The following is a 55750-nucleotide window of genomic DNA, read 5'->3' as shown; positions in this document are numbered from 1 at the left end:
CGGGCTCAGGACGGTGAGAGGACCGTGACGCCGAGCAGCTCCGCGGCGTCTGACAGGCGGTCGTCGTAGGTGACGATGCCGTCGAGCTCGTCTCCGAGCTCGAGCGCTGCTGCGAGGTGGATCGCGTCGAGGCTCCTGAGCAGCAAGGGCTCGAGCTCGGCAGCCCGTTCGAAGGTCTCGGCCGGAAGGCTGAGAAGGGTGATCGAGTCCAGCACGGCCCGCGCTCGAGGCATCTGCTCCGGCGCGCCGCGGCGGGTCGCGCGCAGGAGCTCCGTCCGGAGCAGGTCGCTCGAGACGACGTCGTCCGCGTGCTCGCCGGCCCACCGGCTCAGGGCTCGCGACCCAGCCTCGGACACCACCAGCTTCACGGCGGCCGACGTGTCCAGATAGAAGGCCACCCTAGAAACGCTCCTCATCGCGCATCTCGTCGAGGACCGCCGAGAGCTCGCGTTGTCCTCGCTTGCGTTTCGGGGGTGTTCCGAGATCGGCGAGTGACCGCTTCGGTCCTCTTGCTCGCCGGGCAGCCAACAGGGCGTCGACGTGCCCCTCGGGAAGCGGGATCAGTTGCGCGACCGCTCGGCCCCGATCGGTGATGGTCACGACCTCACCCGAGGCGGCATCGGCCACGACTGCGGATGCGTTCTGCTTGAGTGCTCGGATGCCTACGGTCTTCATGTGCTACATCGTAGCTCATTGGGAGCGCGTGCCGAATGGCGATGTCGCACCTGCCCGTCACGCACCCGGACGTACGAGTCGGGTCGCCCGTGCTTCGGCGCCAGGTCGAGCGGATGGGTCGATCCCTCGTCACACGTACGGAGCCGCTGCGACTCGGATGAGCTCGGATTCGCTCCCGCGGAGCTTTCGTCGAGCAGCGCGTCAACCAGCGCATTCGCGCTGACCCGATCACCGACCCGGACGTGCTCGTCGGGCTTGTCCCCAGTTCGACAGCAGTTCCGTTCGGGGCAACGCCTGAGCGGCGGCCCGGGCGCCTGGTGGTCAACCGGACAAAGAGGCGCTTCGACTCGCCAGCCGACGGAGTCCCACGCCTCCGGTCCAGGCCCGTCAGTAGGCTGTCGACATGTCCGTCGTTGACACGACCTCACCGCTGGGGGCGCTCGTCGTCCGGCACCGTGACGAGATCATCGAGCTCGCCGCGCGGCATGGCGCGCGCAACGTCCGGGTGTTCGGGAGCGTGGCGCGAGGTGAGCCCGGCGAGCAGAGCGACATCGACCTGCTCGTCGACTTCGAGTCGGGGAGCTCGCTGTTCGACCTGTTGCACCTCACCGAGGAGCTCGAGCAACTGCTGAACCGCCGTGTCGACGTCGTCTCGACCGGTGGTCTCAAGGAGCGCGATCAGCGGATTCTGTCCGAGGCACTCCACTTGTGAGCCGATCTGACGATGAGCGGATCGCCGACATCGTCGAAGCTGCAGAGCAGATCTCGATCGTGGTTGCCCGCGGTCGTGATGCATGGAACGCGGACCGCTTCGCGCAGCTCGCGGTCGAGCGACTGCTGGAGATCGTCGGCGAGTCTGCTCGGGCGATGACCGAGGTCGCGCGGGCTCGGCACCCCGCTGTCCCGTGGACCGACATCATCGGGCTGCGGACCGTGCTCGCCCACCACTATCACCGTGTCGACCCGGCACAGGTCTGGTCCATCGCGTCGATCGAGATCCCCAAGCTGGCCGCCAACCTGGTGGAAGTCACCTGATCGGACGATGACGCGCGAAGCGGAGTGTGCGTTCTACGCCACGCCTGAGAACCAGGAGCCCCAGGGCCCAGCTCGACGACGACCGCGGGCCGAGCTGACCGAGGTGGTTCCAGTGCGGTTCCCTCCCGAGGCCGCCTGCTCGCTCTCCGGCTCATCGATCGTTGACTCTGCGCTCCAGTGAGACCCCGCCGGCCCCCTCGGCTGGTACATCCACGTCGATTGTGGGTGGTCGAGAACGTCGACGTACCGTGCCCGGTGGTCCTGGTGGTGTTGACGCTCGTCTCGGGGCTGTCGTTCCTCTACTACGGGTCCGGGGTCCTGTCCCGCACTGAGCTGAAGGACGAGTTCGAACGGTACGGACTGCCTGGCTTTCGTCGACTGGTGGGCCTCTTGGAGATCCTCGGCGGAACAGCGGTCATGCTCGGCTTGGCCTTCGCGCCGCTGGGGGCCGTCGCCGCGGCCGGGCTCACGACGATGATGGCCCTCGGGCTGATCGTGCGCCTCAGGATCCACGACCCACCGCGTCTCATGGTGCCCGCCGCGTCACTCGGCGCTCTCAACGCCGTGCTCGTCGTGCTCTTCCTCACGCAGTGAGGTGTCAGCGACGCCTCACCGACGCCTCACTGCGTCGTCAGTGACGCGTCGACCGGCGTCGGGCGGCGGTCGTTGCCGTTGAGCACCGCAGAGACCGTCCCGATCGCACCATCGCTCACCCGCTCGAGTCCCACCATCGGTCGGTGCGAGTTCGCCGTCCTTCGGACCGAGCGGAGGGTCGGACATCCCCGCGGCGGGAATACCTGAGGCTCGGTCGTGCTGAGACAGATGCTGCTCAACGGACTGCTCGATCATGACCGACCTCCTCGTCCCCTTCGCGATCCGGCCCACCCGATCGTCGTCGCCGTCGTCGGAGCGCGTCGTCACGCTTCCGCCGATCGACCTCCGGTCACCGGCGGTCTTCTGGTCGGTCGTCACCACCACCCTCGCGGTCGCCGCCGTCGCATCGGTCTGGTCGCCCCCGGACTGGCTGTCGCTCACCGCCTTCGTCGTCGTGATCGCCGTTCTCGGCATCCCGCACGGTGCCGCCGACCACCTCGTCATCGAGGCGATCGACGGGCGCCGCCACGGTGCACGCCGTCGCTTCGTCGCCCGGTACCTGCTCGCCATGGCGGCCGTCGCCATCGTGTGGTCGGTCGCGCCGGGGTTCGCGCTCGCCGTGTTCCTGGCGATGTCGGTGCACCACTTCGGCCAGTCCGACCTCGCCTACCTGCGGCTGCCCGGCCGCCGCCAAGTCCTTCTCCAGTGGTCCCGGGGCCTGTTCCTCGTCGGACTGCCGATCGTCGCTCACCTCGCCGCAGTCTCCCCCGGCGTCGAACGGCTCGGAGGTGGCGATCCGTCGAGCTGGCCCTGGCTCGCCGATCACTGGTGGCTGTGGTCGGTGTTGCTCGTCGGTCAGCACCTCGTGATCGGGGCCGCGATCGCCCACCAGGCCGCCGATCGCTCGTTCGCAGCACGCGAAACGGTCACGGTGGCGGCGTTGACGTTCGTGTTCCTGCTCGTCGACCCGCTGCTCGGCTTCGCCGTCTACTTCGGGCTGTGGCACTCCCTCGGCCACCTCTTCGTACTCACCGACCTCCTCGGGTCCGAGCCACCGTCGGCGCGCTCGGTCGCCCGCTTCGCAGCCCCACTGATCGCCCTTTCGCTCGTCGGGCTCGCCGCCCTGGCCGGGGGTGCCCTCGTCGCCGGCCGGGTCGAGGCGTTGCTCCCACTCGCTGTCGTCGCCGCCGCGATGTTGACCGCTCCCCACATGGCCGTCGTCGAACGGCTCTGGCGCCGCTGACGGCGTCGATTCCTGTCGCCCTCGCCGGCCCCAGCTGTCCCATCTCTCGTCGAGGTCTCCTAGACGTCTCGAACGGGTCGACAGCATCGTGTGACGCGCGGGAACCCCCGCCCAAGGGGTCGGGGGTTCCCGGATCGAGGTGAGCGACGTGACCGGGCCGGGCCGGCGTGCGTCGAGCCTGTCAGTCGGTCACCGAGGCGGTCGCGGCGTCGCGTCGCATGGTGAGCACGACGGCAGCCAGGGTGGCGGCGACGATGGCGGCGCTGGCGGCCCTGAGGAACGGCGTCGTCTCGATGAAGAGCCCGGGGAGCACCATCAGCGCGTTGACGATCAGCGCCGCGGCGTTGATGCGGATCGCCTTGCGGTTCCCCGTGTTCCAGGCCAGCACGACGCAGACGACCGAGACCATGCCGAGCACCGTGGCGAAGACCAGCAAGCCGAACGGCGGTTCCTCGGCGCCCCAGTCGATCCACGGGAACAGGAAGGGGATGTTGGCGAGGCCGAGGACGGCGGAGATCACGAGCCCGACGCGAACGCCGGTCGAGGGAGTCGTGGTGTGCACGGCTGGGATGGCAGTGGTGGTCATGGTGGCTCCTTGTGAGGTGGAACCGAAGCGTCTCGTGGGCGGCATTCCCCCGACCAGAGCGGAACCACCCGAGATGCTCCCACGTCTCGGGAACCGGCTCGGGAAGTTCTTCCCGGGTCATCGGCGCAGATCACGGGCAAGATGACCCCATGGCCGACCCGCCGATCCGGATCCTCGTCGCCGACGACCATCCGGTCGTCCGAGGTGGGCTCGTGGCCATGCTCCGGACGATCCCCGGCTTCGAGGTGGTCGGCGAGGCGTCCGACGGCGACGACGCGATGCGGTTGGCCGACGAACTGAGCCCCGACGTCGTGCTGATGGACGTCCGGATGCCGGGCATCGACGGGATCGACGCCACCCGCCGGATCCGGGAGCGGTCGGCCGACTGCCGCGTGCTGATCCTCACCATGTACGACGACGACGCCACGGTCTTCACGGCGATGCAGGCCGGAGCGCAGGGCTACCTCCTCAAGGAGTCCGAGCAGGAGGACATCGTGCGGGCGGTGCGAGGCGTCGTCGCCGGCGAGGCGATCTTCGGTCCCGGGGTGGCGGCCCGGATCCTCGGCTACTTCGGGAACCCTCCTCCGTCCGCGCCGGCCGAGTACCCGTTCCCGGAGCTCACCGACCGAGAGCGCACGGTCCTGGACCTCCTGGCCCAGGGACGTCGAACCGCCGAGATCGCCGCGGAGCTGTTCCTGTCACCCAAGACGATCAGCAACCACCTCACCGTGATCTTCACCAAGCTCCAGGTGGCCGATCGGGGAGCGGCGATCGTGCGCGCCCGCGAGCGCGGCCTGGGAGCCTCGCCGTGACCGACCTGGCCCTCGGGCTCGCGGCCGTCGTGGCGGCCGTCTCCACAGGGGTCAGCGGGATCCTGCTGGTCCCGACGCGGAGTCGGACCGCAGGTGTGCTGCTCATGGTGGGCGCCGCCGGGGTCCTCGTCTCGGTGGCGCTCTTCTTCGCCGACGCACGCGACGCCGCCGAGGTGACAGTCACCGCCTCAGTGGCGCTCGTCATGGCGATGGCGTTGCTCGCCTACCCCCGGGCGAGTGTCCGCCACGCCGTCGAGTACTGCGCCTGGGCGGTCGTCGTCGCGGCGGGGCTCATCACGACGGCCTGGGCCTTCGACCCCTCCACGACGCTGACGATGAGCGCCGTCATCGGCACCACCGTCGTCGGGCACGCCTGGTGGGCGGCCGACACCGGCGACGAGGCCGACCGTCAGGCGGTGCTCTGGTTGGCGCTCGGCGCCGGCACCACGGGACTGCTCCTCCTGCTCCTCGGCCTCGTCTTCGGAGCGGTGGGGGGGTTCGTCGGCATCCTCCTCCTCGCCGTCGTGGGCCCGACGATGGTGATCGGGGTGCGCCGGCCGAGTCTGGCCGACGTCCGGTCGCTCCTCGTGGAGGCCGTCGTGTTCGGGGTGATCGTCCTCGCCTATGTCTCGGCCTTCGTCGGCGTGCTCGGGGTCTTCTCGATGTTCGGTTGGACCGAGCCGTCCGAGGGCGCCTACGCCTTCCTGGGTGCGGCCCTCGCCGTGGGGTTCCACCCCCTCCGGGTGGTGCTGCGGGGACTGATCGACGAGTTGCTCTTCGGGGACCGGCCAGACCCGCTCGCGGCGGCATCCTCCGTCGCCGACCGCATCGGTGACGATCCCGTGCTGGCCCTCCGGGCGATCCGCGAGGCGCTGGTGCTGCCCTATGCCGCCATCTCCGTCGACGGCGAGGAGCTCGCCACCTCGGGGACCCAGGTCACCGACACGCGACGGTTCGCGCTCTCGCTCGGGAGCGACTCGACCGGCGAGCTCGTCGTCGGTCTCCGCCCTGGCGACCTGACGCTGCCCGCCGGCGATGCACAGGTGCTGCAGATCGTGGCTCCGCTGCTCGCCCAGACGCTCCGCGCCAGCGCGCTCAGCGAGGAGCTCAAGGAGTCACGGGGAGCGGCGATCGCCGCCATCGAAGAGGAGCGCCGGAGGCTGCGTCGCGATCTGCACGACGGGCTCGGCCCGACGCTGTCCGGCATCGCGCTCACCGCGGACGCCGCCCGGAACACGATCGCCTCGGACCCCGCCGGCGCCGATGCGTTGCTGCGCGGCCTGCGAGCGGACGCCGCAGCGGCGGTCGGCGACATCCGGCGGCTCGTGTACGCCATGCGACCGCCCGCCCTGGACGAGCTGGGGCTCGTCCCGGCGCTGCGCCAACAGGTCGCGTCGGCGCGAACCGCGGACGGCCGGCCGATGCAGGTGACCGTGGCCGCGCCCGAGCTTCCCCAGCTCCCCGCCGCGGTCGAGGTCGCCGCCTACCGCATCGCCACCGAAGCCGTCACCAACTCGGCCCGCCACAGCGGCACCGACCGGGCGTGGGTCCGGCTCGAACGCGACGGCGACCTGCTCGGGTTGACGGTCCGCGACGAAGGGGCGGCGCAGCGTGAGTGGGTGGCCGGGGTCGGGCTCTCCTCGATGCGCGAGCGGGCCGCCGAGGTCGGCGGGACGCTCGAGGTGACCACCGACGAACGCGGGTCTCTCGTGACCGCCCTCCTGCCCCTGGGCTGAGGCGCTCGACCCGGGGCCCCCAACGACCAGCCCCACAGGGAGTCCGCGCCATGAGTGTGGACCAAGCGGTCAGGTGCTGGTGAGCGCTCGCTCAGCTGAACCTGATGCATGCACGGGTCGTCTACTCCCCGGGGAGTAGCCGAGAAGCCTCCCGGCGGCGGATTCGGTTCGGTCGTCGAACCCGCACGATGACGGCATGATCCACGTCAAGAACCTCACCAAGGCCTACGGCGAGCACCTCGCCGTCGACGACCTCACCTTCACCGTCAACCCGGGCATCGTCACCGGCTTCCTCGGCCCGAACGGCGCCGGCAAGTCGACCACGATGCGCATGATCCTCGGCCTCGACGCCCCCACGTCGGGCACCGCGACCGTCGACGGGCGCCCCATCGCCGAGCATCCGTTCCCCCTCCGCTCGATGGGTGCGCTGCTCGAGGCCAAGGCGGTCCACCCCAGACGGTCCGCCTACGACCACCTGCGGGCCCTCGCCGTCACCAACCGCATCAGCACCGACCGGGTCGACGAGGTGCTCGACATCGTCGGCCTCGGCGAGGTCGCCCGCCGGGGCAGCGGGGGCTTCTCGCTCGGGATGGGACAACGCCTTGGCATCGCCGGCGCCCTCCTCGGCGATCCGCAGGTCGTGATGCTCGACGAGCCGGTCAACGGCCTCGACCCCGAAGGCATCCTCTGGATCCGCAACCTGCTCCAGGACCTCGCCCGCGAGGGCCGCACCGTGTTCGTCTCGTCACACCTGATGAGCGAGATGGAGCTGATGGCCGAGCACTACGTGATCATCGGTCGGGGTCGCATGATCCAGGACATCTCCGCCGACGACCTGCGGGCGATGGCGGACAGCCACACCACCCACGTGAGCGCCGACCGCCTCGACGACCTCGTCGGGCTGCTGCGAGCCGACGGCGTCACGATCGAATCGTCCGATCGCGGCACCGTCAGCGTGACGGGACGCGACCCGGAGCAGATCGGCGAGATCGCCCGCGACCACGGCATCGCCCTCACCCGCCTCGTCCCCGAGCGCCGCTCGCTCGAGGACGTGTTCATGGAGCTCACCGCCGGTGCCGTCGAGTACCACGGCCACGTCTCCGCCGCCCCGCCCGCCACCTCGCCCGCCAGCCCGATCGCCGCATGATCCCGCCGACGACCACGGACCGTTCCGACCCCACCTGGGAGACCCCGATGACCACCACCCTCGACACCAGCACCGTCGTCGATACGACGGCCACCGACCCCACCACCGATGCCACAGTCCCACCACCCGACGGACGGGTCCGCACCTGGAACGTCGCCCGCGGGGAGTGGACCAAGTTCTGGTCGGTCCGCTCGACCCGGCTGGCGCTGCTCGCCGCCGGCGTCGTCACCGTCGTGTTCGGCATGATCTTCTCGGCCGTCGCCGAGTCCGGCGAAGCCGCCGGCCCGGCCGCCCTGCTGATCGAGCCGCTCGACCTGGCCCTCGCCGGCATGGCGCTCGGCGAGATGATCGTCGGCGTCCTCGGCGTGCTGATCGTCGCCGGCGAGTACTCGACCGGCCTGATCCGCACCACGTTCGCCGCGGTCGGCCGCCGGACCACCGTGCTGTGGGCGAAGTCCGCCGTGCTCGTCACCTCGGTGGTCGCCATGGCCGTCGTCGCCGTCGTCGCCGCGGTCGTCCTCGGCCAGGCGGTCTACGCCGGTGACCTGGCGACCGTCCCGCTCGCCGACGCCCTCGACGTGATCCTCGGCTCCGTCGTCTACCTGACCGGCATCGGCCTGATCGGCCTGGCCCTTGGGTTCCTCCTGCGCTCGACCGCGGCGGGCATCGCCACGCTGGTGGGCGCCGTGTTCATCGGCCCCAACCTGTTGAACCTGCTGCCCGACAGCATCACCGACGTGTTCATGAAGTACCTGCCCTCCGAGGCCGGCGATGCGATGATGACCCAGGTGACCGATCCTGAGCTGCTCAGCCGTGGTGCCGGCTACGCGGTGTTCCTCGCCTGGGTGATCGGCCTGCTCGCCCTGGCCGGGTACCTCGTGCAGAAGCGGGACGCCTGAGGTGTCGGCGGTCGCCTGGCTCCGAGCCGACCCCCGCCGGCTCGACCTGGCGATCGCCGCCCTGACCTCGCTCATCGGGACGCTGCTCGTGCTGGGCGCCCCCGACGACCACGACGCCGGCTGGCCCGAAGTGGCGGCCGGCGTCGGCGCGTTCGTGCTCGTGGCGTTGCGTCGATGGCAACCGCTCACGCTCCTCGCGATCGCCATGGTCTGGACCACCGTGCACGTGGTGGTCTGGGACCGACCGACGGCGATGGTGTTCGCCGTGCTCGTGCTGCTGACGACCGCCTGCATCCGCCTCGAGCGGTGGCCGGCGATCGCGCTCGGCACGGTGGTCGCCGCCTGGCTCTACACGCTCGGGTATGCGGCCAACGACACCGAGTTCGGCGACGCGCGGGCGATGATCGGGATCGCCTGGACCGCCGGCGCAGTGGGCATCGCCGACGCCACCCGCTCGTGGCGCCGCTACACCGAGAGCGCGGAGGCCGAGCTGCAGGCGGCACTGCTGGCGGCGGAGGCCGAGGCCAGTCGGCAGGTGTCGGAGGAGCGCCTGGTGATCGCCCGCGAGCTGCACGACCTCCTGGCCCACAACCTCTCGGTGATGAACGTGCAGACCGGCGCCGCGCTCCACCTGCTGCGCCGCGATCCCGACCAGGCCGAGGCGTCGTTGATGACGGCGCGTGACGCCGGCCGAACCGTCCTCGACGAGCTGCGGGAGCTGCTGTCGGTGCTCCGACACGAGCACGACGCGGCGGCGCCCATGTCGTCGCTGCCGTCGGCCGACGACGTCGACCGCCTCGTCGACACGATGCGCGCCACGGGGCTCCACGTCGACTGGAACCGTGCCGGAGCGCCGCGCCCCTTGTCGTCGGTGGCGTCGCTCGCCGCCTACCGGATCGTGCAGGAGGGACTCACCAACGCCGCCAAGCACGGCGACGGCTCGGTCGTGCTCACCATGGCGTGGACCGACGACGGGCTGACCATCAGGATCGAGAACCCCACGACCGGGGTGGTCGACGAGACCGGCGCCGGGCTCGGCCTGGTCGGCATGCGCGAGCGGGCGGCCGTCAACGGCGGGCGCCTGTCGATCGATGCCGACGCCGACCGGTTCGTGGTCGAGGCCTGGCTGCCCGTCGACGCGGAGGCGGGGTCGTGACGATCCGCGTGGTGTTGGTCGACGACCAGGCGTTGATCCGCGCCGGGTTCAAGGCGATCGTCGACTCGGCGCCCGACCTCCAAGTGGTCGGCGAGAGCGACGACGGCGCCACCGCGCTCGAGGTGATCCGTGACCGGCGGGCCGACGTGGTGTTGATGGACGTGCGCATGCCCGGCCGCGACGGCATCGCCACGACGCAGGCCATCACCGCCGACGAGGATCTCGCCGGGGTGCGCGTGATCGTGCTCACCACGTTCGAGCTCGACGAGTACGTCGTCGACGCCATGCGCGCCGGGGCCAGCGGCTTCCTCGACAAAGGCGTCGATCCCGACGTGCTCCTCGACGCCATCCGCGTGGTCGCCGGTGGCGACGCCCTGCTCACCCCGAAGGCGACACGTGCCCTGTTGGGGTCGATGACCGGCGCGGCGGCGCCCACCGTTGTCGACGAGGACGCCGTGCGCGTGCTGACGGGGCGCGAACGCGAGGTCGTCGCCATGGTCGGCCGCGGCCTGTCGAACGACGAGATCGCCGACGCCCTCTACCTCTCCCCGCTGACCGTGAAGACCCACGTCAGCCGGGCGATGATCAAGCTCCACGCCCGCGACCGCGCCCAGCTCGTCGTGCTGGCGTTCCGCAGTGGGCTGACCCGCCTCGACGACCTCGGGTGATCCCCGGCCCGACAACCGCCCGGTGTCGGGTCGGCCCACTCCGCAGCGACGGGCGCTGGCCCGTCGGGGAGGGGAGTCCCCACGACCGCCCGACGAATGCACGGGTCGCCTACTCCCCGGGGAGTAGGCGAGAAGCCTCCCGGTGGGGGACTCGGCTCGGCCTCCGAACCCGCACGATGGACGCATGATCCACTTCAGAAACCTCACCAAGGCCTACGGCGAGACCCGCGCCCTCGTTCGTCGTGGGTGGACCAAGTTCTGGTCGGTGCGCTCCACCAGGCTCGCGCTGTTCGCAGCAGGCAGATCGGTCTCCAGCGCGGCGCGAGGAACCCCTCGTTCCTCGTCGTCCGCGAATCGTCTCGTGGCGCGGGTCGCGCTCGTCAGCGCCGCGATGTTGGTCGTGGCCAGTTGTAGCGGTGACGCGGCCGACGACGAGGCGCTGGAGACACCTCAGGTCACGACGACCGCGGCAGTGGTTCCCTGCGATGCCGAACCGGAGGTCCGCACCACCCAGTCCGGAGTCGAGTACGTCCGTACTCCCGACGCGTGCTTCGAGGGACTGCCGGGTTGGCCCTACGAACCGAAGTACGTCGAGATCGACGGGCTCCGCCAGGCCTACGTCGACGAGGGCCCGTCCGACGGCGAGGTCGTCCTGCTCCTGCACGGCCAACCGGCGTGGTCGTACCTGTACCGCGACATGATCCCCGTGCTCGTCGACGCCGGCTACCGGGTGATCGCCATGGACCACCTCGGCATGGGCCGCTCCGACAAGCCGACCGAGATCGACTCCTACAGCTACCTCGGCCACTCCGACCGCCTCGAACAGTTCATCGGCGAGCTCGGTCTGACCGACATCAACCTGTTCGTGCAGGACTGGGGCAGCGTCATCGGCCTGCGCGTGGCCGGCCAGAACCCGGACCTGTTCGCGACCATCGCCGTCGGCGACGGCGCACTCCCCGTGGACCCTGCCGGCACCGAGCTCTACCCGCCGGTCGAGAACCCCGACGAGCTCACCGACCTCACCGCCCCGTACGCCGCGATCCCGCCCCAACAGCCGCTCTTCTACGACGGCTGCGAACCGCTCACCGTCGCCGAGCCGGGCTACTTCGGCAACTGGATGGCCTACGCCATGACGGCGGAGTCGTTCCGGCCGTCCGAGACGGTCGAGGCGTTGACCTGGTTCGACGTCCCCGACGACGAGGAGGCCGCCTACGACGCGCCGTTCCCGAGCCGCACCTACATGGCCGGAACGCGGACCTTCCCGTCGTTGATCAACGAGATTCCGGGCACCACCGAGGCCGCACGGGCTGGTCTCGACGCCTACGAGAAGCCCTTCCTCACCCTCTGGGCCACCAACGACCCCGGCCAGCTCGGGAGCTGCGCGGCCCAGCAGAACTTCATCGACTCGGTTCCCGGTGCCGCGGGTCAACCCCACGACCGTCTCCCCGAGGCGAGCCACTTCCTCCAGGACGATCAGGGCACCGAGATCGCCACCCGACTGGTCGACTGGTACGCCACGGTGTCCGGCTCGGCTCCCAGCAGCACCGACGACCCGGCGACGTCGTCGAGTGGGTGACCGCCGGCGGGACATCGGTGTTCGACTCCGGGCTGGCGTTGAGACGAACAGTCTCATGTGGAGCCGCGACTGCTAGTGTCGGGTCCGGAGAAGGGGGGCGGCCATGTCCAGCACGACGGTCGCGACACAGCGCGCTCGGGGGGCCCGACCATCGACGCTGACCGCTGATCGGCGGCTCGTCTGTGTCGACGCCTTCATCGACCTCGTGCTCGAGTCCGGTTCGCCGCCGACACCCGAAGATGTGGCGGACCGCGCCGGCGTGTCCCGGGCGACCTTCTTCCGGTACTTCTCGACTCTCGTCGAGCTGCGGAACGAAGCCGCGGCTCGTGTGATCGAGCGCTTCCCCGAGCTCTTCACGATCCCGGCCATCGCCACCGGGAGTCTCGACGAACGGATCCGTCGCTTCGTCGACGCCCGAGTCCGGCTCCACGAAGCGCTGCATCCCCTGGAGCTGCTCACGCGATCGCACGCCGCTCACGACGCCGACACCGCGGGCTTCGTCGACGCGGTCCGACAGGTGCACGCCGATCAGGTCCGCCAGCACTTCGAGGCGGACCTGCAACCCCACGGTCTGGCGCGTCGGGACGACATGGTCGCCGCGATCGGCGTGTTGACGTCGGTCGAGTCGTGGCAGCAGTTCCGCCACAGCTTCGGCAGGTCGCCGTTCCAGACGAACCGGGCCTGGCGGACCGCACTCGCCGGCATCCTCGCCGTAGGGTCGAGGATCGACGTGGTGGAGGCCCGATGACCGCCGGCCCGACGCGCCTCGGTTTCCACTTCGACGTGATGTGCCCGTGGGCGTATCAGACCTCGAAGTGGGTCCGTGAGGTCCGCGAGACGGTGCCGCTCGAGATCGACTGGCGGTTCTTCTCCCTCGAGGAGATCAACCGCGAAGAGGGCAAGAAGCACCCGTGGGAGCGGGAGTGGTCCTACGGGTGGGGGATGATGCGCGTCGCCGCGATGCTGCGGCGGGAGTCGATGGACGCCTGTGACCGGTTCTACGAGGCTGCCGGCCGTGCGCTGCACGAGGACGCCCGCAAGCCGCACCGGCCGGACGTGGCCGAGGAGATCTGCCGAGAGATCGGCATCGACCCGGCCGTCGTGCGGGCGGCCATCGACGACCCGACCACCCACGACGACGTGCGTGCCGACCATGACGCCGTCGTCGCCCGCGGCGGGTTCGGGGTGCCGACGTTGGTGTTCGACGACGAGCGCCACGTCTACGGCCCCGTCGTCGCGCCCGCCCCCACCGGCCAGGAGGCGCTCGACCTGTGGGACCTGACCGTCGCCTACAGCAGGGTTCCCCACCTCTACGAGATCAAGACCCCCAAGAGCGACGCCGACCTGGTCCGCATCGCCGACGTCTTCCGTCCGTACCTCGAAGCCCGCGACTGGGAGAGCAGGGAGAAGCCCGCCCGATGACCGCCCGAACCCTCGCCGAACTCGTGTCGGCCCACGAGACGCTCTTCGCCACCTACGTCGACGGGTGCCGCACTCTCAGCGCCGATGAGCTGGCCACGCAGTCGCTGTGCCCCGAATGGGACGTCCGCGGTGTCGTCGCCCACACGATCGGGGTGGAGGCGGTCCTCGACGGCTGGGAGCCGTCGGTCGAGTCACCGCCGCCGTTCGAGAAGCTGGGCGAGCTCGCCGAGGCGATCGACGGTCTGGACGCGGCCGGCGTGGCGGCGGCGGTGGCCGCGGTCACCTCGTCGCGACTGGAGCATCTCCGGTCGATGGCTCCGGGTGTGGTGGATGCGCCGTCGATCACGCCCACCGGCGTGAAGACCTACGGCGACTTCCTGCGGATCCGCGTGTTCGACCTCTGGGTCCACGCGCGAGACATCGCCGTTCCGCTCGGCCGCCCGCTCGACGCCGGCGGGATCGGTGCCGAGCTGGCCCTCGACGAGGTCGCCGGCGCGATCGGCTACATCGTCGGCAAGAAGGTCGGCCTCCCCGACGGCCGCTCCGTCGTCGTGCACGTCACCGGTGGCGTCGAACGCGACATCGCCGTCGTCGTCGACGGCAAGGCCCGACCCGTCGACTCGGTCGCCGACCCCGACATCGAGCTCACCGCGGACGTCGAGACGTTCGTCCTCCTCGCGTCGGGCCGAATCGACCCGGTCGGGCGATGCCGAATGGGGCGAGCGCATGGCCCGCAACCTCGCCTACACCAGGTGAGCCTCGTCGGCCTGGGTGGCATGACCTCCTGAGCTCCGGCACCGCACATCCGACCCGACCCCGGAGACGGTGCGACCCCGACGGGGAGTGTCTCCGAAAGGCCGGGCTCGACACGAAAGGCAGCTGGCGAGCAGCGGTCATCTGATGGCCCGACACGATCCGCGAACGGAGACACCTCGATGAACCCCAACTGAGCGCACGCCAGGCCACGACGCGGGGTCCCTCGAGACCGGGTGCCGCCACGACGGGCTCGGCGCCGATCGACGGCGTCGCTCGCGGCGGCGCCGGCGTCGTCCTACGCTTGCAGTCGATGGCGACCAAGTCCGGTGATCGCGCCGCGTTCTTCCCCGCGATCGAGAAGAAGCACGGCCAGCCGATGGCGCACTGGTTCGACCTCATGGCCGAACGTGCCGGCCAGAGCTACGGCGAGCAGTTCGCCTTCCTCACCGAGGAGCACGGCTTCAGCCGGGCCCATGCCAACGCGCTGGTGATGTACTGCCGGGGCTCGAAATCCTCCAAGCGGTTCGACACCGTCGACGACTACCTCGCCAAGGTCGAACCCGCTGCGGCGGAGACGGTTCGGGCGATCTTCGCAGCGATCGTCGAGGCCCACCCCGACCTGCAACCGGTGGTGGCCTGGAACCAACCGATGCTGCGGCTCGGTGACGACTACGTGTTCGGTGCGGGGGTGCAGTCCAAGCACATCCTGCTCGGCCCGTGGGGCGACCACGCGCTCGACGCGGCCAGGCCGCTGCTCGACGGCTACAAGGTGAACAAGAAGACGGTGCAGGTGCCCCTCGACTGGGATGTCGACGCTTCGATCCTCCTCGCCATGGTGGACAGCCGCCTCGCCGAACTCGGTGACGACGAGCCCTGACCCGTCGGGGTGCCGGTGTCGCCCTGGCCGGTGTGACGCCGATCTGATCCTCGATCCGGCGCGGGACGGGGTTCGCTCGTTCACCCCTGCGAGAGCAGCTCCCGCGGGAAGAGGTCGATGAGGCTCGGCTCGCGCCAGTCCGGGTAGGCGTCGAGCACCTCGACCGGTCGCGGCCGGCCGGACGACTCTTCGGACCTTTCGGTCTGAGTTGGACGCAGCTCGGGGTGAGGTCGACGATCGAATCCAGCGCTGGCAGCGCAGGACCTCGGCCGGTAGCGTCCACTGGGTGCTGGGGGAGTCCTAGCGCAGGTGGGGGGAACCATGTCGAAGTACCTGTTCGCGGCCAGCTACACGGCCGAAGGCATCAAGGGCCTGCAGCAGGCCGGCGCCGCCAGCCGGGTCGCCGCGATCTCCGACATGTGCCAGCAGCTCGGGGGGAGTCTCGAATCGTTCCACTTCGCCTTCGGCGACGCCGATGCGTTCGTGATCGTCGACCTTCCCGACGACACGGCGGCTGCCGCGGCAGCGTTCGCGGTCGGGGCGAACGCCGCGGTCACGGTCGTGACCACGAAGCTCCTGACGGTCGAGGAGGCCGATGCCGCGCTCGGTCGTTCGGTGGCGTACCGCCCACCGGGGAGCTGAGCGGCGCACCGATGCGGTCCGTCGTGGGGGTGGGCGACGGTGAGGTGAGATGCTGGCGGCGAGGTCCCACGAGGGAGAAGCGGCGATGGATCGGGTTCTGGTGACCTACGGGTCCAAGTACGGCGCGACCGCCCAGATCGCCGAGGCGATCGGCCGGGCGATGACCGAGAGCGGTTGGGAGGTCGACGTGGAGTCCGCCGGGTCGGTGCGTTCACTCGAGGGGTATCGAGCCGCCATCGTGGGCAGCGCCGTGTACGCCGCCCACTGGCGCGGCGACGCGCTGCGGTTCCTGAGCCGTCACCGCGACTGGCTCGCCCAGCACCCCGTGTGGCTGTTCAGCAGCGGTCCGGTCGGCGAGGACGACGAGGAAGCGGACGAGGCCGAGACCGAGCACTGGACCAAACCCAAGAAGGTTCAGGAGCTCGCCGTGGAGATCGGTGCCCGGGACCACGTCGTCTTCGGGGGAATGGTCGACGAGGATCGGGGCTTCATCCGCAAACGGATGGCCCGGAACATGCCGGAAGAGGCCCGCGACCGGCGCGATTGGGACGAGATCGCCGCGTGGGCGACCGGGATCGCCTCGGCCCTCGCGTCGGACCCGACACCTCCGACGGCCTCGGGTGAGGTCGGGTAGACCGTCCGCTGGCGGAGGCCCCGGACGCTGGGCGACCGGACCGGCCAGGCGGGTGATCTCGGGGAGCGGGCATTGTGGCGCGGTGCCGACGCACCCCGGGGAGGAGGGCTGGAGAGCGACGGAGGCGTAGCGTGGCGAGACGTGGGCCACATGTCCGGCAGCCTGCGGATCACCAGTCCGGTGGAGGAGGTCTTCCAGGCCGTCGTCGACGAGCCGTCCTGGAACCCGGCCATCCGGTCGGCGACCATGCTCACCTGGGACTGGGAGTACCGGCTGAAGGGGGCCATGCGGTTCGCCCAGTCGCTGTTCGCGCTGTTCGCCGACCGGTGGGAGCGGCGCAAACTGGCTCGGGCTTCGCGACCTGCTCGAGAAGCGCCCGCAGGGCTGACCCGGATCCGACGACGAGGGGAAGTGCGGGGCCCTCCGCGGTGTTGGCGAACGCAGCCGGCTCGTCCGAGCCGAACGAGCGGCCTGGGCACCGATCCCGGGCCGGGCACCGAACGGTCGACCACGAGGGGGACGCATGGAGATCGCCGTCATCGGCACCGGGTTCATCGGGGGGATCCTGGGGAGGGCCCTGGCCGGTTCCGGGCACACCGTCACCTTCGGGGCCCGCCGCCCCGACGAGAACCAGGTCGCCGAGGGCACCACGGCCACCGTGGCGACGATCCCCGACGCAGTGGGCGCGGCCGAGGTCATCATCCTCGCCGTGCCCGGAGCGGCGGTCGCCGACCTGTCCGCGCGGCACGGCGACCTCCTGGCCGGGAAGCTGGTGATCGACGCCACCAACCAGATGGGTCAGCCCGTCGCCAACGCCCGGGCCTCGCTCCCGCCTTCGGTGCGCTACGCCCGGGCGTTCAACACCCTCGGTGGCGAGAACATGGCCCAGCCCCAGTTCGCGGACGGTCCCGCCGACATGTTCTTCTCCGCGGGCGACGCTGACCGCGCCGTCGTCGAGGAGGTCATCCGAGGGGTCGGCCTGAACCCCGTCGACCTCGGCGAGGACCACGAGGAGCTCGTCGACGCGCTGTTCCGGGTCTGGATCGCCCTCGCCATCGGGCAGGGGAGAGGCCGCCGCCTCGCCCTCCGGCTCATCGATCGATGACCCGCCACCCCAGGCGGGACCCGCTGATCCGCTCGACCACGGCGGCGACACCGATTGTGAGTGGTCGAGAACGTCGACGTACCGTGCCCGGTGGTCCTGGTGGTGTTGGCGCTCGTCTCGGGGCTGTCGTTCCTCTACTACGGGTCCGGGGTCCTGTCCCGCACTGACCTGAAGGACGAGTTCGAACGGTACGGACTGCCTGGCTTTCGTCGACTGGTGGGCCTCCTGGAGATCCTCGGCGGAACAGCGGTCATGCTCGGCCTGGCCTTCGCGCCGCTGGGGGCCATCGCTGCGGCCGGGCTCACGACGATGATGGCCCTCGGGCTGATCGTGCGCCTCAGGATCCACGACCCACCGCGTCTCATGATGCCCGCCGCGTCACTCGGCGCCCTCAACGCCGTGCTGTTCGTGCTCTTCCTCACGCAGTGAGGTCTCAGTGACGCGGCGGCGACGCCTCACCGACGCCTCACTGCGCCGTGAGTGACGCGTCCACCGGCGTCGGGCGGCGGTCGTTGCCGTTGAGCACCGCAGAGATCGTGGACAGCGAGAAGACGGTGAGCGCCGGCAGGTAGCGCTTCACGGGGTCTCCGACCTTGATGTGCATGCCGATGGCGCCCAGCATGAACGCCGCCAGACCGATCGAGGCCGGCCGCGTGACCCGCGGGACCACATTTCCCGCGAGCATCAGGCCCGCCAGGCCCACCTTGGCCGCACCCACGGCGTACATCTGGGTCTCCGAGAGCCCGTACACCTCGAACTCCTCTTTCATGTTCTTCGCGTCGCCCCCCCGGTAACCGGTGTCCTTGTTGAACCGGTTGAACCAGACGTTCAGGATCCACAGCGCTGCCACGGTCTGGGCGACCTTGCCGATCAACTTCATGGTTGGCGTGTCCTTTCGGCAGACGGCCGAGCACCGGGCACCGGTCGTTGCGACGCCCGGGCAAGCTACCCGACGGTTGCCAGCGCCGACCGGCCGGGCCCCAGGCCGTGGCGGCGGACCGGTCAGCCGGCGTACAGGACCGAGTTCTCATTCGGGCCGCGTGCACGATGGTCGTCTGCACCCTCCCGAAGTCGAGCGCGCTCGGACTCGAGCAGGACCGCCCCGGTCGGTCCTCGTCGCCTGCCCCGCCAGTGCGTTGCCCGCTCCGAGGCTGGCCATCGCTTCGTCCTCGACCTCGTCGGCCGTCCCCTCGGTGAGCCCCGAGCGGGGGAGTCGCTTCCCGAACCGGCTCATGCGCCTGGCACACGCCCCGGTCTTCAAGGGCCCAACCCGCCTGGCCACGGGCTGAGGTCAGGCCGACGCCGAACGTACGGAGCCACGCCGGAGGGTGACGTGGAACGGCTCCGGAAGCGTCGGCAACCGGTTCCTGCGAGCCCGGCTCAGGTCGACGGGCTGGTGCGCTGACCGAGGCCGGCGTCGCGGGCGCGGAGGGCGGCGTCGGTGCGGTCGGTGGCGTGGAGCTTGTTGAGGATGTTCGAGACGTGGTTGGCGACGGTGCGCGGGCTGAGGTGCAGTGCCCCGGCGATCTGCGGGTTGGTGGCGCCGCTGGCGAGGTGGTCGAGGACTTGGAGCTCCCGGTCGGTCAGCTCCGAGAACGGGGCCGCAGCGGCTGGCCGCGCCTCGTCCGTGAGGAGGCTGAGCACCCGTTCCGCGATGCCGGCGCCGAAGATCGCATCGCCTCTGGCGACGGAGCGGATGGCATGGTCGAGCTCGCCGGGTTCGGCGCCTTTGAGGACGTAGCCCCGGGCTCCGGCGCGCATGGCGGCGAAGACGCTGGCGTCGTCATCGAGCATCGACACGACGAGCACAGCGATCCGAGGGTTGGTGGTCGTGATGGCGGCGGTGGCCGCGACTCCGTCGAGGTCGGGCAGGCCGAGGTCCATGAGGACGACGTCGGGCTCGAGCGTCGCGGCGAGTGCGACGGCGTCACCGCCGGTCGAGGCATCGCCGACGTGTTCGAGGCCGGGCAGTGTGCCGATGAGCGCTCGAGCGCCTTCGCGGATGAGTGCATGGTCGTCGACGACCATCACCCGGATCGGTCGATCGTTCATCGAGGGCTCTGCCGCGGGACGGTGATCGTGACAGTGGTGCCCGATGGTTCGATGTCGTGGTGTTCGACGGAGGCGCCGATGCTGGCCGCGCGGTGCGCCATCGTGGTTCGACCGAGTCTCGGCACTGTGCCGTTGATCCCGCAACCGTCGTCGCTCACCTCGATCCGGATGGCACGGTCGTCCACGGTGCCGATGATGGCGCATCGGGTCGCTCGGGCGTGGCGGGCGATGTTCGTGACGGCCTCGACGATGATCCAGCGCAGCTGCTCGGAGACGGGTCGGCCCAGCGTCGGGATCGTGGTGAGGTCGACCTCGAGTTCGATCCCCGCCGGGTCGAGGAGCCGGAGGCCGTCGGTGTTGACCGCATCCTGCAGTGTGCAGGCGGCGTCCCGATCGTCGAGGGAGTAGATCAGACGTCGGACGTCGGCGAGCGTCTGCTGGAGGTCCCGTCGCGCGGCGAGGACGAGATCCTGACTGGCGGTGATGCCGCTGGTGGCGAGGTGGTTCCTGGCGGCGTCGAGCTTGAGGGTGACGGCGGTGATCGAGGACCCCAGGCCGTCGTGGAGGTCGCGTTGGATGCGGCGACGCTCGTCGTCACGGGCGTTGACGGCGTCGTTGCGGGCCTGTTCGAGGTCGTCGATCAGGGCGATGGCGGCGAGCGCGGAGCCGATCTGGTGGGCCACGTCGGTGAGGAGCTGGGTCTCGGCCCCGGTGAGCTCGTCGGTGCCGCGTCGCAAGGTCACACGTAGCGTCCCGAGTGGTCGACCGTGATGGTCGACGGGAAGGTCGACGTGCCCGTCGAGATCGCCGGGTTCTCCGGCCGCGGCGACGGAGCGGCCGGTGGTGTCGAGGACCTCCACGGCGGGGAGGCGGAGCTGCTCGGCCAGGGTTGCGGCGACCGCGTCGATCCCGGCGGACGGGTCGGCGGCAGCGCTGAGCCGGCTGGCGGTCGCAGTGACGACGAGGTGGGGGTCGTCGCGCCGTCCGTAGAAGGCCCGGTTCACACCCCGTCGCATCACCGTCGAGACCGGGACGAGGACGGCGATCGCGACTGCGGCACCGAGCGTCGAGGCGATCGTGCCGCTCGACCCGATCACCAGCGACACCCCGGTGACGATCGCGCCGTAGATGGCGAGACCGGCGACGAGGGTCGATGTGGCGAGCAGGGCTCGACGGATCACGACGTCGACGTCGTAGGCCCGCCACTGCAGGATCGCGATCACGATCATCGCCTGCGCGGCCAGCGTGTAGACGATCGCGAGCGCGGCACCCACGCCGACGGGTGCCGTGGCGACGACGACGGGGACCGGCAGCATCGACAACTGGATCCACGTCACCCACCGGTACTGGCGACGCACCTCCCCCGAAGTGGACCGCCAACGTGTCGCTGTCCACAGCATCGGCGTGAGGATGGCGAGGAGACCGATGAAGCCGAGCGGTCCCGCGAGCGCGTCGACGACCGGCTCGAGAGCGTCGACGCCGATCGGGTTGACGACACCGGGGATCGCGCCATCCGGCTTGGACGGGACCGTCATGATCGTGCCCGGCGCCAGTGCCGTCACGACGATCGTCAGCCCGGCAACCCCGGCGACGAAGACGACCAGGCCACGGTGGAGTCGGCTGACGATGCGACCGTCGGGGAACAGCAGGAAGGCGAGGCCCAGTGCGACCTCCCGGATGTGCCACGTCCACGAGAACGTCCACAGACCCCAGTCGACCCCCGGCCAGCTCCGACCCACCGCTGCGGTTGCCCACGCCGCCCCGGTCGCCGCGATCGAGACACCCAGCGCTGCGGCGAGGAACAACCAGCCGACCGCGACGTTCGGGCGTCGTCGGGCGAGCCACCAGCCCGAGAGCACGAACCCGGGCACGAAGGCGATGGTGATCCACTCACCGACCTCGCCAGCCGAACCGGCATCCGCGGCGATCGCAGCCAGGACCACGGTGGCCGCCGTGGCGGCTGCGGTCACCGTGACGAGCGAGACCCGGAGGATGCGTGGACGAGCGTCGATCCCGCAGAGTCTGACGGATCCGAGCCGGCATGTCCCGAGGGACGGTTCACGTCGTGGCCGTGAGGATCTCACGCTCACGACCTGAAGCGGGACTCATGACAGATGACGACCACGTGGCGTCCACTGAAGCGGCCCACGAAATGCATGACGAAAGGACCCGCCATGGCGATCATCGCCCTGCTCATCCTCACCCCACTGCTCGGATTCCTCGCCCCCAGCCGACGCCTGGCCCTCGCCATCCTGGTCGCGGTCTGGGCGATCATCTTCCCGTTCCAGACCGACGATGTCCTGCGCGCCGCCGACGGCGACCTGCCCGGCGAGCTCGGTGGCACGATCGCCTACTTCGCGGTCAACTACGCCGCGCTCGCCGTCGCCGTCCTGACGACGAACTGGCTCTCACGTCGTCGCCACGCCGACCACGTGACGCCGGAGACCGCCCGATGATCCGCCGCCTCGCACCGCTGATGATCGCTTCGCTCATGATGGCTGCCGGTTGCTCCGACGACACGAGCAACACGTCGGTCACCCCGCCGGTCGCGGACAGCCCGGCGGCGCTCACCGAGGAGGCGTTCGTGGCGCAGGCCAACGCGATCTGCGCGACGGGCAACGCCGAGATCGATGCGCTGGCCGCCGAGGCGTTCGGCTCCGGGACCCCACCGACCGACGAGCAACTGCTCGACGTCCTCGACCAGGTGCTCGCCAACGTGAACGCGCAGATCGAAGCGATCGACGCACTCGAGCCACCGCCCGAGCTCGCGGCCACCGTCGACGAGTGGCTGAGCGCCGGACGATCCGGCCTCGAGGCGGCACGCGCCCAGGGAATCGCCTTCTTCGACCCGGCCGGAGAGAACCCGATCTCCGCCGAAGCCAACCGCCTCGCCACCGGCCTCGGCGTCACCGAGTGCGCATGAGCTGGAGAGGTGCCTGACTGCGGTGGCTCACGATCGGATCAGCCCATCTCGACGCTGTTGCCACGGCGCCTGCGCGTGCCGGCGACTCGTGCGCCGAGGGCGACGAGGCCGATGCCGACGCCGACGATGACCAGGTTGACGGCCCCGTAGCCGTAGTACTGGCCGAGGTCCTGGTCCGGGAACGGTCCACCGAACGCAGAGGTGTCGCCGCCGGCCCAGTCGAGCAAGAGCCCGGCGGTCTGGAAGGTGAACACGAAGAGTGCGGCGGCGAGGTACGCGATGTAGGCAACGGTGCGGTTGCGGACGAAGAAGCCGAGTGGGAATGCGGTGAGGATCATCAGAACGAGTGCCATGTGACGCACCGTAAGGAGATGCGCCGGTGCTGTGCATCGGTGCTGGTTCGGATCGCACGTGTCGGTGACGCGTACGCGCCAGCACCGACGACGGCACCTCGATGGGTTCGCGATGATGTGAAAGTGACGTCTCGTACTCGCCATCGGGTGCTGATGGCAGGCTCGATCGGCGCGTACGCCGTGGGTCTCGGCGGGATGGTCGTCGTCGAGGCGCGGTTGGGGCTGGACTCGCCGGCGTGGTCACTCGCTGCCGTCGCGGGACTGTCGGTGGCCTTGGGGTTGTTGGTGGCTGCGCGGTGTCCGCAGAGCCCGGTCAGCGTTGGGCTGGTGCTGTTGGGCGCGGCACCGACGCTGGTCTCTGCCATCGAGGAGTGGGCCGCTTCGTGGCAGTCCGAGGCGCCGTTGCCTGCAGCCGACCTCGTCGCTCGCTGTGCCCAGGGCGTCTGGGTGTTCAACCTGGCGGGCTTCGTGGTCCTCGCCGCTACGTTCCCGTCGGGTCGGCTTCCGGGACGGCGGTGGGCGGCGGTGCCATGGGCGTTCCTCGGTATCGGCCTCGCCGCCGGGGTGGTGCTCGCGGCGCAGCCCGATCAGTACGTGGGCGCCGGAGGCGAGGTCCCTGGCAGCCCACCGTTCGAGCTGCCCCCGGCGGTGAACACGGTGGCGATGCTCGCCGTGGCCGGCGGCCTGATCGCCGTGTTGGGGTTGTCGGTCGCGGCGGTTCTGCTCCGCTACCGGGACGGCGACTCGGTTGTGCGTGCCCAGTTGCGCTGGTTCATCGTCGGTGCCGGGTCGGTGCCGACGTTGCTGGTCGCGGGCTGGATCGCCGAAGCTGTGGGTGCGCCGGTTGCGCTCGCCTACACGCCGTTCATGGTCGCCATGTTGGTGCTCCTGCCTGCGGCCGTCGCGGTCGGCGTGTTGCGCTATGACCTGTTCGATCTCGATCGGGTGGTCGGCGGCGCGCTGGCCGCGGCCCTCACGGTGGTCGTCGCCGCCGGTGTCTTCGCCGTGGTGGTCACGGCGGTCTCGCAGACCGGAGCGTCGTGGCTGGGTGTCGGGTCGGCCGGCGGTCTCGCAGTGGGGTCCTTCGCGACGGCGCTTCTGCTCCATCCGATACATCGGCTTCTCCGCCGTCAGGTCGGTGCCCTGCTCGATCCGGATCGTGCGGTGATGCTGTCGGAGATCCGCCGGTTCGTCGACGCGGTCCGCGACGGTGACGCCGCACCCGAGCAGGTGGAGATGCAGCTCCGCCGATCCCTCGACGACCCGGGCCTGGAGCTGCTTCTGAACACGCCGGGGCACGAAGGTTTCGTCCGCCTCGACGGCTCCGCCAGCGGTGACGTCTCCGCCACCGAACCCGGGCGGGTCATCGGCCTGCAGCGGCACGATCGCACCGTCGGAGCGGTGATGCTGTCCCGGGTCTCCAAGCGGCGGGTGAGGCGCGCGCGCGAGGCGGTGATCGAGTGCCGCCTCGCGATCGATGTAGCCCGGCTTCGCCTCGAGTTGCGAGAGGCGCTGGACGATGTCCGCGACAGTCGTCTGCGACTGGTCGAAGCCGCTGCGATCGAGCGTCGCCGGTTGGAACGCGACCTCCACGACGGCACCCAACAGCAACTCATCGCGATCGGCATGCGGCTGCGTTCCGTGCAACGCCGCCTCAGTGACGACCCTGATGCCGTTGCCGACATCGACCTCGCCGTGCAGTCACTCGAGGCAACAGTCGCCGACCTGCGCCGCCTTGCCCACGGCATCCGACCGGCCCTACTCGACGACGGACTCGCCACGGCGCTCGCCCGCCTGACCGCCGACATCCCTCTGCCGATCGAGGTCACCATCGGTGACGTCGAGGTGAGCGACCTGGTCGCCACGACCGTGTACTTCGTCGTGGCCGAAGGGATCACCAACGCGCTCAAGCACGCCGCCGCGAACCAGATCACCGTCGACGTGCGCGCCGAGGGCGACGGACTCCGGATCGAGGTGGCCGACGACGGCGCCGGCGCACCCATGTCAGGAGCCCGTCCGTACGGCGACGCCCCGGTCGGTCGCGGGCTGTCCTCGCTGACGGATCGGGTCACCGCACTCGGCGGCCGTCTCACGATCACGAGCGAACCCGGACGCGGCACGACCCTCCTGGCGGTGCTGTGACGCTCCGCCTGGTCGTCGCCGACGATGCCGCCTTGTTTCGCGAAGGCCTCATCCGCCTGCTCGGAGAAGCAGGACACACTGTCGTCTCGGCAGTCGGCGATGCCCGCGCGTTGGTGGAGGCCGTCGAAGCCGAGCAACCAGACCTCGCGATCGTGGACGTGCGAATGCCGCCCGACGGGACCGATGACGGTGTGCGCGCCGCCGTCGAGCTGCGCGAACGCGACCCGGCGCTGCCGGTACTGCTGTTGTCGCAGCACATCGAGATCAGGCGTGTCGCCGAGCTCGCCGGTACCAACGGCTTCGGCTACCTCCTCAAGGACCGTGTGCTCGACGTCGACGACTTCCTCGACGCGATCACGCGAGTGGCCGGTGGCGGCTCGGCGCTCGATCCCACCGTCGTCGCCACCTTGGTCACGCCGCAGCGCGGAAGCGGAGCATCATCACTCGAGCGGCTGACGGACCGAGAACGCGACGTGCTCGCCCTGGTCGCGCAGGGCCTCACCAACGCCGGTGTCGCCCGCCGCCTCGTGGTCTCGGAACGAACCGTCGAAGCCCACCTCCGCGCCGTCTTCCTCAAGCTCGGCATTACCGACAACGGGGACGACCACCGGCGGGTACGCGCCGTCATCGCGTTCCTCGCTGGCTGACAGGGACCGCTCGACACGCAGACGCGACGCGACCAACCACCGCATCCGAGCCCCGGTGGGAGCGGATGTGACGCTGGCGGCTCACAACCCGGTCGAGGGCTCGGGGAGACCCCGGCGGTACCGGCGAGGGGTGGCGCCCGCTACGTCGCTCTCGCCGAGGCGGTCGAACGTCCACTGCTGACCGCGGATCGCCGGCTCGTCAACGCCGCCGGTCTCCGGTGTGCGGCCGAGGTGGTGTGAACGGCGCAGGAAGCGTGTCGGGGACGACGAGCCCTGACCCGTCGGGGTGGTGATGGTCCCGGAATATGTTGGGGCCATGGACGACCTCGACAACGTGCGGATCGTCGACGCCGACCGGGTGCGCACCATCTCGATGCACCGTCCCGAGCGGCTCAACGCCTTCGACGGGGGTCTGGTGTGGGACCTCTTCGCCGCCCTCCGCGCCGCCGCCGTCGATCCCGAGGTGCGCGTCGTCGTCCTGACCGGCAGCGGCCGGTCCTTCAGCACCGGGGCCGACCTGAAGGCGCTGGCCGAACCCCGCACGGAGCCCGACGACACCGAGGCAACCGGAGACACCGACGACGTCGAGGAGACCGGTGACGGCAGTGGGTTCGATCGGCTCCTCGACACCCTGGCCGACTTCCCCAAGCCCCTCCTGATGGCCGTGAACGGCTATGCCGTCGGGTTCGGCATGACCATGCTGGCCTTCGCCGACGTCGTGTTCATGTCCACCGAGGCCCGCCTGCGGTGCCCGTTCACCGAGCTCGGCGCACCCACCGAGGCCGGGTCGAGCTACCTGTTCCCCCGACTCCTCGGCCGCCAACAGGCCGCCTGGACGCTGCTGTCGTCGGAGTGGATCACCGCCGACCAGGCCCTGGCCATGGGGCTGGCCTGGCAGCTCTGCGACCCCGACGAGCTGCTCGACGTCACCGCCGACCACGCCCGACGCCTCGCCGTCCACACCCCCGAGGCCCTGACCCAGGTGAAGCGGCTCCTCAACGCCCCCGAGCGAGCCGAGCTCGCCGCCGCCTTCGACCGCGAGCGCGACGCCCTCGCGGTGTTCGTCGCCGGCTTCGCGTCGCCCACTTAGGCGGGCCGGCGGAACCGCGGCCCGGGCGTCGGCGCGCCTCGTCACCCCGGTCCGTGCCGACCACCGGCGGCGCGAGGGAGTGCAACGACGAGGGCGTCAGCGGTCGTGCGGACCCACGAATCGTGGGTGGCGGTCGGGTGCGTCGGGCGGTGCGTGGAGGGGTGGTCGTGGTGGTGGCGCCCCGGGTCGATCAGATCCAGTGCCGCCGCTCGGAGCGCCTCGGGGAGCACGTCGAACCCTCGGCCATCGGTGATCGACGACCGTGCGTCGAGGAGCTGCAGGGCGGTCATCTGCTCGGTTCCGTCGGGTCGCCGCGTCCATTCGATCGAGGTGGCGTCGTCGAGCTCGGTCCGGCCGATCGGCCCCGGTGGCGCCTCGGAGCGCACCGACACGGTGAGGACGTCGCCCACCGGCCGGTAGCGCAGCCGGACCTCGACGGTCTCCTCGTCCCGCCCGCCCGGGCTCATGCCGCACCCACCGCCTCGCGCAGCACGGCCCGGATGCGGGTGAGCTCCCGGTTGGCGTAGGCCCGGCTCAGCCCCACCCGGTCGGCCGCCTCGGTGACGGTGCAGCCGCCGCCGTCGACGAGCAGCACCAGCGCCCGGTCGCGCCACGGGCGGCGCAGACCGTGGGCGTCCACGTGGAGGCGGGCCCCCTCGGCGCGCTGGATGCGCTCGGAACGACGCAGCTGGTCGGCACGGGACCGCAACGCCACCGCCGCGAACGCCTCCGGGGCGTAGTTGGCCATGTACTCGGCCCGACGGGGCCAGAACTGCGTGGCCACGAGCTGGACGAGGTCGTCGGCCACGTCGATGCCGTGGCGCCGAGCCGCCAGGTGCTGGACGGTGCGGACGACGACGGCGAGGTAGGCCTCGGCCGCCGGGTCCGCAGTGGGACAGGGGGAAGGTGAAGAGCGCAACGTGTGCCTCCGGGGTCCGCCGATGAGGAGCACCCTCAGCATCCCCGGGGGGTGTGACACCCGCTGTGCGGACCGGCCGTGACGGCCGCCCCTGCCGTCGGGTTCGGCGGGCTCACACCTGCTCGGCGCACTCCAGGCGACCGTCGGCGATGGCGCGTGTGAACCGGTGGTAGTCCTCCAGGTTCAGTGCTGCGTAGTTCTCGGCGAACGTCACGATCGCCTCGTCCAGCGTGGCGCTCTTCCCGGCGTAGGAGTGGATGGCGACCGCGTCGCCGGAACGGGCGTGGCCGCGCGCCAGCGTCATGCCGCACAGGTCGGCGTAGAAGGTGAGCTGCTCGGCGGTGACGCCCTCGGCCTCCACGTCGACGGAGCCCTTCCAGTCCCGCAGCTGGCGCACGTAGTAGTGGACGCCGGCGAGGTCGCCCGTGGTCCAGCCCAGGAAGATGTCGGATGTCGCCTGCACCAGGCGCTGGCCTTCGACCACGCGTCGGCCCTGGTGCTCGTACGGGCTCGGCGCGAGGTACTCGGCGAGCACCGAGGGACCCGCCTCCTTGATCTGCAGGAACAGCGGGTCACTGTTGTCGCGGCCGCGCAGCAGGGCGACGAGGCAGCGGGTGCCGACGCTGCCGACGCCGACGACCTTGACGCCGACGTCCACCAACTCGTAGCGGTCGAGCAGTGCGGCGCGATTGTCGTCGAGCGTCGTCGCGTAGCTGGCGAGGCTGCGGTCCACCGCCGCCCGGAGCTGCTCCTGGTCCTCGTCGCCCGGCAGTCGCTCCAGCGGGAACAGCACGGGGGGCTCGTGACGGATCCGCCATCGTCCGTCGACCACCTCGGCCAGCTTCTCGAGCGCCTGCTGACTGGTCTTCCGCGTCGCCTTCTTGCGGAACCTGTCCAGGCGCTTGTCCATCTCCTTGGCCGACATGCCGCTGTCGGCACCGATGTCGTCGACGTCGACGTAGTCGTACCAGAGCGAGAGGAAGCCCTGCCCCGCGAACCGACCCATCGAGGTCCGGTACGCCCGGACCACCTCGGCGGCGATCGAGCGCGTGGCGACCGCCGGGAGACCGTGGAACTGGCTCGCCACCACGAAGCTGGCGGCCAGCCGCTTCAGGTCCCACTCCCAGGGGCCCGCGAGCGTCTCGTCGAAGTCGTTCTGGTCGAACACCAGGCGACGCTCCGGTGAGGCGTAGGCGCCGAAGTTGGACAGGTGGGCGTCGCCTCCGAGCTGCACCTCGATTCCCGAGACCGGGGTGGCTGCGAGGTCCGCGGCCATGATCCGAGCCGCGCCGCGGAAGAAGGTGAACGGCGACACCGACATCCGCGCGTGGCGGATGGGCACGAGCCACGGCACCCGACTGGCGTTCTGTTCCTCGAGCAGCGTCACCGGATCGCGTCGGTTCGGGCTCGGCGTCCAGTCCGCATGGGAGGACCGGGGGGTCGTTCGACGCGCCGAGCGGCCGATCTCGATGCTGTCGTCGACGGACGGGTGGGACATGGCAGTGACTCCTCGGCGCAGGGTGTTCGATGTCGGGCCGTCGGCTCGTCCTCCGCGACGTCCCGGCGACACGACCGTGGTGATCCTGACCCTTCCGGCGCCCGTTGTCCTCGCCCCCATGAGGTGAACGTCCGAAACACCGGGACGACGACCTGCGGCCCCGTCCGGCGGAGGACAGTAGCGGAGACGATCACCCATCGCGGGTGAGGAGCAGGCGCTCCAGGTGGCCGTGCGGTTGTCGACGCTGACGGCGCTCGGACCGGTTCCGCCGATCCGTGGGACCCCGCTCTCCCGACCGCATCCGGCCGCACGGGGTGCGGGGGGCCGGGTTAGCGTCACCGGGGATGAGCAGGAAGCGCTGGGCCGACTACAGCCAGGGTCAACAGGCCGCCATCATCGTCGCCGCGGCGGTCGAGCTGGCGATGACCGCAGTGGCGCTGCGGGACCTGGCCGGGCGCCCCGCCGACCAGGTGCGGGGTCCCAGGTGGGCGTGGGCGCTCGGGTGCTTCGTGCAACCCGTCGGGCCCGTCGCCTACCTGGCCTTCGGCCGGAAGCCGGTTCCACCGCAGGGGTGAGCCATGCCCGCCGGGGACATGCCCCGGCGCGGTCGAGCCGGGCGGATCGATCTGGGCTTCGGCCCGGGGCAGGGCCTCTACAGTTCGTCGGATGACGACCTCGCGTCGCACCTGGCGGATGGCCGTGGCCGGCATGGCCCTCCTGGTGGTGTCGATCACCCCTGTCGCCGCCCAGGAGGCCCCTCCGAGTACCCCGTCACCCGCCGAGGGCGCGACGGGTGTCGACGAGGCGGTGGACGTCGTCATCAAGGTGGCGGAGCCGTTCGTCTTCGAGGGGGAGACCCCCCGAGGCTTCAGCATCGACCTGTGGGAAGAGGCCGCCGGTCGGGCGGACCTCGTCAGCAACTACCAGTGGGTCGACACCGTCGGGGCGCAGCTCGACGCGGTTCGTAGCGGCGCGGCCGACGCCGGTGTCGCCGCGATCAGCATCACCGCCGAGCGCGAGGAGACCCTCGACTTCTCGAAGCCCATCTTCAACTCGGGGCTCCAGGTCATGACCCGCCCCGCCGACGGCGTGTCGTTGACCGACACCTGGTCCACGCTCTTCGCCGGGCCGGTCGAGTGGCTGATCGTCCTCATGGTCGGCCTGTCCCTCATCGTCGGAGCGGTGATCTGGCTCGTCGAACGGCGCGACAACCCCGACTTCCACCGCGACGCCCGCCACGGCATCTTCGACGGGCTGTGGTGGGCGATGGTCACCATGATGACTGTCGGGTACGGCGACCGCGTCCCCCGCCGTCGCATCGGTCGGGTGCTCACCATCATGTGGATGGTGGTCGGGGTGGTGTTCATCGCCAACTTCACCGCCGTCATCACCACCAACCTCACCGTCGAGCAGATCCAGGGTCAGGTCGGCGGCGTCGACGACCTCGAGAGCGGCCGGGTCATCACGGTGCGGGGCACCACGTCGGAGACCTACCTCCGCGAGAGCGGCATCGAAGCCGTCCTCGTCGAGACCGCCGACGAGGCGTTCGCCACCCTCGAGCGCGGCGACACCGACGCAGTCGTCTACGACTCGCCCATCCTGCGCTACTTCGCCGAGACCGAAGGACGGGGGAAGGTCACGATCGTCGGACCCGTCTTCGACAGGGAGTACTACGGGATCGCGTTGGCACCCGGCAGCCCGCTCACCGAGCGTCTCGACCAAGCCCTCCTCTCCATCGCCGAGGACGGCACCTACGACGTCATCTACGAGAGGTGGTTCGGCACCGACCGTTGAGGCGGCGGGGAACCGCGGTTGCCGGACCCGGTGCCGCCCGCCCGGGGCCGACACCGGCCGAGACCGGTCCTAGGCTGGCCGTCGCTCGCCGGGTACCTGAAGGGGAGGGGGCGGTGGTCCAGGGAGAGGCAGGCCAGGGGGCCGACGGGCTGTCCGGCGTGTCGAGGTCCAAGATCAGCGCGCCGCGGCTGCGCTCACCCGAGCTGCCGCGACGAGCGCTGCTCGATCGCCTGGACGGCGCCGACGCCCGGCTGGTCGTCCTGCGCGGTCCGGCCGGGGCGGGCAAGACCACCCTCGCCCGGCAGTGGGTTGCCCGCGACCGCCGGCCCGCCGCATGGCTGACGTTGGATGCCGCCGACGACGACCCCGTCCGGTTCGTCCGCAACCTGGTGGCGGCGCTCGATGCCGGCGCCGCGGTGCCGGAGGCGGTGGCCGCGGCCGCGGCGCCGCACCCCGACGTCGAGGACGGCGTGCTCGCCGCGCTCGGGCGCTGCTGGGACGCCGGCCCCGACCGGATCCTCGTTGTCGACGATGCGCAGGAGCTGCAGTCCCCCGAGGCGCTGGCCGTGCTCCGCCGGGTCCTCGACATGGTCCCCGACGGATCGACGGCCGTGGTGTGCTCGAGGGCGCTGCCGGCCATCAGGTGGGCTCGGCGCCTGGCCGGCGGCGACGCCCAGATCCTCGGCGGCCAGGACCTGGCCTACAGCCACGAGGAGGCGGCCGAGGTGGTCCACCGGGCGCTGCCGGGCCTCGCCCCCGAGGCCGTGTCGTCCCTGATCGAGGTGACCGGGGGGTGGCCGGCCGCCCTCCAGCTGGCCGTGCTGGCCATCCGGGGCCGACCGGACGCCGCCCGGCGGGTGCCGGACCTCCCACTCCGCGATCCGGCGCTCCAGGCGTACTTCCACGACGAGGTCCTGGCCGGCCTCGACCCCGACGACCGGGCGTTCCTGGTGCGCACCTCGGTGCTGGAGCAGCTCTGTGGGTCGCTGTGCGACGCCGTCGTGGAGGGGGAGGGCAGCGGCGATCGCCTGGAGCGGCTCGCGTCGTCGGAGAACCTCTTCGTGGCGGGCCTGGACGACGACGGCATGTGGTACCGCTACCACGCGCTCTTCCGGGAGCTTCTCCTGGCGGAGCTGCGCTCGCCCGTGCCCGGGGAGGAGCCTCGCCTGCGACGGCGGGCCGCCGAGTGGCTGAGCACGGCCGGTCACGCCGACGCGGCGGTCCGCCAGGCCGTGGGGAGCGGTGACCCCGTCCTCGCCGGACGCGTGGCGGTGGAGCACCTGATGGAGTGCATGAACGCCGGCCAGACCGCCACGGTCGAGGGCTGGCTGCTCGCCGCCGGCGAGACCATGGTGGCCGAGAGCGCCGGTCTGGCGGTCTCGGCCGGGTGGGTCGCCCTGACCCGCGGACGGGGCGAGGAGCTGGACCAGCGCCTCCGCCTCCTGCGCGACCTCCCGCCGGCCGACGGGTCCACCGACCAGCTGCAGAAGGCACGCGACGCGCTCTTCGTGGTGAGCGGTTCGGGTGGGACGACGGAGACCCACGCCGCCGCCCGGCGGCTCGTCGCCCTGGGCCCGGTGGGGAACCCCTGGTGGACGCTGGCCGCGCTGCTCGAGGCCGTCACGGGCCACATGCTCGGCGAGCTCCCCGACCCCCGGGAGCGGCTCGCGTTCGTCGCGTCCGCGAGCGCCCCGCTCTCGACGATCGATCTGGTGGCCCGGTCACAGCTGGCGCTCTTCGACCTCAGGTCCGGTGACCGGGGCGCCGGTCAGCGTCTGGCGCTGGAGCTCCGCCGCCAACTCGACGAGTCGAACCTGGCCGGCTTCCCCCTCAACGCCATCGTGCTCGCGGTCGCCGCCCTCGCCGAAGCCCAGCTGGGTCGCACCAACGACTGGCGACACTCCGCCGACCTGTGCCGAGGGCATCTCCTGTCGCTGTCGGGCAGCGTGCCACGCGCCCAGGTGCAACAACGGCTGGTGCTCGCCGAAGCGGCGTTGGCGGGCCGGGACGTGCCCCTGGCACGGCGGTTCCTGGAGGAGGCGGAGCCCTACCGGCGCCAGGAGCCCGACGTCGTCCTGCTGCACGACTGGGCGCGTGATCTGGGGGACCGTGTCGCGTCCCGACTGGCGTCGCGGGGCGGTGTGGTCGACGAGCTCACCGAGGCCGAGCTCCGGGTCCTCGACCACCTGGCCACGCACTGGACGCTCGGCGAGATCGGCCAGCACCTCTACGTATCGCGCAACACCGTGAAGTCCCACACCATCGCCATCTACCGCAAGCTCGGGGTGTCCGGCCGCAGCGCCGCGGTCGAGCAGGCCCGCAACGTGGGCCTCCTCGACCGCTGAACGGGAGCGACGCCCGCTCGGACCTCGGCGACGTCGCGACCGTGCCCCGCGGTCGGCGGCCACCCTCCCCGCCTGGTGTTCATCCGTTGTGGGTGAGGCGGCCGGGCTGCGGCGGGTGCATCGTCGGGCCGGCGGGGAACGACCCCGATCGACGCCGTTGGGCCGGGAGGCGTGGCGATGAGTGACACCGATGCCGAACTGGGACCGATCGACTACCTGGTCGTCGAGTTCCCCGCCGGTCAGCAGCACTTCTCCGGAGCGGTGCTCGACGAGCTGACGTCGTTGGTCGAGGCCGAGCTGGTCAGGGTCCTGGACCTCATGGTGCTGACCAAGGACGCCGACGGGTCCGTCGACGTGGTCGAGTTCGAGGACCTCGGCGACCGCGACTCCCTCGCCGCCCTCGAAGGGCAACTGGCCGAGGTGCTGGCCCTCGAGGACGTGGAGCACCTGGCCGAGGCGATGGAGCCGGGCAGCACGGCCGGCGTGCTGGTCTGGGAGAACACGTGGGCGGCGCCGTTCGCGGTCGTCGCCCGGGAGTCCGGTGGCCAACTGATCGCCAGTGGCAGGATCCCCACCCAAGCGCTGATCGCGGCGATGAGCGTCGCCGTCGAGGAGGACTGACGATGCCGATCCGACCGGGACGTGTGGGGCGAGGAGGGGTCATCGGGGCACCGGTGGCGCGGACCGCAGCCACGGTGGGGACCGCCGCAGTGGTGGCCCACGGGGTGCGACGGCGCGGCGACCGCCGCGAGGATCGACGTGACGACCGGGGTGACCGGCGCGAGGATCGTCGGGACCGCCGCTTCTGACGCCCACCCCGAAGGCCGACCACCCCTCAACGCCCCTGGAGGCAACACCCGTGCCGACGCACTTCAACGGCCGCATCGAGCTCGACATCCGCGACTCCGAACCGGACTGGGCCCCGTACCTGGCGCCCCGCGCCGCGGAGGGCGCGCCGAACGTCCTGTTCCTGGCGTGGGACGACCTGGGCTACGCCACCATGGACCTCTTCGGCGGCCCGGTGCAGTGCCCGAACATGCGCCGCATCCAGGAGCGGGGGGTCACCTTCGCCAACTTCCACACCACGGCGCTGTGCTCGCCCACCCGTGCCTCGTTGCTGACGGGCCGCAACGCCACCTCGAACGGCATGGCGACCATCGCCGAGTTCGCCTCCGGCTTCCCCGGCATCTCGACGCGCATCCCCTTCGAGAACGGCTTCATCTCCGAGGTTCTCGCCGAGCAGGGGTACAACACCTACTGCGTCGGCAAATGGCACCTGACACCCGGTGAGGAGTGCAACCTGGCGGCCTTCAAGGGCCGCTGGCCCCTCGGTCGGGGCTTCGAGCGCTTCTACGGATGGCTGGGCGGCGAGACCAATTCGTACTTCCCGGACCTCGTCCACGACAACCACCCGGTGGAGCCGCCGGGCCGGCCCGACGACGGCTACCACCTGGCCGACGACCTGGCCGACCGGGCGGTCGAGTTCATCCGCGACGCCAAGGTCATCGACCCGGACAAGCCCTTCTTCATGTACCTGGCGCCGCAGGCCGGCCACGCCCCGCACCTGGTACCCCTCGAATGGGCCGACCGCTACCGCGGCGTGTTCGACGAGGGCTACGAGGCCATCCGGGAAGGGATCCTGGCCCGCCAGATCGAGATGGGGCTGCTCCCCGAGGGCACGGAGCTCTCGCCGATCAACCCGCACGGCGAACCGGACCGCACCGGCCCCGACGGCCAACCCTGGCCGGCGCTCGACACCGTGCGCCCGTGGGACACGCTGAACGACGACGAGCGGCGCATGTTCGTCCGCATGGCCGAGGTCTTCGCCGGCTACATCTCCTACTACGACGACCGGCTCGGAAGGGTGCTCGACTACCTCGAGGAGTCCGGCGAGATCGACAACACGCTCATCGTGGTGGTGTCCGACAACGGCGCCAGCGGTGAGGGCGGCCCCAACGGGAGCTTCAACGAGTGGCGCTTCTTCAACGGCGTCGCCGACACCGTCGAGACCACCATGCCGCACCTCGACGAGTTGGGGACCCCCGCATCCAACAACCACTACAACACCGGTTGGGCCTGGGCGCTCGACACGCCCTTCCCCTACTGGAAGCGCTGGGCAGGCGCCGAGGGCGGCACCGCGGACATGTGCATCGTCGCCTGGCCGTCCCGGATCGCACCGGATCCCACGCCCCGCCAGCAGTACATCCACGCCGTCGACGTGGTGCCGACGGTGTACGACCTGCTCGGCATCACCCCGCCCGAGGTGATCAAGGGCCATCAGCAGAGCCCGATCGAGGGTGAGAGCTTCGCGGCGGCGCTGACCGACCCGACGGTCCCCGGCAAGCGCACGCAGTTCTACGCCATGCTCGGCCAGCGCTCGATCTACCACGACGGCTGGCTGGCCTGCACCGTGCACCCGCCGCTGTCCAGCTGGGGCAACTTCGACAAGGACGAGTGGGAGCTGTACCACCTCGAGACCGACCGCTCCCAGAGCCGGAACGTCGCCGCCGACCACCCGGAGAAGGTCGAGCAGCTGAAGGGCCTGTGGTTCTACTACGCCGGCATCTACCAGGGCCTGCCCCTCGACGACCGCAGCGCCCTCGAGCAGGTGCTGGCCGAGCGCCCTCACGGCTCACCCGACCGGGACCAGTACGTCTTCTACCCGAACACCGCCGACGTCCCCGAGTCCAGCGGGCCGCAGCTGCCGGGACGCTCGTACACCATCGCCGCGCACGTGTCCGTCACCTCCCCCGAGGTCGAGGGGGTCATCTGGGCCGCCGGCGGCGTGCCGGGCGGCCACAGCCTGTACGTCAAGGACGGGCGGCTCCGCTACACGTTCAACTGGATCGGCACCGTCCTCCAGGACGTGGTGGCCACCTCGGCGCTGGAGCCGGGTGACCACCTGTGCGTGGCGGAGTTCACCGCCTCGGGGCCGAGCTCACGGCCCGACATGCCCGGCACCGAGGGCACCCTGACGCTGTACGTGGACGACCGGCAGGTGGGGCAGGGAACAATCATCACCCAACCCGGCTACTTCTGCCTCACCGGCGACGGCATCTGCGTCGGACGGGACAGCGCGTCGGCGGTGACCCCCGAGTACCAGGCCCCGTTCCCGTTCACCGGGGGCACCATCGACCGGGTGATCGTCGACGTGTCCGGCGACGGCTACGCCAACCACGAGGAGCAGGTCCGGGCCTGGTTCGGGATCGACTGACTGCCGCGCGCCGGGCGGCGTTCGTGACGAAGCGATGACCGGCTCCGTCGAGCCCGGCACCTCGACGGGTTCGCCTTCGCCCTCCTGACCAGGATCAGCGGAGGTCGAGCCGCATGAGGACGCGCGGGAAGCCGTTGAGCACCGACTCGGTGTCGGCCGCCTTCACGAAGCCTGCCTTCTCGAACAGGGCCTTCGTGCCGACGTAGGCCATGGTGGTGTCGATCCTCGCCGTGTCGTTGTCGAGCGGGTAGCCCTCGATCGCCGCGGCGCCGTGCTCGCGGGCGAACTCGACCGCACCGGCGAGCAGGTGGTGTGAGATGCCCTTCTTCCGGTGCCCCGGCCGCACCCGGATGCACCACACCGACCACACGTCGAGATCGTCGACGTGGGGGATCTTGCGGTTGCGGGCGAAGGTCGTGTCGGCTCGGGGATGCACGGCCGCCCAGCCGACCACCTCACCGTCGTCGTAGGCGAGCACCCCAGGTGGCGGGCTCTCCTGCACCAGCAGTCGCACCCGCTCGCCGCGTGCCGGGCCCACGAGCTCCCGGTTCTCCTTCGAGGAGGCGAGCCGATAGCTGAGGCACCAGCACACGGTCGCGTCGGGCCGTCCTGGACCCAACATGGTCTCGACGTCCTCGAACACCGTCGCCGGGCGTACCTCGATCGCCATGCCGAGACGTTCTCAGCGACCGTCTCCGTCGTCAAGGGCCATCAGTGGTCGTCGCAGTGCGGCCGAGCCGGTCCTGGAGGCTCGCGAGGACCCGCTGTTCACGTCGGGGCAGCTGCGACGCCCGGTTCGGTTCGGGTCGCTGGGCGGCCCTGGTGAGCGTCGTGCTCCTGGTCCGGCGACCACCCCACGGGTTCGAGCTCGAGCCGGCGCCCGTCGCACCCTGACGGGGGGATCGACAGGAGCGACGCCGGTCAACGGTGGCGCTCGACCCAGGCCACCGCGTCGGCGTGGGCCCGTTTCACGGTGGCGCCCACCCGTTCGTCGCCGGGGTAGATGCTGTCGGCGCCGATCAGGCTGGTGATCCCGGTGACCTCGAGTTGTTCGATGATCCGCTCGTCGGCGGACACGATCATCAGGCGGCTGCCCACCTCGGCCAGTGACCGGCCGTAGCGCAACAGGACGTCCATGAACGTCGTGCCCAGGTCGCTGCGCCCCCGCAGGCGCAGGATGACGACCGAGTTCGTCGACGTCGACACCACCGACGGCAACGCCGTCTCGAACACCGGTGCCGCGGCGAAGAAGATGCTCCCGTAGGGCTGGAGCACGACGACGTCGTCGGCGCCGAGCTCGGCCGGCGGATCGACCTCGACGAAGTCGCCGTCGGGATCGAGCACGCGGCGCCGCACCGTCACCTGGTTGGACTGGCGGACCACGTGCAGCGCCGCCGACAGGGCCACCCCCACGAGGACGGCGTACTGGAGGGGGATGACCATCGTCAACAGGAACGTGGTGGCGAGCACGATCTTCTGCAACGAACCGGTTCGCCACACCGAGGCGAGGTCGGCCGGCTTGATGGTCCGGTACCCGATCAGGATCAGCAGGCCGGCGAGCGAGGGCATGGCGATCGAGCCCACGGCGTCGCCGAACACCACGATGACCAGCGCCATCACCGCCGAAGCGACGATCAGCGAGATCCGCGATCGCGCCCCGGCCTCCTTGTTGAGCGCCGATGCCGACACCGAGCCCCCCACGGGCATGCCCTGGAGCAGGCCGGAGGCCACGTTCGCGGCGCCCTGTCCGACGAAGTCCCGTGACGCATCGGGGTAGGTGCCGTCGGGGTTGGGGAAGTTGGCCGAGACCCCGGCGCCCTGGACGAGCCCGACGAAGGCCAGCGAGAGCGCCGGGATGATCAGCACCGGGACCAGTCGCACCAGCGGCCATTCAGGGCGGGGGAGCGCATCGGCGACGACGCCCAGATCGCGCAGGGTCGCGACGGAGTCCCAGCCCAACCAGGCGGTGACGGCCGAGGTGGCGATCACCGCCACGACCAGGCCGATCGCCCCCAGCCGCGTCCGTTCGAGCAGCAGGATCAACGTGATCGTCCCGACCCCGACGGCCACGCTCGCCCACTGGAGCTCCCCGGGGCTGATGAGCGTGTTGAAGGCCCGGGCGAGCCGGCCGGCGCCGTCGGCGCTGTAGCCGGTCAGGTTGGCGAGCTGACCCAGCACGATGTTCACGCCGACGGCGTTGATGAACCCCACCATCACGGCGTTGGACACGAAGCGCAGCACCGATCCGAGTCGCAGGATCCCGGCGGTGAGCATCACGATCCCCGTGAGGACCGAGAGCGTCACGAGCGCCCGCGTCGGTTCCGCCGACTCGGTGATGGCGGGGACGTCGGCGATGAGGATGGCCATCGCTCCGGTGCCCTGCACGGCCATGAACGTCGAACTGGTGAACAACGCCCCGCTGGCCGTACCGACGAGGTAGGCGTTCAGGCCGGCGAGCGGGTTGACCCCGGCCAACAATCCGGTGGCCAGACCGTCGGGTACCGACTGGACCCCGACGACGACACCGGCGACGGCGTCGTCGCGGAGCGCGCCGGGGGAACGGCCGCGACGCCACCTCGCGATCGGTCCCGGTTCCCTTGCCACTGCGTCACCCAACTCCAGTAGACGAACGTCTGCAGCACGCATGGACGATCGGGTCGTGTCAGGCCATGGTCGCGCCGACTGAGCTCTTGATCATGACCGACGACGGCGACGGCGACGAAGTCCTCGTAGGTCAGCCATCCGAGCACGATGATGGCGGCTTCGGTCTGTGCACGCTGGAGATCACGCGTCCGACCGGACAGCGGAGCGTCGCTATCGGCGGGCCGCGGCGGCGCGCGGGAACTCCCGGCGCCGGCGGGTCCGCTCGCCGTCAGCGGGCGCGCATGCGGTTGTTGCGCGTCTGGTGCTCCACCTCGGCCAGGCCCATCACCTCGAGCACGGGCGGCACGTAGTTCCCGAACCGGCCCCGGTAGCCCTTGCGCAGCCCGTACCAACCGCCGACCGGGTTGTCGGCCGCCCGGGCCCACGCCTCGACCGTGCCCGGCTTCGCGACCTTCTGTTCGTCCGCGTTGCCGAGCGGCATCCAGTCGCCGTGCGCCCGGAGCATGGCGTGGAGGTCGTCGATGCACCGCAGGTCGTAGGCGAGCGTGGTCGACCCGACCCGGATCCTCAGTGCCGGCGGATCCGACTCCTCGTCACGCCACGCGTCGAACTCCGACGACCCCGGTGGCGTCGTCAGGATCCAGGGATCCTCCGCCGAACCGCTCCCCTCCACGTGATCAGGCATCCGTTCACTCCTCACCGCTCGTCGACCGGCCACGCGCTCGTGGCGCCCGACCATCATGGACGCTCATTCATGACATCATGTGGCATGAATCGAGATGGTTGTCCCGAACGGGGCGGGTGAGCGGTGCGCGCCGGCCGCCTCCTCCGTCTGGTGCTCGCCCTCCAGGACGGGCGCCGACACACCTCCGCCGAGCTCGCCGAGCGGCTCCAGGTCTCGGTGCGCACGGTGCTGCGCGACCTCGACACGCTGTCAACCTCCGGGGTCCCCGTGTACGCCACACGCGGACCCGGAGGCGGATTCCAGCTCCTCGACACCTTCCGCCACACCGACCCCGCCGTGGCGCCCGGCCTGTCCGCCACCCGCGGTCCGCTCCGACGGGTCCGCGTGCGCCTCTCGCCGAGTGCACTGCAGGTGGCCCTCGTCCACGGCCGGCCCGAGGGATGGCGGCCGCGACCTCACCCCGACCCCCCGCCCGCTGACCGTCCCGACTGGATCGAGGGCACCTTCCGCTTCGACTCCTACGACACCGCGCGGCGCGAGCTCCTCGCCCTCGGCCCCGACATCGAGGTCCTCCTCCCCGTCGAGCTCCGAGCGACGATGGCGGCCGCCGCCCGCCGTCTGGCCCGGCTCCACCGGGGATGAAGCCCCAGGGCCTCCGGGCGAACCCCGGTCAGAGCCGGGCGCGGAGGGGGAGGCGCCACTCGTCGGCCAGGCGGTCGTGCCCGGCCACCGCCACCAGCAGCGCACGGTCGCGGCCATGGCGGTCGGCCCAGGCCCGAGTGGTGTCGGCGACGGTCACACCGGCGGGATGCGTCGATGCGACCGTGATGGGCCCGTCGACCGGTACGTCACCCGGCGTGAGGACCCGGAGGTACCAGCCCGACCGTCCGCTGTCGCGGAACAGCTTGGCCATGTCGCCGCGCCCTCGGTGCATGGCCAGCTTGAAACATGGCGAGCGCGGTTGGCACACCTCGAGCACCGCGTCGCCCCAGTGCCACCGATCGCCGATGCACGCCTCAGCCTCGGACACCCCGACGGTGCTCAGGTTCTCCCCGAACGGCGAAGGGCCGAGTGGACCGCCGAGCTCGTCGGCCCACAAGGGGAGGTGCTCGGCCGGATAGGCGTACACGGCCTTGTCGGGGCCCCCGTGCACGGTCAGGTCGGCCTGCTCGTCGCCGTCCAGGTTCAGCACCGACAGCGACACCACGGTTCCGGGCGGCAACCGTTGCTTGACGATGGCGCTCGTGACCGGCTCGCCACCGCGCTCGCCGATCACCGTCGGCCGTCCCACACTCACCGCCGCCAGCGCGATCGACGTCGCAGCAGCTCGGGGAGGGGGCACCTCCGAACGCTAGGGGAGCGGCGCAGGGTGTGTCAGCGATCGTCGCGGGGGTGGCCGAGCTCGCGGAGGGCGGCGTCGGCGACGTCGACGAGCTGGCCGACCGGGGCGCCGGCGGCGCGGGCCACGTCGGCGACGATCGCCACGTCCTTGGCGAGCAGTGGGCCGGCCACCGGCCCGAGGGGGGCCAACTCGAACCCGAGCCCGGCGAGCAGCTCGAGGCCGTAGGTGCGGGCCGACCCGGTGCCCAGTGCCCGGGCCAGCGCAGGGAGGTCCACGTCGAGGGCGCCGGCCAGCTCGAAGAGCTGCCGGGCCACGGCCAGGTTGGCGGTGAAGGCCAGGTTGTTCACCAGCTTGGCGATCTGGCCGCTCCCCACCGTCCCCATGTGCAGGATCGGGTCGCCGTAGGTCGCCACGATCGGCCGGATGCGGGCCAGGGTGGCGTCGTCGGAGCCCACCATCACCACCAGGCGCCCTTCGGCGGCCATCTGCCCGCCCCCGCTGACCGGCGCGTCGACGACCGTCACGTCCTGGCCGGCCAGCGTCGCGGCGAGACGACGACAGGTGTCGGGGTGCACCGTGCTGTGCACGACGACCGTCGACCCGGGTCGCAGCGATCCGGCGGCGCCGCCGCCGCCGACCAGGACCTCCTCGACCCCGGCGTCGTCGACCACGCAGACGCACAGCACGTCGCTCGCCGCGGCGAGCTCGGCGAGCGAGCCGGCCAGCCCGGCGCCGGTGTCGGCGAACGGCTCGAGCGCCTCGGGCCGGCGGGCCCACAACGTGGTGGGGATGCCCGACTCGGCGATGCGCCGTGCCATCGGACCGCCCTGGTCGCCGAGCCCGACGAACCCGACGCGCAGCCCGTCCGTCACGACGCCAGCCCGTCGAGCACGGCCCGGGTCTGGTCCGACACCGGTGCGGTGAGCACGCCGACGAGGAGGTCCATCAGCTCGTTCACGTGCAGGGCCACCGGCAGCAGCTCGTCACCGGCGTGACGGGCCCGCTCACGGGCGGCGCACACCTGGACGCACAGCGCCGACGCGCCGAGCACCCGGCGGTGGACCAGCGGCTCGGGGAGGTCGCCGAGCAACCCGGCGATGCGGGCCTCGTACGCCACGTACGGGGCGCGCAGGTCCTCGGGCAGCAGGCTCGACGAACGCTCCGTCGCGACGTGCAGTGCGAGCTGTTCGAGGAAGGTCATGTAGTGGCTGTCGGGGACCTCGGCCAGCTCGGCGACGGGCAGGAAGTACGCCTCGACCCCGGCCCGCACGCCCTGCGGGGACTGGGCCCACAACAGCCGCCGGCGTTCGGCCAGGTACGGCACCCGGTGCTCGAAGATGGCGCGCACCAGGCCGGCCTTCGACTCGAAGTGGTAGGTCACCGCCGAGTTGTTGGCCACGCCGGCCTCGAGCGTGATCTGGCGGACCGAGACCCCGTCGATGCCCCGCTCGGCGAAGAGCCGCTCGGCGGTGACGACCAAGAGCTCCCGGGTCGAGCGCGGCGCGCCGACCGACGCGAACGGCGTCACGCGCTCTCCTCGTCGACCGCCGCCACCAGGAGCTGGTCGAGGCGGCGGGCCACGATCCACCCGAGGTACACCGCGATGTGCAGCACCACCTCCTGGAGCTCCTCGAAGCTCAGCTCGCCGGTGCGCAACGCCGCGGCGAGCAGCGCGGTGGTCTCGGTGTCGACGCCGAGCGCGGCGCTGCACGTGAGGGCGACCAGCCGACGGTCGCGACGGGTCAGGAACTCGTCGCGGGTCCACACCTCGCCGTGCAGGAAGTCGAGCTCGCCCAGACCGCCGAACACGGTGCGCGCCGCCGGGGCCGCGACCCCGTGCACGGCTTCGTAGGCGGCCGCGCCCCGGGCCCGGCGCTCGTCGTCGTCGACCGGGTCGGCCCACGGGACGAACTCGGGCAGCTGCATCGCCACGCCGTCCTCCGCGGCGATCTTCCCCATGGCGGCCATGACGTGGGCCAGCAGCGCCGAGCCCTTCGGCCACCCGGCCTGGGTGGCGAAGAAGAGGACGAACTCGTCGAGCTCCTCGGCCGTCACCTCCCCGCTCTTCAGGGCGGCATAGGTGTGGGTCTCCATCGGCACCGCGGCGTCGGCCATGCCCACGCACGCCAGGGTGATCCAGCGCCGATCGCGGGGGGAGAGCCCGCCCCGGCGCCACATCTCGCCGAAGACGAAGCCGACCACACCGGCGTCGACGAAGGCCCCCATCGGGGCCGGGGCGGGCATGCGCATCACGTGCTCGTACTGCGCCCGGGCATCGCCCAGCCGGTCCTCCCGATCAGCCCACTCGCTCACGAACCCGCCCCCTGTTCAGTCATCTGACCTAATTTACAGACATGTCCTGGACGGTCGACACGCGCACCCGTTCCGCCGGCGCCGTCCCCCCGGTCGACGCCGCCACGTTCTGGGACACCGAGTGGCGCGACGCCCTGGCCCGCAACGGTCCGCGGGCCGCCGCCGACGCCGCCCGCCTCGCCCTGGCGCCGCTGGCCGTCACCGTCGACGACCGGACGTGGACCCTGCAGCGAGGCGACGACACCCTCGAGGTCGTGCCCGGCGCCGACCCCGCCACGCCGGGCGTGGTGCTCGACGCCGACGCCTTCGCCGACCTCGTCGCCGAGCAGCGCACGGCGCTCGGCCTGCTCATCGCCGGGCGGGCCGGCGGCGACGCCGATGCCACCGCGTCGTTCTGCGACTGGGACGCCGTGCTGCGTTCGGCCATCGACGGCCGCGGGGTGTATCAGCCCGGCGACGTCACCCTGCGCGCCCTCGACGGCTCGCCCCTCGACCTCGAGCCGCGCTTCCGCCTCGGCGAACGGCCGACGGAGGCCGGGCACTTCCTCGCCGAAGCCGGCTTCCTCCTGCTCTCCGGCGTGTTCGACCCCGACGAGATCGACACCCTCGACGCCGACCTGGCCCGCGCCGTCGATCGGGCCGAGCCCGCCGACGGCCGGTCCTGGTGGGCGGCCACCGCGGCGGGGGAGCGGTACCCGTGCCGCATCCTCGACCTCGCCGAGCAGTCCGACACCCTGCGCGACCTTCTGCGCGACCCTCGCTACCTGGCCATCGGCGACCTGCTCGGCGAGGGCCACCGGCCCGGCGACCCCTTCGGCGAGCACTTCGCCGACCCCACCGCCGAGGGGCTCGTGAAGAAGGTCGACTCGGTGGAGGGCCTCGTGTGCCTGCCGTGGCACAAGGACTGCCAGCGCGGCGGCCACTCGATGTTCTGCTCGGGCATCACCGTCGGCATCTGCCTTACCCCCGTCGACACCGCCCACGGGGGCCTCGACGTCGTGGCCGGCTCGCACCGCTCGAACATCGCCGCTTCCCAGGTCGGGCAGGGCCTCGGCCTGCCCGAGGTCTCCCTGCGGGCCGAGCGCGGCGACCTCACCCTGCACATGTCGTGCGCCCTGCACCGCTCCACCCACCCCACGAGCGCCGAGCGGCGCGTCGTGTACACCGGCTTCACGTTGCCGCCCCGACCCGGCGACCACCACGCCGGCGACGCGCAGGCGCGGCTGCGACGCGAACGAGCGGCCGTCGGCGACCCGGCCACCGCGTCGCGCGCCACCGCACCCGACGACGGTGAGGTGACCCGGCGGTGACCGACGTCCTGGTCGTCACCGGCGGGGCCGGTTCGATGGGGGCCGCCTGCGCCACCGCGCTCGCCCCCTCCGTCGACGCGGTGCTGCTGTGCGACGTCGACCCCGACCGCCTGGCGACGACCGCCGACGGCCTCTCGTCGACGACGACGGCGACGGTCGACGCGCTGGCCGGTGACCTCGGCCGGCCCCACGTCGTCGACGACCTGGCGGCGCGGGCCGCCGACCTCGGCGACCGCCACCGTCTCGTCCACACCGCCGGGCTGTCGCCGTCCATGGCCGGCTGGCGCGAGATCCTCGACGTCGACCTCGTGGCCACCGCCCGCCTGCTCGACGCGTTCGCCCCGCTCGTGGTGCCCGGCAGCGTGGCGGTGTGCTTCGCCTCGATCTCCGGGCACATGGGTTCGTTCGACCCGGCCGTCGACGCAGTGCTCGACGACCCCCTCGCCCCCGACCTCGAGTCCCGGTTCCGGGCCGTCGCGGGCGACGAGCCCGAACCCGGGGCGACCTACCGCCTGGCCAAGCGGGGTGTGATCCGGCTGTGCGAACGCGCCGCCGTCACCTGGGGAGCACGCGGGGGGCGAGTGGTGTCGCTGTCGCCCGGGCTCATCGACACCGCCATGGGCCGGCTCGAACTGGTCCACAACCCCATCAAGACGTGGCTGGCCGAACAGACCCCGGTCGGCGGCGACCGCACCCCGCCCGACGTCGTGCTGCCCGGGCTCACCGGCGACATCGCCGCCGCCGTGGCGTTCCTGTGCTCGGACGCGGCGGCGTTCGTCTCCGGCTGCGACCTCCGCGTCGACGGGGGACTCGTCGGCGCGCTGAACACCGGCACCTGACCCTCCGCCGGCAATCTCACCCACTGTCCGGTGGGAGGGGCTCCCGATGGCAGCTCGTGGGGAGCCGGTGCCACGCGCTCCGCGGTCGGCCGCCGCTCCCACCGGCGCGACGCGCCGCGGTGGCTAGCGTCGTGCCCGTGGCACGGGGTCGGGGCACTCGCCGTCGATCGGCGAGCACGATCGGGCTCTACGGTCTCGTCGCGCTCGGGATCGTGGCGACGCTCCTCGCCTTCGGCGACGCGCGGGACGGCGCTCGCCAAGCCGACGAACGGGCCGCCGAGCTGGCCGCCATCCGGCTCAGCACGGCCTTCGAGGAAGTGGTGGGCTCCCTCCGGGGCGTCGACTCGCTCGCCGTCGACGCCACGGTCGACAGCGACGAGTTCGCAGCCTTCGCCCGCGGGGTCGTGGAGAACTCGCGCTATCCGGCGTTGGCCTACGCCCAGGTCGTGCCCGAAGGCGACCGCGCCCGCTTCACCGCAGTGACCGGACTGGAGATCCGCGACACCGACGGTGTCGGGGGCTTCGTGCCGGCGACACCGCGGGACCTCTCCTACGTGGTGGTCGACGCCTATCCCCGCAACGAAGGCACCCAGGCGGTCATGGGGTTCGACCTCGCCGGCGACCCGATTCGGCGGCGCGCCGCCGAATCGGCGGCAGGCTCGCCCACGCCGGTGCTGTCCGATCGCACCGCGACGGCGGGGGGAGGCCTCCCGGGCGTGTCCGTCGTCCAAGCGGTCCGCACCCCTGACGGCACCCCGATCGGCTTCGTCACCAGCGGGCTCGCGATCGCCGAGTTCGTGGCCGACGCGGGTGTCGACACCACGGAGCTCGACGGTTTCCACCTGACGCTGAACGGCGAGGACCTGGCCGGCTCGCCGACCGGTGGTGCGTCCAGGACGTTCGAGGTCGCCGGTCGGACCTTCGAGGTCGTGGCGCACGGCGCCGGTGGGACGAGCCTGCTCATGCCGCTCCTCATCGGTGTGGGCACGGCCGCGCTGGCCCTCGCCGTGGCGTGGGCCTCGCTCCGGGACCGTCGCCAGCGCGACCGCCTCGCCCGCCGTGCTCGACGCAGCCGCGCCATAGCGGACCTCGGTCAGAGGCTCGCGGCGCTGGCCGAACCGCCCGACGTCGTGGCAGAGCTGGCCGGCCATGCGGCCGACGTCATGGGGTCCACCTGGGCGGTCCTCGTCCATCATCCCGTGGACGAGCCGTCGGTCGTCGTCGACACCGAGGGGAGCGCGGACGAGCCCTCTGCCCGCGACCGGGCCGCCCGCCGTTGGCTGGGTGACGTTGCCGGTGGCCGGCACCGGGACGCCGAACCGACGGTCGTGGCCGACGTGGCCGACTGGGCGGACCCCGCCGCCCTCACCGCCGCTGGCCTCCGCTCGTTCGTCTGCGTGCCGTTCGCCTTCGAAGGCCGGGCCCGGGCGGGGACCATCGCCTTCGGGTGGGCCGATCCCATGGCCCCCGACGAGGTCGGGGAACGGATCGCGGCGGCCACCACCATCGCCGAGCTGGGCGGCGGTGCCCTCGAGCGTGCCATCGTCACCGAGGAGGCCAGGGCCCAGGCCGTCGGCCTGAGCACGTTCGCCCAGGCGTTGGCCTCGGCCACGACGCCCGACGAGGTCGCCATCACCGTCCGACGCGAGGTCCCGCCCCTGGTCGAGGCGGTCCGGGCCGACCTCGAGCTGCGCGACCCGAGGTCCGACCCCGCTCCCCGAGTGACCGGCCGAGGCGACGACGTGGTGCGCGTCGAGTTGCGGGTGGGCGACGGCCTGCCGCCGGCGGCGCTCGAGGTGGCATGGGCCCCCGGCCGGGCTCCGAGCCCGACGCAGCGCGCCGTGCTCGGCACCCTCGCCGAGCTGGTGACCCAGTCCCTCGCCCGAGCCGCCCGAGCCGACCAGGACCACCGCGTCATCGTCCAGCTCCAACGCGACCTGCTCCCACCCACGCCGACCGTCGAGGGACTCGAGATCGCCGTCAGCTACCAGCCCGCCATGAGCGTCGTCGGGCTCGGCGGCGACTTCTACGACGTCCTCACCTCGGATGCCGGTCGCACGTACCTCGTGGTCGGCGACATCACCGGCCACGGCTCGGAGGCCGTCGCCGCCATGGCCGAGCTGACCTCGGTCCTGCACCACGCGCTGCGCTCCGACGTCCCCCTCGACACCGTGTTCGACCCCGCCGACCTCGTCCTGGCCCGTCGCGGCGTCCTCGCCAGCGCCCTCGTCGCCGAGGTCGACCTCGATGCACACCAGCTCCACTCGGTGAACGCCGGGCACCTCTACGCCGTCATCCGGCGCACCGACGGCACTTCGGAGCTCGTCGTCGGCGGGCGCCGCCCCCTGCTCGGACTCGGGCCGCAGCCCCTGCCGGGCGCCGAGTGCACGACCTTCGGCCCCGGCGACGTGCTGGTGCTCTACACCGACGGACTCATCGAGCGCCGGTCGCAGACCATCGACGTCTCGATGGACGAGCTGGCCGCCCGGATCGCGGCGTTCGACCAGGGCACCATGACCGACCTGGTCGAGGCGCTCCACGTCGTCGACGTCGCCCCCGCCGACCGAACCGACGACGACATCGCGGTCGTCGCGGTGCGCTGCCTGCGCTGACCCGACGGGCCGGCATCGGCACGAGCGAGGCGCGGCGGTCGTGCAGCCGCGCTTCGCATGATCGGCCCCGCTCGCGGGTAGGTGGCGGCGTCGAGAGTACCGGAGGTCGTGCACATGGCGAAGCAGAAGCGGACGGTCGAGACCACCACCGTCGAGACGAAGGTCGAACGTCGAGGGAGTGGCACCACCGGCGACGGAGTGGACCGTTCGAGGCGCGGCACGCGTGACGGGGCCGGCCGCAGCACCTCAGCAGGCCAGAGCGTGACCTCGTCGGGCTCCGGTCGTCCGGGCACCCGGAAGTCGGGCGGCAACGGCGCCGGCCACCGGCGGCACAGCCTCGGAGAGCTGGCCGTGACCGGGGTGAAGGATCTGCCCCGGAACGCGGCGTGGGCACTGTCGAAGGCGCTGCACCCCGTCGAGGAGGTGGCGCACGAGGCGACCGACGCCCTCGGGACCGCCGCCACGAGGGGACGCCGGGCGGTGCGCCAGGTGACGCCGTCGGGGATCGGGCACTTCCGGAGCGAGGGGTCCGTGGAGCAGCTGGTCCAGCGGGCGGCACGGGCTGCCGAGCTGGCGTCGTCGGCCGAGGACGAGGCGATGCGGCGGGCCGACGAGGCCCGACGGACGGCCGATCTGGCCCGTCGCACCGCCGAGGCGGCCGAGGAGCGACGCACCGGCGCCCAGGCCGATGCCGAGGCGATGATCCAGTCGAGGCTCGAAGCCGTCGAGGAAGCCGGAGCCGAGCGGATCCGTCGCGCCGAACAGGAAGCCCGGGAGCAGACCGAACGGGTCCGCGCCGAGGTCGAGCAGGCCGCCGCGGAGGCACTGCGCAAGCTCGGCGACCAGCTCGACCGAGAGGTGGCGTCCACCCGGGAGCAGGCCGAGGAGAGCACGCATCGCGCCGAGCAGGCCCTCGCCATCGCCGACGACGCCGTGGGCCAGGCCCGAGAGCTCGCCGCCGAGGCCCGCCGCGCTGCCGAGGAGATGGCCGAGGCGGCCACCCGCACCGCCGATCGCCTCCGATGGGACGACCGATCCGACGCCGAGGCGGCCGTCACCTCCGCGAGCGCGGCGGCCGTCATCCCGCGCGACGAGCTGGAGGACCACACGAAGGCCGAGCTCCTCCAGCTGGCCGCCGACGCCGACGTGGAGGGCCGGTCGTCGATGACCAAGCACGACCTCATCGAGGCCCTCTCCTCGCTGAGCCCCACCACCCGTCGATCGAACGGAGCGCGACGATGATGAACTTCCGCAAGAAGAAGAGCCCCTGGCTGCGCATGGTGGCTCCCGCCGTGCTGGTCGCCCGCAAGGGCGGGAAGCCGATCCTCGGGATCTTCGGGGCGGCGGTGGCCGCCACCGCCCTGAGCGCGGCGGCATCGGTCCGGCGCGAGTCGTCGTGAAGGCGAGCGTGCTCGTCGCGCTCGGCGTCGGCTACGTCGCGGGCACCAGAGCGGGGCGCGGCCGCTACCGCCAGATCGTGTCGGGCTCGCAGCGCCTCGCGGCCGCCCTCGAGCACTATGCCGCGGGGGGACGCGCCGCCGGACCTGCGGACCGCCCCCACCCCGGGCCACGGGACGACGACCGAGGTGCGGGCGATGGTGGTGGTCGAGCCGTGACGAGCGAGACCGACCAGCGCGGTGCGGACGACGAGCACGATCCGACCCGCCGAAGGCTCGGCCCCGAGGTCACACCCGCCGGGGACACCGGGCGGGGGATCGACGACCGCTTCGAGGAGTTCGAGCGCCTGGCCACCATGGGCCCGCTCCTCGAACGACGCACGACGGAGTAGCGCGGTGCGCCGGCGGCGGGAGCGGCTGACTCGTCGGGCCGACGCCCATCTGCCTCGTGGTGCCGCGGACTTCTCGATCGCGATCGCGGTGGACGCGAAGCTCTTCGGCCGACTGCGCCTGCTTACCCTCGACGCGTTGGTCGAGGTCGGCCCGACCGACGGCGCGACCGGGGCCCTCCCGCCGGCGCCCGAGACCGATGCCCGCGCCCATCGGGTCGACGTCGAGACGCTTCTGGCCGAGGCGCGAGAGGTGCTCGGGCCGGTCGACGGCCGGGAGTCCCTGTCGCCGTTGCGGCCTCGGTGATCGTCAGGCCCGCACCGGGACGACGTCGTCGAGGGTGATCCTGCGCTCCGCGATGCCCGCGAAGCCGTCACCCTCCACCCAGCTCTCCTCGCCGATGAGGAGACCGGTCTCGGGGTCGGCGGGCCACACGATGGCCATGCGGGCCTGGTACAGGTAGTAGGCGTCGGGGTCGTCGACGGCGATCCCACGGGCCGCCAGCACCCGCCCCGGGTAGGCGATCTTGACCATGCCCTCGGTGTAGACGCCGGAGCGGTCGGCGATGACCCGGTCGACGTCGTGCTCGATGCGGTGGGCATCGGTGTCGACGATCGTCGCCTGGTAGAAGGCCCGCACACCCTCGGTCGAGGTGGGGTTGACCAGGGCCAGGTCGGGGCTGGAGTGGGCGACGTAGCGGGGGCTCGGGCACAGGGTGGCCAGGACGCCGTCGAGATCGAGGCTCGCCTCCGCCCTGCCATGGGCGATGACCAGCTCGAGGTTGCGACGTACCACCGGATCGGACTCGGCGGCCAGGCGCTCCTCGAGGAGGGCCCAGATCCGGTTCGGGTCGAGCATCATCGGTGGTCCCCCCACGGTGCGGCGTGCGCCCACCCTATGGCCGGGCCGTGCCCCGATCCGTGGGGCGCCCCGGGGTCGGGCAGGTGCGTCACCGACGGCTGCCGGGAATTGATTAGCACTAAATCAGGTTCAGACGGAGGTCCACACCGATGACCCTGGAGCACCCGTGCCAACTCTCACCCCGTCCTTCCGCCGCAGGTTGCCCTTCCTGGTTGCCGGCTTCCTGTCCTTCCTCTTCTCCGTCTACCTGTACTTCGTCGCCGACGACACGACCGCCGGCATCTTCGTCGGTCTGTGGGTTCCCTCCATCCACTCGCTCGGGACGCTGGTGCTGAGCAGCCTCGAACAGCCCGCCGTCGAGCGGTCGGGGGTGAACTCATGAGCGAGCTCGCCATCTTCGTGATCGGGTCCGTCATCTTCGCCATCACCGTCTACGGGGCGGTGATCAGCGGCGGGCTGGCCCTGGGCCGGCTGGCCGGCTCCGACCCCGACGAGCCTCCTGTCCAGGCCGTGGCCGCAGAGCCCAGCGAGGGCGTCGGCACCGCACCCTGACACCGCTCGGGTGCATCACCACGGGCGCCCGGCCGAGATCACCCCGCTCCACCTCCAACCCCCCCCGGTTCCCCGCGACGTCACCGGCTCGATCGAGTGTCGGCCCCCTGCCGCTCTCCCACGACGTGCCGACACGCCCGCCAGAAGCGAGCGCACCGACGCTCGGGTCCGCCGAACGGTCGTTGGGCTCTACCCCCTGAGATCACCGGGGCGGACCATCGTGTCGACGCGTGGGGAAGGGGACAGGATGGGCGACCAAGGCACCCGGCCACCGAAGTTGCCGCCGGTGTGGTTCAAGCACCTCTTCTGGAAGGCGCACCGGGGCGCCTACCGGCTCGTCGGCGACCGAGCGCTGTGGCGTCCCGGTGGCAAGCGGGGCTGGGGGGCGCTGCACCTCACCACCACCGGCCGTCGCAGCGGGCAACCCCGGGGCGTCATCCTCGGCTATCTGGAGGACGACTCGGTCCCGGTGGTGCTGGCGATGAACGGCTGGGACGAGGGGCAACCGGCGTGGTGGCTGAACCTCGAGGCGCACCCCGACGCCGTCATCCGCCTCAAGGGCCGACCGGAGTGCCCGGTGCGCGCCCGTCGCGCGCTGGGCGAGGAGCGTGACCGCCTCTGGCGGTGGTGGGCCGACCTCGACGAGGGTCTCGACGCCTACGACGGGTCGCGACTGGCCGACGCCCCCGTCGTCCTCTTCGAGCCCCGCCCGTCCGGCACCGACGCGCCCGCCTGAACCACCCGTCCGTTGCCATCGGCGCGAACGCCCTGTTCCCCGGGGCCGGAAGGTGCGACCATGCGGTGGTGGGGGAGGACGTGACGACGGGTCGGGTGGCGTCTCGGCGCGTGCTCGTCACCGGTGGATCGGGGTTCATCGGCGCCCACAGCGCCCGTGCCCTCGTCGACGCCGGCCACCCCGTGCGCTTCCTGGTGCGCGACCGCGGCCGCCTCGAGCGCACCGCCGGTGCGCTCGGCGTGCCCCTCGACGACGTGGTGCTCGGCGACGTCGGTGACGCCCCCGCCGTACGCCGGGCCCTCCACGGCTGCGACGCCGTGCTCCACGCCGCCGCGGTCGTCGGCACCGGGGCCGACGGCGCCGAGGCCATGACCGCCACCAACGAGCACGGCGCCCGCACCGTGCTCGGCGCCGCCGTCGAGATGGGCCTCGACCCCATCGTCCACGTGTCGAGCGGCAGCGTGCTCTACCCCACCGACGAGCCGGTGGTGGGCCCCGACAGCCCCCTCGTCGAGGGCCTCGGACCGTACGCGGCGTCCAAGGTGGCCGCCGAGCGCTTCGCCCGCGAGCTCCAGGAGGCCGGCGCCCCCGTCGTGTGCACGTATCCGATGATGGTGCTCGGCCCACCGGCCGGCGAGCGCGCCGGGGAGTCCGCCGGCGCCCTCCCGATCTTCCTGCGCTCCCGGGTCGTCACCGACGTCGGGTACTGGTCGACCGTCGACGTCCGCGACGTGGCCTCGGTGCACGTCGCGGCGATGCGCCCCGGCCTCGGCCCCCGCCGCTACACCTGCGGCGGCCACTTCCTCGCCACCGGTGAGGCGGTGACCCTCATGGAACGGGCCACCGGGCGAGCCATGTGGCGGGTACCGGTGCCGGTCTCGGCGTTGGTCGCCATGGGCGGGTTGAGCGAACGGCTGAGCCGCGTCGTGCGCAGCGCCACGACCTTCACCCGCGACGCCATGGTGTACCTGACCCGCGCCGTGCCCGTCGACGACACCCGTACCGTCGACGAGCTCGGCGTCACGTTCCGCGACCCGTTCGAGACCATCCGCGACACCATCCAGGGGCTGGTCGCGTCCGGGACCATCACCCCCGCACACGCCGGCAAGGCGGCACCGTGAGCGGGCGCGAGAAGCCGTCCCCCGCTGCGACCGGATCGTCGAGGACGCCCGAGCGGTTGCGCGACCTCGACCTCACCGACCTGTCGCTCTTCGCCGACGGACCCCCGCACGCCGCGTTCGCGACGCTGCGCGACGAGGCGCCGCTGTACTGGCACGAGCCCACCGGGCACACCCCCGACGGCGAGGGGTTCTGGTGTCTCACCCGCCACGCCGACGTCGCCTGGGCGGCCCGTGACGCGGCGACGTTCTCGTCGTGCACCGGCGGGGGGCGCGACGGCGGCGGGACCCTCATCGAGGACCTCCCGCTCGGGCTGGCCGCCGGCGTCCTGTTCAACATGCAGGACGACCCCCGCCACCACCACATCCGCCGACTCGTCACGCCTGCGGTCAGCCCGCGTCGGCTCCGCGACATGGAGGCCGAGCTGCGGCAGCGCAGCGAACAGATCCTCGACGCCGCCGTCGCCGCCGGCACCTGCGACTTCCTCGTCGACGTCGCCGCCGAGTTCCCCCTCCAGGCCATCGCCGCCCTCCTCGGGGTGCCCCAGGAGGACCGGCACAGGTTCATGGAGTGGGCCGACACCACCCTCGACTACGACGACCGCGACCCCGGCGAGCAGTCGGCGCGCAGCCGTGACGCCGGTGCGGCGGTCACCGCCTACGGCCGCGACCTCCTCGAGCAGAAGCGGCGGTGCCCCGCCGACGACATGGTGTCGGTCATCGCCACCGCCGAACTGCCCGGCGAGGCCGACCCCGGCGGCCCGCTGACCGACCTCGAGCAGCAGATGTTCTTCAGCCTGTTGATCGCCGCGGGTTCCGAGACGACCCGCAACACCGCCACCGCCGGCCTGCTCGCGCTGATCGACAACCCCGACCAGTGGCAGGCCCTCCGCGAGGACCGCGGTCTGCTGCCGGGCGCCGTCGAGGAGATGCTGCGCTGGGCGTCGTCGACCACCTACAACCGCCGCACCGCCACCCGCGACGTCGAGCGCCACGGCCGCACCATCCGGGCCGGCGACAAGGTGGTGCTGTGGTGGCAGGCCGCCAACTTCGACGAGCGGGCGTTCCCCGACCCGATGCGCTTCGACATCGGGCGTGACCCCAACCCGCACCTCGCCTTCGGGCTCGGATCCCACTTCTGCCTCGGCGCCAACCTCGCCCGCCTCGAGCTTCGGCTCCTCTTCGACGCGCTCCTCGACCGCGTCGTGTCGGTCACCGCCACCGGGCCTGTCGAACGGACCCGGTCGAACAAGCACACCGGCTTCCGCCACCTCCCCGTGGAGCTGCACGCCGCCGACGGTCCGTCTGCCGGCCGGGTGGCATCGAGCGGGCGGTGACGGTGCCTCAGCCGGTGCGCCCGCTCGCGGGGTGCGAGGCGCGGTACTCCTCGACCTTCGCCGAGGCGGCGTCGCCGAAGAGGATCTCGGCGACCTCGTCGAGCCCGTCCGCGAAGAGGTAGTCCTCGGCCGGCACGACCAGTTCGATCTTCGACCGGCGGCGCATGAAGTCCTCGAGGCGGGTGACCATCTCCGTCGACGCCGCCAGGTGGAGCTCCACCCGCAGGTAGTCGGTGCCCCCGAGCACGTCGTCGGCCATGGTCGGGTCGGCGCGGACGGCCTCCAACATGGCGAAGGCCCGACGTCCGTAGCGCCGCCACAGCCGGTCCGACAGCGGTTCGACACCCGGGCGGTCCCGCCGGTCGTCGAGGCGCATGAGCCGAGCCTGGCGGTGGAACTCGGCGCGGGTCTGCGCGGCCGGCTCGCCGTACCAGTTGCCGAGGTCGGGCTCCAGGACCAGCCCCAGGGACTCGACGGCGTCGGCCACCTCCTCCCCGACGTTCAGGCAGTCGGTGAGCTTCCCGCCGAACACGGTGACGGCGCGGCGGCGCCGGTCGACCTCGATCTCGTGCTTGCGGCTCAGCGACGTCCAGTCGACGTCGCTCGTGTCGCCACCGTCGGCGGTCACCACCAACGGGCGGACCCCGCAGCGCTCGGCGATCACGTCGTCGACGGTGAGCGGCTCGGGGAGGTCGAGGCGGGCGTTGATCTGGGCCAACAGGAAGGCGCGGTCCTCGCCGTCCACCTCCGAGTACGGGGTGTCGATCCGGGTGTCGGTCGTGCCGATCACCGAGCGCAGGCCCATGGGGATCACGTAGAAGAGCCGCTGGGTGTCGTCGAAGAACGCCAGCACCCGCTCGTCGTCGCCGGTGGTCAGCCGGGGCACCACCAGGTGGATGCCCTTCGAGTAGACGATGCGATGCTCGGTCTGCACCCCCAGGTCGCCGTTCAGGCCGTCGACGAACGGCCCCGCGGCGTTGACGACGATCCGGGCGCGGCACTCGAGCACCTCGTCGGTCTCGCGGTCACGCAACCCCAGCCTCCAGCCGTCTCGATCGTGCTCGGCGGCGGTCAGCTCGACGTAGTTTGCGACCGTGGCCCCGGCCTCGATCGC

61 protein-coding genes (1 of these 61 running past the window's edge) are annotated in these 55750 nt (G+C 71.7%); 42 read left to right on the top strand and 19 right to left on the bottom strand.

What is annotated here, in order from left to right; all coding sequences use genetic code 11:
- Positions 1–5 precede the first annotated feature (5 nt).
- A complete protein-coding gene (locus MUE36_08545; protein MCU0310978.1) occupies positions 6–398 on the bottom strand; it encodes a type II toxin-antitoxin system VapC family toxin in 393 nt (130 codons plus the stop codon).
- Position 399: 1 nt separating this feature from the next.
- A complete protein-coding gene (locus tag MUE36_08540; GenBank protein ID MCU0310977.1) occupies positions 400–675 on the bottom strand; it encodes a type II toxin-antitoxin system prevent-host-death family antitoxin in 276 nt (91 codons plus the stop codon).
- Between the two features lie 403 nt (positions 676–1078).
- On the opposite strand from MUE36_08540, the gene MUE36_08535 reads away from it, so the two are divergent.
- From MUE36_08535 to MUE36_08520, 4 genes are all read left to right on the top strand, one after another.
- Positions 1079–1387, top strand: coding sequence for a nucleotidyltransferase family protein (locus tag MUE36_08535; protein MCU0310976.1), 309 nt, complete (start codon positions 1079–1081; stop codon positions 1385–1387).
- A complete protein-coding gene (locus tag MUE36_08530; GenBank protein MCU0310975.1) occupies positions 1384–1710 on the top strand; it encodes a DUF86 domain-containing protein in 327 nt (108 codons plus the stop codon). Before MUE36_08535 ends, MUE36_08530 begins: the two co-directional genes overlap by 4 nt.
- Positions 1711–1935: 225 nt before the next feature.
- The gene (locus MUE36_08525) at positions 1936–2304 is read left to right on the top strand and encodes a DoxX family protein (GenBank protein MCU0310974.1); all 369 of its coding nucleotides are present in this window, start codon (positions 1936–1938) and stop codon (positions 2302–2304) included.
- Positions 2305–2557: 253 nt separating this feature from the next.
- Complete coding sequence (locus tag MUE36_08520; GenBank protein ID MCU0310973.1) at positions 2558–3547, top strand: Brp/Blh family beta-carotene 15,15'-dioxygenase; 990 nt, start codon at positions 2558–2560, stop codon at positions 3545–3547.
- Between the two features lie 181 nt (positions 3548–3728).
- On the opposite strand, the gene MUE36_08515 is transcribed toward MUE36_08520, so the two are convergent.
- Positions 3729–4133: a hypothetical protein gene (locus tag MUE36_08515; protein MCU0310972.1), complete on the bottom strand. Its 405-nt coding sequence runs from the start codon at positions 4131–4133 to the stop codon at positions 3729–3731.
- Positions 4134–4282: 149 nt separating this feature from the next.
- On the opposite strand from MUE36_08515, the gene MUE36_08510 reads away from it, so the two are divergent.
- The 15 genes from MUE36_08510 (at position 4283) to MUE36_08440 (ending at position 17992) form a co-directional block, all read left to right on the top strand.
- On the top strand, positions 4283–4945 hold the full coding sequence (locus tag MUE36_08510) for a response regulator transcription factor (GenBank protein MCU0310971.1): 663 nt from the start codon (positions 4283–4285) through the stop codon (positions 4943–4945).
- A complete protein-coding gene (locus tag MUE36_08505) occupies positions 4942–6681 on the top strand; it encodes a histidine kinase (protein MCU0310970.1) in 1740 nt (579 codons plus the stop codon). Before MUE36_08510 ends, MUE36_08505 begins: the two co-directional genes overlap by 4 nt.
- 196 nt (positions 6682–6877) lie before the next feature.
- The gene (locus MUE36_08500) at positions 6878–7828 is read left to right on the top strand and encodes an ATP-binding cassette domain-containing protein (GenBank protein MCU0310969.1); all 951 of its coding nucleotides are present in this window, start codon (positions 6878–6880) and stop codon (positions 7826–7828) included.
- 47 nt (positions 7829–7875) lie between these two features.
- The gene (locus tag MUE36_08495) at positions 7876–8727 is read left to right on the top strand and encodes a hypothetical protein (GenBank protein ID MCU0310968.1); all 852 of its coding nucleotides are present in this window, start codon (positions 7876–7878) and stop codon (positions 8725–8727) included.
- Position 8728: 1 nt separating this feature from the next.
- Positions 8729–9883, top strand: a complete 1155-nt coding sequence (locus tag MUE36_08490) for a histidine kinase (GenBank protein MCU0310967.1) — start codon at positions 8729–8731, stop codon at positions 9881–9883.
- Complete coding sequence (locus MUE36_08485; GenBank protein MCU0310966.1) at positions 9880–10551, top strand: response regulator transcription factor; 672 nt, start codon at positions 9880–9882, stop codon at positions 10549–10551. Before MUE36_08490 ends, MUE36_08485 begins: the two co-directional genes overlap by 4 nt.
- Before the next feature lie 184 nt (positions 10552–10735).
- Complete coding sequence (locus MUE36_08480; GenBank protein MCU0310965.1) at positions 10736–12127, top strand: haloalkane dehalogenase; 1392 nt, start codon at positions 10736–10738, stop codon at positions 12125–12127.
- Positions 12128–12230: 103 nt separating this feature from the next.
- The gene (locus MUE36_08475) at positions 12231–12875 is read left to right on the top strand and encodes a TetR/AcrR family transcriptional regulator (GenBank protein ID MCU0310964.1); all 645 of its coding nucleotides are present in this window, start codon (positions 12231–12233) and stop codon (positions 12873–12875) included.
- Complete coding sequence (locus tag MUE36_08470) at positions 12872–13549, top strand: DsbA family protein (GenBank protein MCU0310963.1); 678 nt, start codon at positions 12872–12874, stop codon at positions 13547–13549. Before MUE36_08475 ends, MUE36_08470 begins: the two co-directional genes overlap by 4 nt.
- Positions 13546–14337: a maleylpyruvate isomerase family mycothiol-dependent enzyme gene (locus tag MUE36_08465; protein ID MCU0310962.1), complete on the top strand. Its 792-nt coding sequence runs from the start codon at positions 13546–13548 to the stop codon at positions 14335–14337. Before MUE36_08470 ends, MUE36_08465 begins: the two co-directional genes overlap by 4 nt.
- A gap of 278 nt (positions 14338–14615) precedes the next feature.
- Positions 14616–15182: a DUF4287 domain-containing protein gene (locus tag MUE36_08460; protein MCU0310961.1), complete on the top strand. Its 567-nt coding sequence runs from the start codon at positions 14616–14618 to the stop codon at positions 15180–15182.
- 321 nt (positions 15183–15503) lie between these two features.
- Positions 15504–15824, top strand: coding sequence for a GYD domain-containing protein (locus MUE36_08455; GenBank protein ID MCU0310960.1), 321 nt, complete (start codon positions 15504–15506; stop codon positions 15822–15824).
- An 85-nt stretch (positions 15825–15909) separates the two neighbouring features.
- Entirely contained in the window at positions 15910–16458 is a 549-nt protein-coding gene (locus MUE36_08450; GenBank protein ID MCU0310959.1) for a flavodoxin domain-containing protein, read from the top strand.
- Positions 16459–16981: 523 nt separating this feature from the next.
- Positions 16982–17563 (top strand): NAD(P)-binding domain-containing protein, encoded by a 582-nt coding sequence (locus MUE36_08445; protein MCU0310958.1) that lies wholly within the window; start codon positions 16982–16984, stop codon positions 17561–17563.
- A gap of 60 nt (positions 17564–17623) precedes the next feature.
- On the top strand, positions 17624–17992 hold the full coding sequence (locus MUE36_08440) for a DoxX family protein (GenBank protein ID MCU0310957.1): 369 nt from the start codon (positions 17624–17626) through the stop codon (positions 17990–17992).
- A 37-nt stretch (positions 17993–18029) separates the two neighbouring features.
- Here the strand turns inward: MUE36_08440 and MUE36_08435 are convergent, their stop codons facing one another.
- The 3 genes from MUE36_08435 to MUE36_08425 all read right to left on the bottom strand — a co-directional run bounded on the left by MUE36_08435 (position 18030) and on the right by MUE36_08425 (position 21585).
- Positions 18030–18443, bottom strand: a complete 414-nt coding sequence (locus MUE36_08435; GenBank protein ID MCU0310956.1) for a DoxX family protein — start codon at positions 18441–18443, stop codon at positions 18030–18032.
- Positions 18444–18943: 500 nt separating this feature from the next.
- The gene (locus tag MUE36_08430) at positions 18944–19615 is read right to left on the bottom strand and encodes a response regulator transcription factor (protein MCU0310955.1); all 672 of its coding nucleotides are present in this window, start codon (positions 19613–19615) and stop codon (positions 18944–18946) included.
- Complete coding sequence (locus MUE36_08425; GenBank protein ID MCU0310954.1) at positions 19612–21585, bottom strand: histidine kinase; 1974 nt, start codon at positions 21583–21585, stop codon at positions 19612–19614. The genes MUE36_08430 and MUE36_08425 overlap by 4 nt, the downstream gene beginning before the upstream one ends.
- A gap of 204 nt (positions 21586–21789) precedes the next feature.
- Here MUE36_08425 and MUE36_08420 point away from each other — a divergent pair, with 204 nt between their 5' ends.
- Together MUE36_08420 and MUE36_08415 are read left to right on the top strand one after the other, a co-directional pair.
- The gene (locus tag MUE36_08420; protein MCU0310953.1) at positions 21790–22071 is read left to right on the top strand and encodes a hypothetical protein; all 282 of its coding nucleotides are present in this window, start codon (positions 21790–21792) and stop codon (positions 22069–22071) included.
- Positions 22068–22538: a hypothetical protein gene (locus MUE36_08415; GenBank protein MCU0310952.1), complete on the top strand. Its 471-nt coding sequence runs from the start codon at positions 22068–22070 to the stop codon at positions 22536–22538. Before MUE36_08420 ends, MUE36_08415 begins: the two co-directional genes overlap by 4 nt.
- Positions 22539–22576: 38 nt before the next feature.
- Here the strand turns inward: MUE36_08415 and MUE36_08410 are convergent, their stop codons facing one another.
- Positions 22577–22891: a hypothetical protein gene (locus tag MUE36_08410; protein ID MCU0310951.1), complete on the bottom strand. Its 315-nt coding sequence runs from the start codon at positions 22889–22891 to the stop codon at positions 22577–22579.
- A 153-nt stretch (positions 22892–23044) separates the two neighbouring features.
- On the opposite strand from MUE36_08410, the gene MUE36_08405 reads away from it, so the two are divergent.
- From MUE36_08405 to MUE36_08395, 3 genes are all read left to right on the top strand, one after another.
- Positions 23045–25033: a histidine kinase gene (locus MUE36_08405; protein ID MCU0310950.1), complete on the top strand. Its 1989-nt coding sequence runs from the start codon at positions 23045–23047 to the stop codon at positions 25031–25033.
- Positions 25030–25680 carry a response regulator transcription factor gene (locus MUE36_08400; GenBank protein ID MCU0310949.1) on the top strand — a complete coding sequence of 217 codons (651 nt, stop codon included), beginning with the start codon at positions 25030–25032 and terminating at the stop codon, positions 25678–25680. The genes MUE36_08405 and MUE36_08400 overlap by 4 nt, the downstream gene beginning before the upstream one ends.
- 316 nt (positions 25681–25996) lie before the next feature.
- Positions 25997–26770 carry an enoyl-CoA hydratase/isomerase family protein gene (locus tag MUE36_08395; GenBank protein ID MCU0310948.1) on the top strand — a complete coding sequence of 258 codons (774 nt, stop codon included), beginning with the start codon at positions 25997–25999 and terminating at the stop codon, positions 26768–26770.
- 41 nt (positions 26771–26811) lie between these two features.
- Here MUE36_08395 and MUE36_08390 read toward each other — a convergent pair whose 3' ends face one another.
- The 3 genes from MUE36_08390 to MUE36_08380 form a co-directional block, all read right to left on the bottom strand.
- Positions 26812–27237, bottom strand: a complete 426-nt coding sequence (locus MUE36_08390; GenBank protein ID MCU0310947.1) for a hypothetical protein — start codon at positions 27235–27237, stop codon at positions 26812–26814.
- Positions 27234–27731 carry a hypothetical protein gene (locus MUE36_08385; GenBank protein ID MCU0310946.1) on the bottom strand — a complete coding sequence of 166 codons (498 nt, stop codon included), beginning with the start codon at positions 27729–27731 and terminating at the stop codon, positions 27234–27236. Before MUE36_08385 ends, MUE36_08390 begins: the two co-directional genes overlap by 4 nt.
- A 70-nt stretch (positions 27732–27801) precedes the next feature.
- A complete protein-coding gene (locus tag MUE36_08380) occupies positions 27802–29187 on the bottom strand; it encodes a DUF2252 domain-containing protein (protein MCU0310945.1) in 1386 nt (461 codons plus the stop codon).
- 344 nt (positions 29188–29531) lie between these two features.
- Here MUE36_08380 and MUE36_08375 point away from each other — a divergent pair, with 344 nt between their 5' ends.
- The 5 genes from MUE36_08375 (at position 29532) to MUE36_08355 (ending at position 36540) form a co-directional block, all read left to right on the top strand.
- Positions 29532–29762 (top strand): PLD nuclease N-terminal domain-containing protein, encoded by a 231-nt coding sequence (locus MUE36_08375; protein MCU0310944.1) that lies wholly within the window; start codon positions 29532–29534, stop codon positions 29760–29762.
- A gap of 91 nt (positions 29763–29853) precedes the next feature.
- Entirely contained in the window at positions 29854–30981 is a 1128-nt protein-coding gene (locus MUE36_08370) for a transporter substrate-binding domain-containing protein (GenBank protein MCU0310943.1), read from the top strand.
- A 113-nt stretch (positions 30982–31094) separates the two neighbouring features.
- Positions 31095–33326: an AAA family ATPase gene (locus MUE36_08365; protein MCU0310942.1), complete on the top strand. Its 2232-nt coding sequence runs from the start codon at positions 31095–31097 to the stop codon at positions 33324–33326.
- A 177-nt stretch (positions 33327–33503) separates the two neighbouring features.
- On the top strand, positions 33504–33947 hold the full coding sequence (locus MUE36_08360) for a DUF6325 family protein (protein MCU0310941.1): 444 nt from the start codon (positions 33504–33506) through the stop codon (positions 33945–33947).
- A 238-nt stretch (positions 33948–34185) separates the two neighbouring features.
- Positions 34186–36540, top strand: coding sequence for an arylsulfatase (locus MUE36_08355; protein MCU0310940.1), 2355 nt, complete (start codon positions 34186–34188; stop codon positions 36538–36540).
- A 94-nt stretch (positions 36541–36634) separates the two neighbouring features.
- Here MUE36_08355 and MUE36_08350 read toward each other — a convergent pair whose 3' ends face one another.
- From MUE36_08350 to MUE36_08340, 3 genes are all read right to left on the bottom strand, one after another.
- Positions 36635–37210 (bottom strand): GNAT family N-acetyltransferase, encoded by a 576-nt coding sequence (locus tag MUE36_08350; protein ID MCU0310939.1) that lies wholly within the window; start codon positions 37208–37210, stop codon positions 36635–36637.
- A 251-nt stretch (positions 37211–37461) separates the two neighbouring features.
- Positions 37462–39144, bottom strand: coding sequence for a SulP family inorganic anion transporter (locus MUE36_08345; GenBank protein ID MCU0310938.1), 1683 nt, complete (start codon positions 39142–39144; stop codon positions 37462–37464).
- 268 nt (positions 39145–39412) lie between these two features.
- Complete coding sequence (locus MUE36_08340; GenBank protein ID MCU0310937.1) at positions 39413–39829, bottom strand: hypothetical protein; 417 nt, start codon at positions 39827–39829, stop codon at positions 39413–39415.
- A gap of 123 nt (positions 39830–39952) precedes the next feature.
- Between MUE36_08340 and MUE36_08335 the strand changes: the two genes are divergently transcribed.
- Complete coding sequence (locus MUE36_08335) at positions 39953–40471, top strand: HTH domain-containing protein (GenBank protein ID MCU0310936.1); 519 nt, start codon at positions 39953–39955, stop codon at positions 40469–40471.
- A gap of 28 nt (positions 40472–40499) precedes the next feature.
- Here MUE36_08335 and MUE36_08330 read toward each other — a convergent pair whose 3' ends face one another.
- The 4 genes from MUE36_08330 to MUE36_08315 are packed head-to-tail and all read right to left on the bottom strand — an operon-like array spanning position 40500 to position 43484.
- Positions 40500–41171 (bottom strand): MOSC domain-containing protein, encoded by a 672-nt coding sequence (locus MUE36_08330; protein MCU0310935.1) that lies wholly within the window; start codon positions 41169–41171, stop codon positions 40500–40502.
- A gap of 32 nt (positions 41172–41203) precedes the next feature.
- On the bottom strand, positions 41204–42043 hold the full coding sequence (locus MUE36_08325) for an NAD(P)-dependent oxidoreductase (GenBank protein MCU0310934.1): 840 nt from the start codon (positions 42041–42043) through the stop codon (positions 41204–41206).
- The gene (locus MUE36_08320) at positions 42040–42699 is read right to left on the bottom strand and encodes a TetR/AcrR family transcriptional regulator (protein ID MCU0310933.1); all 660 of its coding nucleotides are present in this window, start codon (positions 42697–42699) and stop codon (positions 42040–42042) included. Before MUE36_08320 ends, MUE36_08325 begins: the two co-directional genes overlap by 4 nt.
- Complete coding sequence (locus tag MUE36_08315; protein MCU0310932.1) at positions 42696–43484, bottom strand: carboxymuconolactone decarboxylase family protein; 789 nt, start codon at positions 43482–43484, stop codon at positions 42696–42698. The genes MUE36_08320 and MUE36_08315 overlap by 4 nt, the downstream gene beginning before the upstream one ends.
- A gap of 41 nt (positions 43485–43525) precedes the next feature.
- Here MUE36_08315 and MUE36_08310 point away from each other — a divergent pair, with 41 nt between their 5' ends.
- The 7 genes from MUE36_08310 (at position 43526) to MUE36_08280 (ending at position 50338) form a co-directional block, all read left to right on the top strand.
- Entirely contained in the window at positions 43526–44794 is a 1269-nt protein-coding gene (locus MUE36_08310; protein MCU0310931.1) for a phytanoyl-CoA dioxygenase family protein, read from the top strand.
- Positions 44791–45633, top strand: coding sequence for an SDR family oxidoreductase (locus MUE36_08305; GenBank protein MCU0310930.1), 843 nt, complete (start codon positions 44791–44793; stop codon positions 45631–45633). Before MUE36_08310 ends, MUE36_08305 begins: the two co-directional genes overlap by 4 nt.
- A 137-nt stretch (positions 45634–45770) precedes the next feature.
- A complete protein-coding gene (locus MUE36_08300; protein ID MCU0310929.1) occupies positions 45771–48245 on the top strand; it encodes a SpoIIE family protein phosphatase in 2475 nt (824 codons plus the stop codon).
- A gap of 114 nt (positions 48246–48359) precedes the next feature.
- Positions 48360–49487 carry a hypothetical protein gene (locus MUE36_08295; protein ID MCU0310928.1) on the top strand — a complete coding sequence of 376 codons (1128 nt, stop codon included), beginning with the start codon at positions 48360–48362 and terminating at the stop codon, positions 49485–49487.
- Positions 49484–49645: a hypothetical protein gene (locus MUE36_08290; protein ID MCU0310927.1), complete on the top strand. Its 162-nt coding sequence runs from the start codon at positions 49484–49486 to the stop codon at positions 49643–49645. The genes MUE36_08295 and MUE36_08290 overlap by 4 nt, the downstream gene beginning before the upstream one ends.
- Positions 49642–50034 carry a hypothetical protein gene (locus MUE36_08285; GenBank protein MCU0310926.1) on the top strand — a complete coding sequence of 131 codons (393 nt, stop codon included), beginning with the start codon at positions 49642–49644 and terminating at the stop codon, positions 50032–50034. The genes MUE36_08290 and MUE36_08285 overlap by 4 nt, the downstream gene beginning before the upstream one ends.
- A 4-nt stretch (positions 50035–50038) precedes the next feature.
- Entirely contained in the window at positions 50039–50338 is a 300-nt protein-coding gene (locus tag MUE36_08280) for a hypothetical protein (protein ID MCU0310925.1), read from the top strand.
- 3 nt (positions 50339–50341) lie between these two features.
- On the opposite strand, the gene MUE36_08275 is transcribed toward MUE36_08280, so the two are convergent.
- Positions 50342–50893, bottom strand: coding sequence for a hypothetical protein (locus MUE36_08275; protein MCU0310924.1), 552 nt, complete (start codon positions 50891–50893; stop codon positions 50342–50344).
- Positions 50894–51059: 166 nt separating this feature from the next.
- On the opposite strand from MUE36_08275, the gene MUE36_08270 reads away from it, so the two are divergent.
- The 5 genes from MUE36_08270 to MUE36_08250 all read left to right on the top strand — a co-directional run bounded on the left by MUE36_08270 (position 51060) and on the right by MUE36_08250 (position 54636).
- Positions 51060–51275 carry a hypothetical protein gene (locus MUE36_08270; protein MCU0310923.1) on the top strand — a complete coding sequence of 72 codons (216 nt, stop codon included), beginning with the start codon at positions 51060–51062 and terminating at the stop codon, positions 51273–51275.
- Entirely contained in the window at positions 51272–51445 is a 174-nt protein-coding gene (locus MUE36_08265; protein MCU0310922.1) for a hypothetical protein, read from the top strand. Before MUE36_08270 ends, MUE36_08265 begins: the two co-directional genes overlap by 4 nt.
- A 247-nt stretch (positions 51446–51692) precedes the next feature.
- Entirely contained in the window at positions 51693–52181 is a 489-nt protein-coding gene (locus MUE36_08260; protein MCU0310921.1) for a nitroreductase family deazaflavin-dependent oxidoreductase, read from the top strand.
- A gap of 68 nt (positions 52182–52249) precedes the next feature.
- Positions 52250–53302, top strand: a complete 1053-nt coding sequence (locus tag MUE36_08255; GenBank protein ID MCU0310920.1) for an NAD-dependent epimerase/dehydratase family protein — start codon at positions 52250–52252, stop codon at positions 53300–53302.
- Positions 53299–54636, top strand: coding sequence for a cytochrome P450 (locus MUE36_08250; protein MCU0310919.1), 1338 nt, complete (start codon positions 53299–53301; stop codon positions 54634–54636). The genes MUE36_08255 and MUE36_08250 overlap by 4 nt, the downstream gene beginning before the upstream one ends.
- 7 nt (positions 54637–54643) lie before the next feature.
- On the opposite strand, the gene MUE36_08245 is transcribed toward MUE36_08250, so the two are convergent.
- A protein-coding gene (locus MUE36_08245; protein ID MCU0310918.1) for a glycerol-3-phosphate dehydrogenase/oxidase crosses the window boundary here: on the bottom strand, positions 54644–55750 show its 3' portion. Its footprint extends 531 nt past the window's final position; only the last 1107 of its 1638 coding nucleotides appear in the window; its start codon lies off the right edge, out of view; it ends in the stop codon at positions 54644–54646.

The organism is Acidimicrobiales bacterium, assembly GCA_025455885.1.
Classification (GTDB): Bacteria; Actinomycetota; Acidimicrobiia; order Acidimicrobiales; family Acidimicrobilacustridaceae; genus Rhabdothermincola_A.
This window is presented reverse-complemented; position numbering and strand designations above follow the sequence as displayed.

Bases quoted from the DNA above. Each gene is read 5' to 3' on its own strand.
- MUE36_08535 (MCU0310976.1), top strand. From the start codon at position 1,079: ATGTCCGTCGTTGACACGACCTCACCGCTGGGGGCGCTCGTCGTCCGG.
- MUE36_08310 (MCU0310931.1), top strand. From the start codon at position 43,526: ATGTCCTGGACGGTCGACACGCGCACCCGTTCCGCCGGCGCCGTCCCC.
- MUE36_08395 (MCU0310948.1), top strand. From the start codon at position 25,997: ATGGACGACCTCGACAACGTGCGGATCGTCGACGCCGACCGGGTGCGC.
- MUE36_08510 (MCU0310971.1), top strand. From the start codon at position 4,283: ATGGCCGACCCGCCGATCCGGATCCTCGTCGCCGACGACCATCCGGTC.
- MUE36_08480 (MCU0310965.1), top strand. From the start codon at position 10,736: ATGATCCACTTCAGAAACCTCACCAAGGCCTACGGCGAGACCCGCGCC.
- MUE36_08390 (MCU0310947.1), bottom strand. From the start codon at position 27,237: ATGAGCCCGGGCGGGCGGGACGAGGAGACCGTCGAGGTCCGGCTGCGC.
- MUE36_08375 (MCU0310944.1), top strand. From the start codon at position 29,532: ATGAGCAGGAAGCGCTGGGCCGACTACAGCCAGGGTCAACAGGCCGCC.
- MUE36_08290 (MCU0310927.1), top strand. From the start codon at position 49,484: ATGATGAACTTCCGCAAGAAGAAGAGCCCCTGGCTGCGCATGGTGGCT.
- MUE36_08495 (MCU0310968.1), top strand. From the start codon at position 7,876: ATGACCACCACCCTCGACACCAGCACCGTCGTCGATACGACGGCCACC.
- MUE36_08295 (MCU0310928.1), top strand. From the start codon at position 48,360: ATGGCGAAGCAGAAGCGGACGGTCGAGACCACCACCGTCGAGACGAAG.
- MUE36_08540 (MCU0310977.1), bottom strand. From the start codon at position 675: ATGAAGACCGTAGGCATCCGAGCACTCAAGCAGAACGCATCCGCAGTC.
- MUE36_08450 (MCU0310959.1), top strand. From the start codon at position 15,910: ATGGATCGGGTTCTGGTGACCTACGGGTCCAAGTACGGCGCGACCGCC.
- MUE36_08405 (MCU0310950.1), top strand. From the start codon at position 23,045: ATGGCAGGCTCGATCGGCGCGTACGCCGTGGGTCTCGGCGGGATGGTC.
- MUE36_08500 (MCU0310969.1), top strand. From the start codon at position 6,878: ATGATCCACGTCAAGAACCTCACCAAGGCCTACGGCGAGCACCTCGCC.
- MUE36_08475 (MCU0310964.1), top strand. From the start codon at position 12,231: ATGTCCAGCACGACGGTCGCGACACAGCGCGCTCGGGGGGCCCGACCA.
- MUE36_08380 (MCU0310945.1), bottom strand. From the start codon at position 29,187: ATGTCCCACCCGTCCGTCGACGACAGCATCGAGATCGGCCGCTCGGCG.
- MUE36_08460 (MCU0310961.1), top strand. From the start codon at position 14,616: ATGGCGACCAAGTCCGGTGATCGCGCCGCGTTCTTCCCCGCGATCGAG.
- MUE36_08260 (MCU0310921.1), top strand. From the start codon at position 51,693: ATGGGCGACCAAGGCACCCGGCCACCGAAGTTGCCGCCGGTGTGGTTC.
- MUE36_08410 (MCU0310951.1), bottom strand. From the start codon at position 22,891: ATGGCACTCGTTCTGATGATCCTCACCGCATTCCCACTCGGCTTCTTC.
- MUE36_08275 (MCU0310924.1), bottom strand. From the start codon at position 50,893: ATGATGCTCGACCCGAACCGGATCTGGGCCCTCCTCGAGGAGCGCCTG.
- MUE36_08420 (MCU0310953.1), top strand. From the start codon at position 21,790: ATGGCGATCATCGCCCTGCTCATCCTCACCCCACTGCTCGGATTCCTC.
- MUE36_08360 (MCU0310941.1), top strand. From the start codon at position 33,504: ATGAGTGACACCGATGCCGAACTGGGACCGATCGACTACCTGGTCGTC.
- MUE36_08370 (MCU0310943.1), top strand. From the start codon at position 29,854: ATGACGACCTCGCGTCGCACCTGGCGGATGGCCGTGGCCGGCATGGCC.
- MUE36_08430 (MCU0310955.1), bottom strand. From the start codon at position 19,615: ATGAACGATCGACCGATCCGGGTGATGGTCGTCGACGACCATGCACTC.
- MUE36_08465 (MCU0310962.1), top strand. From the start codon at position 13,546: ATGACCGCCCGAACCCTCGCCGAACTCGTGTCGGCCCACGAGACGCTC.
- MUE36_08350 (MCU0310939.1), bottom strand. From the start codon at position 37,210: ATGGCGATCGAGGTACGCCCGGCGACGGTGTTCGAGGACGTCGAGACC.
- MUE36_08435 (MCU0310956.1), bottom strand. From the start codon at position 18,443: ATGAAGTTGATCGGCAAGGTCGCCCAGACCGTGGCAGCGCTGTGGATC.
- MUE36_08265 (MCU0310922.1), top strand. From the start codon at position 51,272: ATGAGCGAGCTCGCCATCTTCGTGATCGGGTCCGTCATCTTCGCCATC.
- MUE36_08340 (MCU0310937.1), bottom strand. From the start codon at position 39,829: ATGCCTGATCACGTGGAGGGGAGCGGTTCGGCGGAGGATCCCTGGATC.
- MUE36_08515 (MCU0310972.1), bottom strand. From the start codon at position 4,133: ATGACCACCACTGCCATCCCAGCCGTGCACACCACGACTCCCTCGACC.
- MUE36_08455 (MCU0310960.1), top strand. From the start codon at position 15,504: ATGTCGAAGTACCTGTTCGCGGCCAGCTACACGGCCGAAGGCATCAAG.
- MUE36_08385 (MCU0310946.1), bottom strand. From the start codon at position 27,731: ATGCTGAGGGTGCTCCTCATCGGCGGACCCCGGAGGCACACGTTGCGC.
- MUE36_08415 (MCU0310952.1), top strand. From the start codon at position 22,068: ATGATCCGCCGCCTCGCACCGCTGATGATCGCTTCGCTCATGATGGCT.
- MUE36_08445 (MCU0310958.1), top strand. From the start codon at position 16,982: ATGGAGATCGCCGTCATCGGCACCGGGTTCATCGGGGGGATCCTGGGG.
- MUE36_08520 (MCU0310973.1), top strand. From the start codon at position 2,558: ATGACCGACCTCCTCGTCCCCTTCGCGATCCGGCCCACCCGATCGTCG.
- MUE36_08470 (MCU0310963.1), top strand. From the start codon at position 12,872: ATGACCGCCGGCCCGACGCGCCTCGGTTTCCACTTCGACGTGATGTGC.